At 66.8% G+C, this 55,354-nt stretch carries 58 protein-coding genes, 1 pseudogene and 1 other annotated feature (1 of these 60 running past the window's edge); of the genes and pseudogenes, 25 read left to right on the plus strand and 34 right to left on the minus strand.

Features of this window, described 5'->3' with window-relative positions; all coding sequences use genetic code 11:
* Positions 1-155 precede the first annotated feature (155 nt).
* Complete coding sequence (locus BN4346_RS35495; protein WP_067972485.1) at positions 156-1,316, plus strand: acyl-CoA dehydrogenase family protein; 1,161 nt, start codon at positions 156-158, stop codon at positions 1,314-1,316.
* A gap of 238 nt (positions 1,317-1,554) precedes the next feature.
* A complete protein-coding gene (locus tag BN4346_RS35500; RefSeq protein ID WP_235653633.1) occupies positions 1,555-3,540 on the plus strand; it encodes an LGFP repeat-containing protein in 1,986 nt (661 codons plus the stop codon).
* 85 nt (positions 3,541-3,625) lie between these two features.
* On the opposite strand, the gene lexA is transcribed toward BN4346_RS35500, so the two are convergent.
* The gene (lexA, locus tag BN4346_RS35505) at positions 3,626-4,312 is read right to left on the minus strand and encodes a transcriptional repressor LexA (RefSeq protein WP_067972490.1); all 687 of its coding nucleotides are present in this window, start codon (positions 4,310-4,312) and stop codon (positions 3,626-3,628) included.
* 343 nt (positions 4,313-4,655) lie between these two features.
* On the opposite strand from lexA, the gene BN4346_RS35510 reads away from it, so the two are divergent.
* The 3 genes from BN4346_RS35510 (at position 4,656) to BN4346_RS35520 (ending at position 6,061) form a co-directional block, all read left to right on the plus strand.
* Positions 4,656-4,919, plus strand: coding sequence for a LysM peptidoglycan-binding domain-containing protein (locus BN4346_RS35510; RefSeq protein ID WP_096867522.1), 264 nt, complete (start codon positions 4,656-4,658; stop codon positions 4,917-4,919).
* Positions 4,920-5,065: 146 nt separating this feature from the next.
* On the plus strand, positions 5,066-5,530 hold the full coding sequence (nrdR, locus tag BN4346_RS35515) for a transcriptional regulator NrdR (RefSeq protein ID WP_046285677.1): 465 nt from the start codon (positions 5,066-5,068) through the stop codon (positions 5,528-5,530).
* A gap of 36 nt (positions 5,531-5,566) precedes the next feature.
* Positions 5,567-6,061, plus strand: coding sequence for a peroxynitrite isomerase (locus tag BN4346_RS35520; protein WP_067972820.1), 495 nt, complete (start codon positions 5,567-5,569; stop codon positions 6,059-6,061).
* Between the two features lie 15 nt (positions 6,062-6,076).
* Here BN4346_RS35520 and BN4346_RS35525 read toward each other — a convergent pair whose 3' ends face one another.
* Positions 6,077-7,054 (minus strand): proteasome assembly chaperone family protein, encoded by a 978-nt coding sequence (locus tag BN4346_RS35525; RefSeq protein ID WP_067972823.1) that lies wholly within the window; start codon positions 7,052-7,054, stop codon positions 6,077-6,079.
* 174 nt (positions 7,055-7,228) lie between these two features.
* Positions 7,229-8,644 (minus strand): Si-specific NAD(P)(+) transhydrogenase, encoded by a 1,416-nt coding sequence (gene sthA / locus BN4346_RS35530; protein WP_067972493.1) that lies wholly within the window; start codon positions 8,642-8,644, stop codon positions 7,229-7,231.
* 141 nt (positions 8,645-8,785) lie between these two features.
* Between sthA and BN4346_RS35535 the strand changes: the two genes are divergently transcribed.
* The gene (locus BN4346_RS35535) at positions 8,786-9,841 is read left to right on the plus strand and encodes a DUF4192 domain-containing protein (protein WP_067972496.1); all 1,056 of its coding nucleotides are present in this window, start codon (positions 8,786-8,788) and stop codon (positions 9,839-9,841) included.
* Positions 9,842-9,862: 21 nt separating this feature from the next.
* On the opposite strand, the gene BN4346_RS35540 is transcribed toward BN4346_RS35535, so the two are convergent.
* From BN4346_RS35540 to BN4346_RS35550, 3 genes are all read right to left on the minus strand, one after another.
* Positions 9,863-10,555 carry a metal-dependent transcriptional regulator gene (locus BN4346_RS35540; RefSeq protein WP_067972499.1) on the minus strand — a complete coding sequence of 231 codons (693 nt, stop codon included), beginning with the start codon at positions 10,553-10,555 and terminating at the stop codon, positions 9,863-9,865.
* 155 nt (positions 10,556-10,710) lie between these two features.
* Positions 10,711-11,676 (minus strand): sigma-70 family RNA polymerase sigma factor, encoded by a 966-nt coding sequence (locus BN4346_RS35545; protein WP_036458705.1) that lies wholly within the window; start codon positions 11,674-11,676, stop codon positions 10,711-10,713.
* A 129-nt stretch (positions 11,677-11,805) separates the two neighbouring features.
* A complete protein-coding gene (locus tag BN4346_RS35550) occupies positions 11,806-12,231 on the minus strand; it encodes a DUF3099 domain-containing protein (protein WP_078058638.1) in 426 nt (141 codons plus the stop codon).
* Between the two features lie 65 nt (positions 12,232-12,296).
* Between BN4346_RS35550 and BN4346_RS35555 the strand changes: the two genes are divergently transcribed.
* Entirely contained in the window at positions 12,297-12,536 is a 240-nt protein-coding gene (locus tag BN4346_RS35555; RefSeq protein WP_036458716.1) for a DUF3039 domain-containing protein, read from the plus strand.
* Here the strand turns inward: BN4346_RS35555 and BN4346_RS35560 are convergent.
* Positions 12,523-13,470: a YihY/virulence factor BrkB family protein gene (locus BN4346_RS35560; protein ID WP_067972504.1), complete on the minus strand. Its 948-nt coding sequence runs from the start codon at positions 13,468-13,470 to the stop codon at positions 12,523-12,525. The genes BN4346_RS35555 and BN4346_RS35560 overlap by 14 nt on opposite strands.
* Positions 13,471-13,544: 74 nt before the next feature.
* On the minus strand, positions 13,545-13,739 hold the full coding sequence (locus BN4346_RS35565) for a DUF7455 domain-containing protein (RefSeq protein WP_065041647.1): 195 nt from the start codon (positions 13,737-13,739) through the stop codon (positions 13,545-13,547).
* Positions 13,740-13,858: 119 nt separating this feature from the next.
* Here BN4346_RS35565 and BN4346_RS35570 point away from each other — a divergent pair, with 119 nt between their 5' ends.
* Positions 13,859-14,224: a DUF952 domain-containing protein gene (locus BN4346_RS35570; RefSeq protein ID WP_067972507.1), complete on the plus strand. Its 366-nt coding sequence runs from the start codon at positions 13,859-13,861 to the stop codon at positions 14,222-14,224.
* Here BN4346_RS35570 and BN4346_RS35575 read toward each other — a convergent pair.
* From BN4346_RS35575 to cei, 5 genes are all read right to left on the minus strand, one after another.
* Entirely contained in the window at positions 14,175-14,462 is a 288-nt protein-coding gene (locus BN4346_RS35575; RefSeq protein WP_067972511.1) for a hypothetical protein, read from the minus strand. The genes BN4346_RS35570 and BN4346_RS35575 overlap by 50 nt on opposite strands.
* Positions 14,463-14,500: 38 nt before the next feature.
* Complete coding sequence (locus BN4346_RS35580; protein ID WP_067972514.1) at positions 14,501-15,571, minus strand: methyltransferase; 1,071 nt, start codon at positions 15,569-15,571, stop codon at positions 14,501-14,503.
* Positions 15,572-15,582: 11 nt separating this feature from the next.
* The gene (locus BN4346_RS35585) at positions 15,583-17,064 is read right to left on the minus strand and encodes an RNA polymerase sigma factor (protein WP_067972826.1); all 1,482 of its coding nucleotides are present in this window, start codon (positions 17,062-17,064) and stop codon (positions 15,583-15,585) included.
* A 186-nt stretch (positions 17,065-17,250) separates the two neighbouring features.
* Complete coding sequence (gene ppgK, locus BN4346_RS35590; RefSeq protein WP_067972517.1) at positions 17,251-18,063, minus strand: polyphosphate--glucose phosphotransferase; 813 nt, start codon at positions 18,061-18,063, stop codon at positions 17,251-17,253.
* Positions 18,064-18,089: 26 nt separating this feature from the next.
* Entirely contained in the window at positions 18,090-18,740 is a 651-nt protein-coding gene (cei, locus tag BN4346_RS35595; protein WP_067972520.1) for an envelope integrity protein Cei, read from the minus strand.
* Between the two features lie 171 nt (positions 18,741-18,911).
* Here cei and BN4346_RS35600 point away from each other — a divergent pair, with 171 nt between their 5' ends.
* Entirely contained in the window at positions 18,912-19,214 is a 303-nt protein-coding gene (locus BN4346_RS35600) for a DUF4193 domain-containing protein (protein ID WP_019738982.1), read from the plus strand.
* 25 nt (positions 19,215-19,239) lie between these two features.
* Here the strand turns inward: BN4346_RS35600 and BN4346_RS35605 are convergent, their stop codons facing one another.
* Positions 19,240-19,725, minus strand: coding sequence for a DUF3093 domain-containing protein (locus tag BN4346_RS35605; RefSeq protein ID WP_067972523.1), 486 nt, complete (start codon positions 19,723-19,725; stop codon positions 19,240-19,242).
* 25 nt (positions 19,726-19,750) lie between these two features.
* On the opposite strand from BN4346_RS35605, the gene dut reads away from it, so the two are divergent.
* Together dut and BN4346_RS35615 are read left to right on the plus strand one after the other, a co-directional pair.
* Positions 19,751-20,215 carry a dUTP diphosphatase gene (gene dut, locus BN4346_RS35610; protein WP_067972526.1) on the plus strand — a complete coding sequence of 155 codons (465 nt, stop codon included), beginning with the start codon at positions 19,751-19,753 and terminating at the stop codon, positions 20,213-20,215.
* 52 nt (positions 20,216-20,267) lie between these two features.
* Positions 20,268-21,083 carry a DUF3710 domain-containing protein gene (locus BN4346_RS35615; RefSeq protein WP_407695079.1) on the plus strand — a complete coding sequence of 272 codons (816 nt, stop codon included), beginning with the start codon at positions 20,268-20,270 and terminating at the stop codon, positions 21,081-21,083.
* Positions 21,084-21,219: 136 nt separating this feature from the next.
* On the opposite strand, the gene BN4346_RS35620 is transcribed toward BN4346_RS35615, so the two are convergent.
* The gene (locus tag BN4346_RS35620) at positions 21,220-21,942 is read right to left on the minus strand and encodes an alpha/beta fold hydrolase (protein WP_067972532.1); all 723 of its coding nucleotides are present in this window, start codon (positions 21,940-21,942) and stop codon (positions 21,220-21,222) included.
* Positions 21,943-22,053: 111 nt separating this feature from the next.
* Here BN4346_RS35620 and BN4346_RS35625 point away from each other — a divergent pair, with 111 nt between their 5' ends.
* Both BN4346_RS35625 and BN4346_RS35630 read left to right on the plus strand, forming a co-directional pair.
* A complete protein-coding gene (locus tag BN4346_RS35625) occupies positions 22,054-22,425 on the plus strand; it encodes an OB-fold nucleic acid binding domain-containing protein (protein WP_067972536.1) in 372 nt (123 codons plus the stop codon).
* 28 nt (positions 22,426-22,453) lie between these two features.
* Complete coding sequence (locus BN4346_RS35630) at positions 22,454-23,128, plus strand: DUF3159 domain-containing protein (protein WP_067972539.1); 675 nt, start codon at positions 22,454-22,456, stop codon at positions 23,126-23,128.
* Here the strand turns inward: BN4346_RS35630 and BN4346_RS35635 are convergent.
* Positions 23,114-23,776 carry a potassium channel family protein gene (locus BN4346_RS35635; protein ID WP_067972542.1) on the minus strand — a complete coding sequence of 221 codons (663 nt, stop codon included), beginning with the start codon at positions 23,774-23,776 and terminating at the stop codon, positions 23,114-23,116. The two genes, BN4346_RS35630 and BN4346_RS35635, sit on opposite strands and share 15 nt — an antisense overlap.
* Positions 23,773-24,444: a potassium channel family protein gene (locus BN4346_RS35640; RefSeq protein ID WP_024441570.1), complete on the minus strand. Its 672-nt coding sequence runs from the start codon at positions 24,442-24,444 to the stop codon at positions 23,773-23,775. Before BN4346_RS35640 ends, BN4346_RS35635 begins: the two co-directional genes overlap by 4 nt.
* Positions 24,445-24,558: 114 nt before the next feature.
* Here BN4346_RS35640 and BN4346_RS35645 point away from each other — a divergent pair, with 114 nt between their 5' ends.
* From BN4346_RS35645 to dxs, 3 genes are read left to right on the plus strand one after another with little or no spacing between them, the layout of a single operon-like run.
* A complete protein-coding gene (locus BN4346_RS35645) occupies positions 24,559-26,556 on the plus strand; it encodes an APC family permease (RefSeq protein WP_067972545.1) in 1,998 nt (665 codons plus the stop codon).
* On the plus strand, positions 26,553-27,728 hold the full coding sequence (locus BN4346_RS35650) for a class I SAM-dependent RNA methyltransferase (protein WP_067972548.1): 1,176 nt from the start codon (positions 26,553-26,555) through the stop codon (positions 27,726-27,728). The genes BN4346_RS35645 and BN4346_RS35650 overlap by 4 nt, the downstream gene beginning before the upstream one ends.
* 54 nt (positions 27,729-27,782) lie before the next feature.
* On the plus strand, positions 27,783-29,696 hold the full coding sequence (gene dxs, locus BN4346_RS35655) for a 1-deoxy-D-xylulose-5-phosphate synthase (protein WP_067972551.1): 1,914 nt from the start codon (positions 27,783-27,785) through the stop codon (positions 29,694-29,696).
* 87 nt (positions 29,697-29,783) lie between these two features.
* Here dxs and BN4346_RS35660 read toward each other — a convergent pair whose 3' ends face one another.
* On the minus strand, positions 29,784-30,791 hold the full coding sequence (locus BN4346_RS35660) for an SDR family NAD(P)-dependent oxidoreductase (RefSeq protein WP_154677596.1): 1,008 nt from the start codon (positions 30,789-30,791) through the stop codon (positions 29,784-29,786).
* 145 nt (positions 30,792-30,936) lie between these two features.
* Here BN4346_RS35660 and BN4346_RS35665 point away from each other — a divergent pair, with 145 nt between their 5' ends.
* A complete protein-coding gene (locus BN4346_RS35665; protein WP_067972557.1) occupies positions 30,937-32,865 on the plus strand; it encodes an acyl-CoA synthetase in 1,929 nt (642 codons plus the stop codon).
* Between the two features lie 2 nt (positions 32,866-32,867).
* Complete coding sequence (locus BN4346_RS35670) at positions 32,868-34,223, plus strand: cytochrome P450 (protein ID WP_067972559.1); 1,356 nt, start codon at positions 32,868-32,870, stop codon at positions 34,221-34,223.
* A gap of 41 nt (positions 34,224-34,264) precedes the next feature.
* Here the strand turns inward: BN4346_RS35670 and BN4346_RS35675 are convergent, their stop codons facing one another.
* From BN4346_RS35675 to BN4346_RS35695, 4 genes are all read right to left on the minus strand, one after another.
* Positions 34,265-34,540 carry a hypothetical protein gene (locus BN4346_RS35675; protein ID WP_067972562.1) on the minus strand — a complete coding sequence of 92 codons (276 nt, stop codon included), beginning with the start codon at positions 34,538-34,540 and terminating at the stop codon, positions 34,265-34,267.
* 31 nt (positions 34,541-34,571) lie between these two features.
* Positions 34,572-35,833 (minus strand): IS3 family transposase gene (locus tag BN4346_RS35680; RefSeq protein WP_096867523.1). Its coding sequence is split into 2 segments (ribosomal slippage): positions 34,572-35,530 and positions 35,530-35,833, totalling 1,263 coding nucleotides; the frame shifts between segments, so codons are not numbered across the junction.
* Positions 35,403-35,534: a sequence feature (AL1L pseudoknot), on the minus strand. Its footprint overlaps the gene before it by 132 nt.
* A gap of 51 nt (positions 35,834-35,884) precedes the next feature.
* Positions 35,885-36,400 carry a VOC family protein gene (locus tag BN4346_RS35685; protein ID WP_067972565.1) on the minus strand — a complete coding sequence of 172 codons (516 nt, stop codon included), beginning with the start codon at positions 36,398-36,400 and terminating at the stop codon, positions 35,885-35,887.
* A gap of 343 nt (positions 36,401-36,743) precedes the next feature.
* A complete protein-coding gene (locus tag BN4346_RS35695) occupies positions 36,744-37,592 on the minus strand; it encodes an SDR family NAD(P)-dependent oxidoreductase (RefSeq protein WP_067972572.1) in 849 nt (282 codons plus the stop codon).
* A gap of 133 nt (positions 37,593-37,725) precedes the next feature.
* Here BN4346_RS35695 and BN4346_RS49025 point away from each other — a divergent pair, with 133 nt between their 5' ends.
* A complete protein-coding gene (locus tag BN4346_RS49025; protein ID WP_067972574.1) occupies positions 37,726-38,124 on the plus strand; it encodes a hypothetical protein in 399 nt (132 codons plus the stop codon).
* Positions 38,125-38,174: 50 nt separating this feature from the next.
* Here the strand turns inward: BN4346_RS49025 and BN4346_RS49030 are convergent.
* From BN4346_RS49030 to BN4346_RS35715, 4 genes and pseudogenes are all read right to left on the minus strand, one after another.
* Positions 38,175-38,363 (minus strand): annotated as a pseudogene (locus tag BN4346_RS49030) (SDR family NAD(P)-dependent oxidoreductase); the annotation flags it as partial.
* A gap of 190 nt (positions 38,364-38,553) precedes the next feature.
* Entirely contained in the window at positions 38,554-38,970 is a 417-nt protein-coding gene (locus tag BN4346_RS35705; protein ID WP_067972581.1) for a PACE efflux transporter, read from the minus strand.
* A 127-nt stretch (positions 38,971-39,097) separates the two neighbouring features.
* The gene (locus BN4346_RS35710) at positions 39,098-40,354 is read right to left on the minus strand and encodes a ribonuclease D (RefSeq protein WP_067972584.1); all 1,257 of its coding nucleotides are present in this window, start codon (positions 40,352-40,354) and stop codon (positions 39,098-39,100) included.
* 1 nt (position 40,355) lies between these two features.
* Positions 40,356-40,937, minus strand: coding sequence for a DUF3000 domain-containing protein (locus BN4346_RS35715; RefSeq protein WP_024441578.1), 582 nt, complete (start codon positions 40,935-40,937; stop codon positions 40,356-40,358).
* A gap of 347 nt (positions 40,938-41,284) precedes the next feature.
* On the opposite strand from BN4346_RS35715, the gene hemE reads away from it, so the two are divergent.
* The 4 genes from hemE to BN4346_RS35735 all read left to right on the plus strand — a co-directional run bounded on the left by hemE (position 41,285) and on the right by BN4346_RS35735 (position 45,699).
* A complete protein-coding gene (gene hemE, locus BN4346_RS35720; protein ID WP_067972587.1) occupies positions 41,285-42,334 on the plus strand; it encodes a uroporphyrinogen decarboxylase in 1,050 nt (349 codons plus the stop codon).
* Positions 42,313-43,668 (plus strand): protoporphyrinogen oxidase, encoded by a 1,356-nt coding sequence (locus tag BN4346_RS35725; RefSeq protein ID WP_067972832.1) that lies wholly within the window; start codon positions 42,313-42,315, stop codon positions 43,666-43,668. The genes hemE and BN4346_RS35725 overlap by 22 nt, the downstream gene beginning before the upstream one ends.
* Positions 43,669-43,746: 78 nt before the next feature.
* A complete protein-coding gene (gene hemQ, locus BN4346_RS35730) occupies positions 43,747-44,448 on the plus strand; it encodes a hydrogen peroxide-dependent heme synthase (RefSeq protein WP_067972591.1) in 702 nt (233 codons plus the stop codon).
* Between the two features lie 174 nt (positions 44,449-44,622).
* Positions 44,623-45,699: a phosphoglycerate mutase family protein gene (locus BN4346_RS35735; protein ID WP_067972594.1), complete on the plus strand. Its 1,077-nt coding sequence runs from the start codon at positions 44,623-44,625 to the stop codon at positions 45,697-45,699.
* Positions 45,700-45,712: 13 nt separating this feature from the next.
* Here the strand turns inward: BN4346_RS35735 and msrB are convergent, their stop codons facing one another.
* The 4 genes from msrB to BN4346_RS35755 form a co-directional block, all read right to left on the minus strand.
* Positions 45,713-46,120, minus strand: coding sequence for a peptide-methionine (R)-S-oxide reductase MsrB (gene msrB, locus BN4346_RS35740; RefSeq protein WP_067972837.1), 408 nt, complete (start codon positions 46,118-46,120; stop codon positions 45,713-45,715).
* Positions 46,117-47,391: an arabinofuranan 3-O-arabinosyltransferase gene (aftC, locus tag BN4346_RS35745; protein WP_067972840.1), complete on the minus strand. Its 1,275-nt coding sequence runs from the start codon at positions 47,389-47,391 to the stop codon at positions 46,117-46,119. Before aftC ends, msrB begins: the two co-directional genes overlap by 4 nt.
* A 69-nt stretch (positions 47,392-47,460) precedes the next feature.
* A complete protein-coding gene (locus tag BN4346_RS35750) occupies positions 47,461-49,008 on the minus strand; it encodes an alpha/beta hydrolase (RefSeq protein WP_067972844.1) in 1,548 nt (515 codons plus the stop codon).
* Between the two features lie 46 nt (positions 49,009-49,054).
* A complete protein-coding gene (locus BN4346_RS35755) occupies positions 49,055-49,837 on the minus strand; it encodes a pyrimidine reductase family protein (RefSeq protein WP_067972597.1) in 783 nt (260 codons plus the stop codon).
* Here BN4346_RS35755 and zapE point away from each other — a divergent pair.
* Positions 49,836-50,915, plus strand: a complete 1,080-nt coding sequence (gene zapE, locus BN4346_RS35760) for a cell division protein ZapE (RefSeq protein ID WP_067972599.1) — start codon at positions 49,836-49,838, stop codon at positions 50,913-50,915. The genes BN4346_RS35755 and zapE overlap by 2 nt on opposite strands.
* A 59-nt stretch (positions 50,916-50,974) precedes the next feature.
* Here zapE and BN4346_RS35765 read toward each other — a convergent pair whose 3' ends face one another.
* The 3 genes from BN4346_RS35765 to BN4346_RS35775 form a co-directional block, all read right to left on the minus strand.
* Positions 50,975-51,511, minus strand: coding sequence for a hypothetical protein (locus BN4346_RS35765; RefSeq protein WP_067972847.1), 537 nt, complete (start codon positions 51,509-51,511; stop codon positions 50,975-50,977).
* Positions 51,512-51,608: 97 nt separating this feature from the next.
* Positions 51,609-52,355 carry a Clp protease N-terminal domain-containing protein gene (locus BN4346_RS35770; RefSeq protein WP_067972602.1) on the minus strand — a complete coding sequence of 249 codons (747 nt, stop codon included), beginning with the start codon at positions 52,353-52,355 and terminating at the stop codon, positions 51,609-51,611.
* A 40-nt stretch (positions 52,356-52,395) separates the two neighbouring features.
* Positions 52,396-52,986: a DUF4352 domain-containing protein gene (locus BN4346_RS35775; RefSeq protein ID WP_067972850.1), complete on the minus strand. Its 591-nt coding sequence runs from the start codon at positions 52,984-52,986 to the stop codon at positions 52,396-52,398.
* Between the two features lie 189 nt (positions 52,987-53,175).
* Here BN4346_RS35775 and BN4346_RS35780 point away from each other — a divergent pair, with 189 nt between their 5' ends.
* Positions 53,176-53,454: a hypothetical protein gene (locus BN4346_RS35780; protein ID WP_067972605.1), complete on the plus strand. Its 279-nt coding sequence runs from the start codon at positions 53,176-53,178 to the stop codon at positions 53,452-53,454.
* Between the two features lie 86 nt (positions 53,455-53,540).
* Here BN4346_RS35780 and BN4346_RS35785 read toward each other — a convergent pair whose 3' ends face one another.
* A protein-coding gene (locus tag BN4346_RS35785) for a chloride channel protein (protein WP_067972608.1) crosses the window boundary here: on the minus strand, positions 53,541-55,354 show its 3' portion. The gene runs 193 nt beyond the window's last position; only the last 1,814 of its 2,007 coding nucleotides appear in the window; its start codon lies beyond the right edge, outside the window — the gene reads right to left on this strand; its stop codon occupies positions 53,541-53,543.

The following is a 55,354-nucleotide window of genomic DNA, read 5'->3' on the forward strand; positions in this document are numbered from 1 at the left end:
CCGCGCAGGCCGATGGCCGGCGACGGCAGCGGGGCGGCGCCGGACAGCGTCGACACGGTGGGGTAGCGCACTAGCGCCGGCACCCACCACCGCATCGCCCAACCATCCGGTTGGTCTATTCTCGTCGGAAAGATCCGTCGACCGGAGGTCAGGCAATGAGTGCCGCAATCAAATACCAGCGAACCCTGTTCGAGCCCGAACACGAGCTGTTCCGGGAGTCGTTCCGGGCCTTCCTGGATCGCCACGCCGCGCCCTACCAGGAGGAGTGGGAGAAGGCCAAGATCGTTGACCGCTCCGTGTGGCTCGAAGCCGGCAAACAGGGTTTCTTGGGCATGGCGGTGCCCGAGGAGTACGGCGGCGGCGGCAACCCGGACTTCCGCTACAACACGATCATCACCGAGGAAGTCACCGCCGGCCGCTACAGCGGGCTGGGTTTCAGCCTGCACAACGACGTCTGCGCGCCGTACCTGCTGGAATTGTGCAACGAGGAACAGAAGCAGCGCTGGTTGCCGAAGTTCTGCACCGGTGAGCTGATCACCGCAATCGCGATGACCGAGCCGGGCACCGGCAGCGACCTGCAGGGCATCAAAACCCGCGCGGTCAAGCAGGGCGACCACTATGTGCTCAACGGCTCCAAGACGTTCATCACCAACGGCATCCACTCCGATCTGGTGATCGTCGTCGCTCAGACCGACCCCGAGAAGGGCGCGCAGGGCTTCTCCCTGCTGGTCGTGGAGCGCGGGATGGAGGGCTTCGAGCGTGGCCGTCACCTGGACAAGATTGGTTTGGACGCCCAGGACACCGCCGAGTTGTCCTTCACCGACGTGCACGTCCCGGTGGAGAACCTGCTCGGCCAGGAGGGCATGGGCTTCATCTACCTGATGCAGAACCTGCCGCAGGAGCGGATCTCGATCGCGATCATGGCCGCCGGGGCGATGGAGGCGGTGCTGGAGCAGACGATCCAGTACACCAAGGAGCGCAAGGCGTTCGGCAAGCCGATCGGCAGTTTCCAGAACAGCCGGTTCCTGCTGGCAGAGCTGGCCACCGAGGCCACCGTGGTGCGCATGATGGTCGACGAGTTCGTGAAGTTGCACCTGGACAAAAAGCTGACCGTCGAGCAGGCCGCGATGGCCAAGTGGTATTCCACTGAGAAGCAGGTGCACCTGATCGACCGCTGCCTGCAGCTGCACGGTGGATACGGCTACATGCGGGAATACCCGGTCGCGCGGGCTTATCTGGATGCCCGCGTGCAGACCATTTACGGCGGCACCACCGAGATCATGAAAGAGATCATCGGCCGCAGCCTCGGCGTCTAGCCGAGGCAATCGGGAACGATTACGGCGCTCAACCGGGCGCTGCAAGGGGCGCTACCTGCAGGTTTGGTAGCGCCCCTCGTTTCGTTCAGGGCAGCGGCTTTGGCATCATTTCAGCATCGGGTGGGTATCTGTTTCCGCAATATCGATGACTTGGCTTCGAAACTCGGGCCGATTGCGGGAAAGTCTATGCCGGAAACATTTGCGTCGATAACGTCGATAATGATGCCTGGGAGGGCTGGTGACTAGTCGGAAAGATCGGTTCGGCACGACGGCGGTGCGCATGGCGCTCGGCCTGGCGGCGACGGTCACCGTGCTCTTGTCGGTGCAGACCGCCGCGGCGACGCCGGACAGCGATGCCCACGACGCCATAACGGCGGCTTGGCAGGCGGCCGGCGGCGACGGGTCGCCGCTGGGTGCCCCCAAGGGGGACGTGCACCCGGCCGGCGTCGGATTCGCCCAGGATTTCGCCGGTGGCACCATCTTCTTCACCCCGGAGACCGGCGCCAAGGCGCTCTACGGCGCGATCCTGGACAAGTACGAGGCGCTGGGGGGCGCGGCCGACAACGGCCTCGGATTCCCCAGCAGCGATGAGGTGCCCGGACTGGTCCCCGACAGTCGGGTGGCCATCCTGTCCGGCGCCGACAACCCGGTGATCTTCTGGACGCCCGACCACGGCGCTCACGTGGTGCGCGGACCCATCAACGCCGGCTGGGACAAGCTGGGCAGCTCCACCGGAGCGCTCGGAGTCCCGGTCGAGGACGAGAGCTACGACGGCGCCGTCGTCACCCAGAAGTTCAGCGCCGGCACGCTGTCCTTTGACAGTGCGACCCGGACGTTCACCACGGTTCCGCCGGAACTGGCGGCGCAACTGGCCGACCTGCAGGCCCAGGTCGACCCCACCGCGGCCATCGATCAGGCCTGGCGCACCGCCGGCGGTCCCGCCGGAGCACTGGGGGCCAAGCAGGGCGATCAGTACACCGTCGGCGACAACGGCGGCGTGGGCCAGGACTTCGCCCACGGCAAGGTCTATTTCAGCCCGGTCACCGGAGCCAACGCGGTCGAAGGCGACGTGCTGGCCAAGTACGAGTCGCTGGGCGGCCCTGCCGGCAGCGATCTGGGTTTCCCGATCACCAGCACGGCCGACGGAGCGATCCCGGGCAGCAAGTTCAATTCGTTCGCCGCCGACGACGAGCCGGTGATCTTCTTCAGCCCCGATAACGGCGCCTTCGTGGTGCGCGGGGCGATGAAGTCGGCCTGGGACAAGCTCGACGGAGCCACCGGAAAACTGGGTGCCCCGGTGGGTGACCAGACCGTCGAAGGTGACGTGGTGTCGCAGAAGTTCACCGGCGGATCGATCGCCTGGAACCAGGCGAACAACACGTACAGCACCCAACCGGCCGAGCTGGCGCAAGCACTGTCGGGCCTGCAGATTCCGGGCACGAACCTGCCTGACGGCAGCAAGTCGACATCGACTGGCGCCGCCAAGGAGACGCACTGGAACTGGATGTGGGTGCTGATCCCGGTTGCGGTGCTGGCAGTGCTGGGCGCGCTCGCCGGGGCCGCGATGTGGTGGCAGCGGCGTCGTCCGGCCGCTGTGCTGCCGGGCTCGCCGGTCGCTGTGCCGGCCCCGGTCGCGGACGACTACGACGACGATGACGAGCAGTGGGCACACCACGACCGCCACGAAGACCAGCGCGAGCACGAGGGCACCGTCCGCTTGCCGAGTCGCTACGGCGCATCGCCGTATGCGTCCGAGCCCGAACTGCCCGTTTCGTCGATCCCAGATGCGCCGTGGCTGCACTACGGCGAGCACGAGACCGAGGCGGAAGCCGACGACGATGATGACACCGACACCGCCCCCACCCGGGTGGTGACCGAAGAAGACTTCGGCACCGGCCGGCACGCCGTGGGGCACGGCGGCGCGGGCTCGGACCTGCGCGGATTCGGTTCAGAGCCGCGCAGGTTCGGCGGTGGCGCGGACACCCGCACGTTCGGCGGTGGCGCGGAAGCGCGCACCTTTGGCATCGACGAATCGGTACACCCGGTGATGCACCTGCCGTTGGACGACCCTTACCAGCAGCCGAGCGGCTACCCGATCAAGGCGAACATCGGCTCGGGGCTCTACTACACCCCGCAGAATGCCCTCTATGAGGACACCCTCGCCGAGATCTGGTTCGCCACCGAGGACGCGGCGCGGCTCAACGGCTTCACCCGGGCAGGCTGATCACCACAGCGGCAGCGGCAGGTCGCGTTCGCGCTGCGGGCGCGGGCCGAAGATTCGTCGACCGGTGGACTCGGCGCGAACGTGATCAGATCTTGCGGATGACGGTCACGACTTTGCCCAGCACCACCGCGTCGTTGCCGGGGATGGGATCGAAAATGGGGTTGTGCGGCATCAGCCACACCTGGCCACCGGTGCGTTTGAATGTCTTGACGGTGGCCTCGCCATCGATCATGGCGGCCACGATGTCGCCGTTGTCGGCGACGTTCTGTTGGCGCACCACAACCCAGTCGCCGTCGCAGATCGCGGCGTCCACCATCGATTCGCCGACCACCTTGAGCAAGAACAGTTCACCTTCACCGACCAGCTCGCGGGGGAGCGGGAAGACATCCTCGACGGCTTCTTCGGCCAGGATCGGCCCGCCGGCGGCGATCCGGCCCAGCACCGGCACGAAAGTGGGCTCGGGCAGCGCATCCGAACCGGGGAACTCGGTGCGCTGTGCGGCCTCGGCGGCGCCGGCCAGATCATCCTGACTGCGGACGTCGACAGCGCGGGGGCGGTTGGGGTCACGGCGCAAATAGCCCTTGCGCTCGAGCGTGCGCAGCTGGTGAGCAACGGAGGAAGTCGACGTCAGCCCGACGGCGTCGCCGATCTCGCGAATGCTCGGCGGGTAACCCCGTTCGTTCACCGAAGCGCGGATGACATTCAGGATCGTGCGCTGGCGGGCGGTCAGCGCTGAGTCCGGGCCGGTCGGGTTAGTGCTGCTGTCACTCATGGGGCGAATCTAGTCGCATCGCTGCAATTAATCAAACATGTGTTCGAGGTGTGTCGCGCGAACGTTCGAAATCGTCGGCGACCTGTCGGACCCCTTCGCTAATGTTTTCGACAACGTTTCGATCACATGTTCGGACATCGAACATACAATCGATTAGTATTCGAACAGTCGAGCGAACAGGGTCGCCGACGCCGAGTGAGGGAGAACCGCACATGATGCTCATCGACACGATCGCTCCGACGTTCGAGCCGGCCGGGTACGCGCGGGCTCGGGAGCAGCGCGGTCCCCGGACGTCGGGTCGCGCCTACCCGATCCCAAGGCGATCACGTCGGCGACCACCGTCGTGCTGGCCCTGATCGCCGCCGGGATCACCGTGTGGCTCGGACTGATCGCCCAGTTCGGTGCGGCAGCGGCCGGCAGCGCCTCCGCTGTGCCCGACCAACTCGGCGTGGTACGCGTCCAGAGCGGGGAGAGCTTGGCGCACCTGGCGGCCCGTGTCGCGCCGGATGCGCCGGCCGGGCAGGTCATCGAGCGCATCCGTGAGCTCAACAGCCTGGAGTCGGTGGCCCTGGACGCCGGCCAGACGCTGATCGCGCCGCTGGGCTGAGGTTTGACGTGTCCGTTCCGCCGTCGTTTGCGGCCACTGCGGGGTACCGCCGGCAACCCGCGCAGGTACGCTCGCAGTTGTCCCAGTGGTCCAGGGTGCCTCAGCTGTCGGAGGGCCCGGGTTCCCGGCACGGCGAAGGAGCGGCAATGCACTGCCCTTTTTGTCGCCATCCAGACTCCCGGGTGGTGGATTCCCGCGAAGCGGACGAAGGTCAGGCCATCCGGCGCCGCCGTTCCTGTCCGGAATGCGGCCGTCGTTTCTCCACCGTGGAAACCGCGGTGCTAGCGGTGGTCAAGCGCAGTGGCGTCACAGAGCCATTCAGCCGGGAGAAGGTCATGCGCGGGGTGCGCCGGGCCTGCCAGGGGCGCCAGGTCGATGACGACGCGCTGAACCTGCTGGCGCAGCAGGTGGAAGACGCTGTGCGAGCGGCGGGTTCGCCGGAGATTCCCAGTCACGAGGTGGGGCTGGCGATTCTGGGCCCGCTGCGCGAACTCGACGAAGTGGCCTATCTGCGATTCGCCTCGGTGTACCGGTCGTTTTCCTCGGCCGCCGACTTCGAGCGGGAGATCGAGGCCCTGCGCGAACATCGCGAGATGCCCAGCACCAGTTGAGCCGTGCGGGCGACCGCCGCGCACTACGCTGGCGTCATGGCACCCGAGTTGCATCCGAATCTTGTGGAGCTGGCCCCGCTGTTGGGCACCTGGTCGGGCCGGGGATCCGGGGTGTATCCCACGATCGCGTCATTCGACTACCTCGAAGAGGTGGTGTTCTCACACGTCGGCAAGCCGTTCCTGGTGTACGGCCAGAAGACCAAGTCACCCGCCGAGGGCCTGCCTCTGCATGCCGAGACCGGCTATCTGCGGGTGCCGCAACCCGGCCAGATCGAATGGGTGCTGGCGCACCCCAGCGGCATCACCGAGATCGAGGTCGGCAGCTACACGGTCACCGCCGACGGCGTGGAACTGCAGATGTCCGCGCCGACGATCGGGCTGGCGCCGACAGCCAAAGAGGTGACCGTGCTGCGCCGCCACTATCGGCTCGACGGTGATGAGTTGTCTTACACGCTGGACATGGGCGCAGTCGGCCAGCCGGCGCAGAACCACCTCACCGCCACGCTTCGTCGAACCACCGGCTCGGCATAGCCCCCTGCGGGGCGATCAGTCGTCGCCGTCGAGGTTCTTCTTCGCTTCCTGCGCCAGGAAGCGTTCGAACTCGGCCCCGAGCTCGTCGGCGCTGGGCAGCTCCTCATCGCGTGACAGTAGCGAGCGGTTCTCCTGGGCGGTGACGAACGCGTCGTACTGACGTTCCAGGGCGGTCACCACTTGGGCCACTTCGGAACTCGCTTCGACCTGCTGGTCGATCTTGGCCCGGATCTCGGCGGCGGCGTCACGGAGCTCGGCCAACGGCAGATCCAGTGCGCCGGTCTGGGCGGCCTGCTTGAGCAGCGCCTCGGCGGCCTCAGGGTAGTCGGTTTGGGCCACGTAATGCGGCACATGCACGGTGAAGCCGACGACCTCATGGCCGTGCTGCGCCATCCGGTACTCCAACAGGTTGGACGCGCTGCCCGGAACCTGAACCTCGGTGATCCACGGGGTGAATTCGCTGATCAGGTCGCGATTGTTGGAATGCGCGGTCAGCGTCACCGGCCGGGTGTGCGGAACGGCCATGGGGATCGTGCCCAGGCCGATGGTCCGGCGCACGCCGAGCTGCTCGGCCAGCAGCCGTACTGCGGTGATGAACCGCTCCCACTTCAGGTCGGGCTCCATGCCTGCCAACAGCAAAAACGGGGTGCCCGCACTGTCCCGCAACGCGTGCAGGCTGAGCTCGGGCTCGGTGTAATGGGTGAAATGGTCGGACTTGAACGTCATCAGCGGCCGCCGCGAGCGGTAGTCGAGCAGGTCGTCGATCGCGAACGACGCCACCAACTCGCTGTCCAGCTTGCTCGTGAGGTGCTTGGCGGCCAGCCGGATTGCGTGGCCGGCGTCGGAGAAGCCCTCCAAGGCGTGGATCAGGACCGGTCCCTCGCCGTCCGCTGACATCAGCTGCGGCGCCGGAACCTCTAGCTCGTACATGCCGCTCTGCTCGACCTGGTAGTGCAGGCCCCGGTCGGGACCGTTGTCCGGGTGGTCGGCCATCGCCTTCGCCTCCTCATTGTGCAGATCGCAATGGATCGCACCGTCCATTTTCCCCTACCGGGGGCCGCACGCCGAAAACGGTGCGCGCATGTGCTGGACAACGTACGGGAGCACCGTCGGAATTCCGCGCGCCGACGGCGTTCGCTGAGCGAGGAAAAGGTCTCCGGTGGCGCCTCAGGTGCGGAATTGCTGTAGGGCCCGCATTTTGTTCATCACGTCCAATGCGGCGTTCTTGTACGCCTCGGAGAACGTCGGGTAGTTGAACACCGCATCCACCAGGTATTCCACCGTGCCGCCGCATCCCATGACGGCCTGGCCGATGTGCACCATCTCGGTGGCGTTGGTGCCGAAGATGTGCACGCCGAGCAGCCTCAGGTCGGTCGTGGACACCAGCAGCTTGAGCATCCCGTAGGAGTCGCCGGCGATCTGGCCGCGGGCCAGCTCGCGATACCGGGCCACCCCCACCTCGTAGGGGATCGCGCTACGGGTCAGTTCCAGCTCGGTCGCCCCCACGTAGGAGACCTCCGGGATTGAGTAGATCCCGATCGGCTGCAGGTCGGTGATCCCGTCGGTCGGCTCGCCGAATGCGTGGTAGGCGGCCAGCCGGCCCTGCTCCATCGATGTCGCCGCCAAGGCCGGGAAGCCGATCACATCACCGACGGCGTAGATGTGCTCGACCGAGGTCTGGAACATCTCGTCGACGACGATGCGGCCCCGCTCGTCGGTAGCCAGGCCCGCGTTGGCCAGGTCGAGGTGGGCGGTGTGGCCTTGGCGCCCAGCCGAGTACATCACCGTCTCGGCGGGGATCTGTTTTCCGCTGGCCAACGTGGTGACAGTGCCGCTCGAACTGACGTCGACGGCGGTCACCTCCTCGCCGAACCGGAACGTGACGGCGAGGTCGCGCAGGTGAAAACGCAGGGCTTCGACCACCTCCGGGTCGCAGAACTCCAGCATCGAGTCTCGTTTCTCCACCACTGTCACCCGGGTGCCCAGTGCCGCGAACATCGAGGCGTACTCGATCCCGATCACGCCGGCGCCGACGACCACCATCGACGCCGGGATGAATCGCAGGTCGAGGATCCCGTCGGAGTCCAGCACCCGTTCCTCGTCGAACGTCACGCCGGCGGGACGGACCGGTTGGGTTCCGGTGGCGATAACGATGTAATCGCCTGTGATCGTGGTCTTCTCGGTGCCGCCCTGGCCTTCGACGACGATCGTGTGCGGGTCGATGAATCGGCCGTGTCCCAGGATCAGATCGACGCGGTTGCGCATCAGCTGGTTGCGCACCACCTCGGTTTCCTTGCCGATCACGTGCTGGGTGCGCGCCAGGAGATCCGCGGGAGTGATCTTGTCCTTGACCCGGTAGCTGGCGCCGTAGAGGTCCCGCTGGTTCATCCCGGTCAGGTACAGCACCGCCTCGCGCAGTGTCTTGGACGGGATGGTTCCGGTGTTCACGCAGACGCCACCGATCATTCGGCCGCGTTCGACCACCGCGACAGACTTACCGAGTTTGGCCGATGCGATGGCGGCCTTCTGCCCCCCTGGACCTGAACCGATGACGATGATGTCGTACTCGCGTTTCGAATCCATGACACTGACACTTACGCCCATTCGCCCGCTCACGCATCTCGAACATCCATCTGTTCACAGTTGCCGGTTCATCCCCAACCTGGCGGGCGGGCGGGCGTGCACGCGCCCCCGATGACGGGGGTGGTCGTCAACGTTGCTGTCATGACAACCAAGCAACCGGAATTCACGCTGAATCGGCCCGGAGCCCTCATCGCGGCGTTGCCCGCCATCCTCGGCTTCGTGCCGGAGAAATCCCTGATACTGGTGGCGCTCGATGGGGGTGAACTGGGCTCGGTGCTGCGGGTCGACCTGTCCGACGCGCTGGTGGACACCGTCGGGCGGCTCGCCGACGTCGCCGCGGCCGCGGCTCCGGCGGCGGCCATCGCGGTGATCGTCGACGCTGCGGGAGCGCGCTGCCCGGTCTGCAACGACCAGCACCGACGGCTGATTGCCGCGCTGGCCGAGGAGTTGTCGGGCCACGGCATCGTGCTGCTCAGCGCGCACGTGGTGGACCAGGTAGCGCACGGAGGGCGGTGGCACTGTGTCGACGGCTGCGGCGCGGGCGGTCCGGTCGACGATCCGGAGGCGTCGCCGCTGGCGGCCGCCGCGGTGCTGGAGGGCAGGCGGCTGTACGCGCGGCGCGCAGACCTGCAGGCGGTGATCACCCGCGATGACGCGGCACGCTGTGCCGCGGTGGCCGCGGTGATCGACGACTGTGCGGCGCAGTGGGCGGCGGGGGAGGGTGATGCCCGGGACCGGGCCCGCCGCGACGTCGAGCAGGTGCTGGCCGCCGTCGTCGCACTGGCGGGCGGCCGGGAACCGACCGCTGCCGAGCTGGCCAGGCTCGGATGTCCACTCACCGACGTACTGGTCCGGGACACGCTGTGCGCGTTGGCGATCGGCGAGCGCGCAGACGAAGCCGAGCGGCTTTGGTCGGCGTTGGCCCGCACCCTGCCCGACCCGTGGCGGGCCGAGGCACTGGTCCTGCTGGCATTCAGCGCCTACGCACGTGGCGACGGCCCGCTGGCCGGGGTGTCACTGGAGGCCGCCCTGCGTGGCGAGCCAGGGCATCGGATGGCCGGCCTGCTCGACACCGCGCTGCAGTCCGGGCTGCGGCCCGAGCGCATCCGCGGACTGGCGGACACCGGTTATCGGCTGGCGCAGCAGATCGGGGTGCAGCTGCCGCAGCGACAGGGGTTCGGTCAGCAAGCCAGCTGATACCGCTGACTCGGGGGGCGATCAGACCTTCTGGACCTTCACGGCATGCGCCATCTCGTAGGGCAGGCTCACGTCGGTGTGGCCGGGGATCACGATGGTCACGCCCTCATCGCCATCGGCCTGCACGGTCACCCTGGCGTTGGGCACCACACCGGCTTCCTTGAGCCGAGCGATCAGGTCGATGTCGCCCTGGACGTGCTCGGTGAGCTGGCGCACCACCACCGCCACGGGAGAGCCCGCCGGCAACTCGGTCAGCCGCACCAGGTCGGAATCCCAACTGGCGGAGCCCGCGCCGAAGCCGAGGTCCGGCAGGCCGGGGATGGGGTTGCCGAACGGCGACGTGGTCGGGTTGTCGAGTACTTGAACCAGGCGCCGCTCGACGTCGTCGCTCATCACGTGTTCCCAGCGACAGGCCTCGGCATGCACCTCTTCCAGCGGCAGCCCGATGATGTCGACGAGCAGGCGCTCAGCCAACCGGTGTTTGCGCATCACCGAGACGGCCAGCGTGCGGCCTTTTTCGGTGAGCTCGAGGTGACGGTCGCCGGCGACTTTCAGCAGGCCGTCGCGTTCCATGCGGGACACCGTCTGGCTCACGGTCGGACCGCTTTGTTCCAGTCGCTCGGCTATCCGCGCACGCAGCGGGGTGACACCCTCTTCCTCAAGGTCGTAGATCGTCCTGAGGTACATCTCGGTGGTATCAACCAGGTCATTCATTGGGCACCTTCCGTCGCAGCTGAGTCTACTTCGGCAGCCAAGTACACGGTTACCTATAGCTAGCGGCATCCGGCGCTCCGGCGATAACGCACGTCCGGCGGGCCACCGAGAACGGGCGGCCCGCCGGAGCGGGGGACAAGCGGCCTAGGCCGGCGTCAGCTGGCGTACGAGCGCAGTCGATCGGCGCGCTCGCCGTGGCGCAGCTTGGCCATCACCTCGCGCTCGATCTGGCGAACCCGCTCGCGAGACAGACCGAACAGCTTGCCGATCTGGTCCAGCGTGCGGGGCTGGCCGTCATCGAGGCCGAACCGCAGTCGGATCACCTGGTGCTCGCGTTCGTCGAGGGTGGCCAGCACACTGCGGATATCGGTGTGCAGCAGCTCGGAGATCACCGCGTTCTCCGCCGACATCGCCTCGGAGTCCTCGATGAAGTCGCCCAACGGAGCCTCCTCGTCGGAGCCGACCGGCATGTCCAGGCTGACCGGGTCACGGCTGTGCTCGAGCAGGTCATTGATCTTCTCCGCCGGAATGCCCGACTCGGCTGCGAGCTCCTCATCGGTGGCTTCGCGGCCCAGCTGCTGGTGCATCTCGCGCTTGATCCGAGCCAGCTTGTTGACCTGTTCGACCAGGTGGACCGGCAGTCGGATGGTGCGGCTCTGATCCGCCATCCCACGGGTGATGGCCTGGCGGATCCACCACGTCGCATAGGTGGAGAACTTGAAACCCTTTGCGTAGTCGAACTTCTCCATCGCGCGGATCAGACCCAGGTTGCCTTCCTGGATCAGGTCCAGAAGTGGCATGCCCCGACCGGTGTAGCGCTTAGCCAGTGAGACCACCAGTCGCAGGTTGGCTTCCAGCAGATGCCGGCGGGCGGCTTCGCCGTCTCGTACCACCGCGGCGAGTTCGCGCTTGCGCTTCTCGCCGAAACGCTTGCGGGTGTCGAGCAGGTGCTGCGCGTATAGTCCGGCCTCGATCCGCTTGGCGAGCTCTACCTCGTCGGCGGCATTGAGCAATGCTGTCTTGCCGATCCCGTTGAGGTACACCCGCACCAGATCTGCGGCTGGGCTCTGCGCGTCCAGATCGCCGTCGATCCGACTGGTGGTGGCATCTGCCTTTGCCATTGCGGCCTCCCCTTTGATCGGCTTCTGCTGTCACACGTGTCAACGCTCGACACGCGTGCAGAGTTCCCGGCCGATCCCTTTTCCACACCACTTGACGTGCGGAAATGCGGGTATGACTTTGAGAATGTGCTAAGAACCGGTACCGTACGGCGCTTCGCCGGCCGTGCTGCCGCCCGAGTCCGGGCCCTTCGGCCGCTCCAGGGCCGGGCGGGTGCCGGTGGGGAACAGCGGCGTGCGAGTGGGAGCCGCGTCATACCGGCGGGGCTCCTCGGCGCTGCGGGGAGGCCGATCGTTGGCGATCAGCACGGCCATCCACGGCAGCGGGATCGATGCCACGAGAATCAGCAGGGAGATCAGGCCGTTGTGCCAGATTCCGTAGGCGACCGCGGCCAGGATCAGCGCAGGCACCCGGAACGCCATCAAGGTCAGGTACTTGCGTACCCGTTCGCGGTGCTGCTGCTCGTAGGACGGGGCGGCCGCAGTGATCAGGACCGGTCGGCCGTCGTCGTCGAAACCCAGCTCGGGGCCGTGCTTCATCACTCCACTGTCCCACACGAGCGATTAGGTGGCACGAGGGGTTTTGGATCATCTCCAGTTCTGGGCACAATGGGGACATGGGCATACAGACCGACACCCTTGAACGCACCGACTCGGAGGAACGCGTCGATGACGGGACCGACGGCGACACCCCGAAGTATTTCCACTACGTCAAGAAGGACAAGATCGCTGAGAGCGCGGTCATGGGCACGCACGTGGTGGCGCTGTGCGGCGAGGTCTTCCCGGTGACCAAGTCGGCCAAGCCGGGTTCTCCGGTCTGCCCGGACTGCAAAAAGATCTACGCGACTCTCAAGCAGGCTTGACCGGATCGGTGTCATCGCTGGCCTGGCCGGCTCGTGACACCACCCACCTGCGCAGCTGGTGCAGGTGGGTGGCCTGCGCGGGCCACTCCTCTTGGACCGCTGCGTTCAGTTCTGCGCCCAGCATGATGGCGAAGCCGAGTAGGAATGCGAACAATAGGAAGGCGATAGGCGTCGCCAGCGCCCCATAGGTATAGCCGGTGCTGGTGATGTAGCGCAGGTAGATTCGCAGCCCCATTGTTGCCACGACGAACACCGTGGTGGCCAACAGTGCGCCGAACACCAGGCGATGTGAGGGCAGGGGCTTGGGCAGCGACACCCGGTAGAGCACGGTCACCGCCAGCAGCAGGCCCAACACCAATGCCGGGTAGTAGCCGAACCGCAGCACGTCGGTCCACTGGGCCGGTAGGTGCTCGGCGACTGCGTGCGGCCCCAGTGCGGCCAACGGTGCGGTGGCCACGGCGATCACCAGCATGGCGACGTAGAGACCCAACGCAAAGAAGCGTTGTCGCACCGGATGCCGCAGCGGGGTTTGATCGTGGGCCTCGACCACCGAGTCGACGAACGCCGAGATCGCCGAGGACCCGGCCCACAACGAGATCACGAATCCCAGCGAGACCACCTCGCCGCGGGCATTGGCCACGATGTCCCGCACGGTCGGCTCGATGATCTCCACCACGACGTTCTTCGAGAAGAAGCTGCTGGCCATGCCGATCAGCCGGTCCTGGATGGTGGTCAGCGTGTCCGGCCCGAACAGCGGCGCCACGTAGGACAGGCTGCCCAGCATTCCCAGCAGCAACGGTGGCAGCGACAACACCGACCAAAAACCCGCCTGTGCCGATTCGGCGAAGATCGAATCGTCCCAGCTCTTGACCAGGGTGCGACGTGCAACACGGAGCAGGTGATGGCGGGAAGGTGTGGGGATCCGGTCACTCATGACCAGCCCAGCATTCCTGACGGGTGCTGCTATTGCACAATCGCGCAGACCGGCGTGTTGTGTGTCGGCTCTGGCTAGGCCTCAGTCGTTGCGCTGACCTGAATCACGGCAGCCAGCTCGATCAGCTTGGCTTCGTGCTCGTTGGCGTGATGCTGGCAGAAAAGAAGTTCGGCACCGGAGGGCAGCGTGGCTCGTACCCGTGCGGCAGCACCGCACCGGTCGCATCGATCAGCCCGAGTGAGCTCGGGACTGGTCAGAGTCGCGTTCATGGGCTCCTCCGTTCTCGCGGTTGTTCTCAAGTGTGTCAGACGCTTGCGCGTTCGGCGTTGTTCCCCGGTTCGGCTGTGTCGTGTCTCACCCCGGGAGGCGGTGCGGCAGGATCGGTGCCATGACACCTTCCGGGATCCCGTCCGGTGCGCTGGTGCACCTGTGCAGCGCCGCCGACTGGGCGCAGGCGCAGGCGTGCGGGGCACTGTGTCCGGAGTCGTTGGAGAGTGTGGGATTCGTGCACTTGTCGACCCCGCAGCAGGTGCACCTGCCCGCGAATCGGCTGTATCGAGGCTGCACGGATCTGGTGTTGCTGCAGGTGGATCCGGCCAAAGTCGGCGCACCGGTGCGCTGGGAGCCGGGCGTACCGAGCGATCCGGAGGCCATGCTGTTCCCGCACCTGTACGGGCCGTTGCCCGCCTCAGCGGTGATCGGTGTCAGTGATTATCGGCCCGGTCCGGACGGGGTGTTCGCTCCGGCCGGTTGAGGTTGAACGGGGTGGTCGGCTTGGCTGCCGACGCCCGGGTGAGTTCGCTACGGGCGAACGTGGTCTGCGCCTTGTTGATCAGAACGGCCGGCACTCGCGGCCAGGCGGCGGCGATCGCGTTGATCGCATCGAGCACAGCGGGATTCAGATCGGCCTCGGCCGGCACCCGGTGGCCGTGTGTGGCAGCACGCTTTAACAACGCGGCGAAAGTCGCCTGCGACGCGTCATCCGTCGGCATGCTGGGCGATCCTACGCCGCGGCGCCGGCGTCGGCGCGTTAGACCGCTCGGGCCTCGACGATCGACAGCGGGCTGGTGGTGGGCACCACGCGCTGCAGTTCGAATCCCGACTGGGACAGCAACTCGGCGTACTCCCGCCGGGTGCGTTCCTGCCCGCCGGCGGCAACCAGCATCTCCAGATCCAGCACCAGACCCAGGTGGGCGGGCGCGCCCTCGGGCAGCACCATCTCGAACAGCAGCACCTTGCCGCCGGGTGCGATGGCGGCCCGGACGTTGCGCAGAATCGCCAACGATTGCTCGTCGTCCCAGTCGTGGATGACGGTCTTGAGCAGATAGGTGTCGCCGCCGGCGGGGACCGACTCGAAGAAGGATCCGCTCTGGATGTCGCAGCGCGAGGCCACGTCCGCCACCGTCGCGCCGGCCACCACCTGCGGCAGGTCGAACAACACGCCGCGGGCGTCGGGCGCCTGACGCAGTACCGCGGCCAACAGCGCTCCGTGGCCGCCGCCCACATCCACGATCAGCTTGCTGTGGCTGAAATCGTATGCGGGAACGGCGCTTTCGACAGCGACGGTCGAAGCTCCGGTCATGGCGTCGTTGAAGACCTGCGCCAGGTCGGGGTCGGTCTCCAAATACTCGAAGATGGGCATTCCGCGAACCTTGCTGACGGCGGTTTCACCCGTCCGTACGGAGTGCTCGAGGTTCGACCAGTGTTCCCGGTGCGCCGGGTGACCGACGAACGCGATCACCGGGGCCACACTGGCCGGGTTGTCGGAGACCAGCGCGCGTCCGGTGCGGGTCAGTGCGAACCGGCCGTCGCGGCGAAGTTTGAGCACGGAGTTGCTCGCCAAGGCGCGCATCAGCCGGTAGGTGGCGCGGGGGTCGGTGCCCACCCGGTGGGCGACCTCGTCGGCGGTCAGCGGACCGCCTGCCAGCGCGTCGCCAATGCCGAGGCGCACGGCGGCGGCGAGCGCCTGGCCCAGCCATGCGCCGAACGTGAGTTCCATAACGGCGACGGAGGCGGGGACGGTGGCCTGGCGCAGGCGCTGCAGCCCACCACGAAACGCATTGACGGCATTGAGCACTGCCGCCGGCGGTGTTTTGGCCATATCGCTGCGCGCTAGTCGAGGTAGTCCCGCAGGACCTGAGACCGGCTGGGGTGCCGCAACTTCGACATCGTCTTTGACTCGATCTGACGGATGCGCTCGCGCGTGACGCCGTAGACCTGGCCGATCTCGTCGAGGGTGCGCGGCTGGCCGTCGGTGAGGCCGAACCGCAGTCGCACCACGCCGGCCTCACGCTCGGAGAGCGTCTCCAGTACCGACTGCAGCTGATCCTGCAGCAGGGTGAACGACACGGCGTCGACGGCTACTACCGCCTCGGAGTCCTCGATGAAGTCACCGAGCTGCGAGTCGCCCTCGTCGCCGATGGTCTGGTCCAGTGAGATCGGCTCCCGGGCGTACTGCTGGATCTCCAGCACCTTCTCCGGGGTGATGTCCATCTCCCGGGCGAGTTCCTCGGGGGTGGGCTCGCGGCCCAGGTCCTGCAGCAGCTCACGCTGGATGCGGCCGAGCTTGTTGATCACCTCGACCATGTGCACCGGAATGCGGATGGTGCGTGCCTGGTCGGCCATGGCACGGGTGATGGCCTGGCGGATCCACCAGGTGGCGTAGGTGGAGAACTTGTAGCCCTTGGTGTAGTCGAACTTCTCCACCGCGCGGATCAGACCGAGGTTGCCTTCCTGGATCAGGTCCAGGAAGGCCATTCCGCGGCCGGTGTATCGCTTGGCCAGCGACACCACCAGTCGCAGGTTGGCCTCGAGCAGGTGGTTCTTGGCGCGGTCGCCGTCGCGGCAGATCCACGCCATGTCCCGCCGGTAGGCGACCGCCAGCTTCTCGCCCTTTTCGGTGTGCTCGGCCATCTTCTGGGTGGCGAACAGACCGGCCTCGATCCGCTTGGCCAGCTCGACTTCCTCTTCGGCGTTGAGCAGCGCGACCTTGCCGATCTGCTTGAGGTAGGCGCGCACCGAGTCGGCCGAGGCGGTGAGCTCGGCGTCCTTGCGGGCCTGCCGCAGCGCTTCGGATTCCTCTTCGTCCCAGACGAAGTCGCCGGAGGCCTTGTCCTTCTCGCTGGGCTCGGCGATCTCGTCGTCTTCTTCGTCGACCGCACTACCGGCGGCGACGGCGGCCGGGCCCGGTACGGCATCATCGGCGTCGCCATCCTCAAGGTCGTCGATGGCCAGGTCGGCCTCGTCGATGTCGTCCACACCGGGCTCGCCGTCCAGCTCTACATCGGTGTCGAGATCCTCGGGCGCCAGGTCTCCGTCGGTGTTCTTCGCGGCGGCCTTGGTGGCCTTTTTGGCCGGGCCCCGGGTCGCGGGCTTGGCCGCGCCGTCAGCGGCGCTGCGCGCCGTCGACTTGGTGGCCTTCTTGGCGGGTGCTGCTGCCTTGGTGGCCTTGGCCGCGGTCCGCTTGGCGGGCGCAGCTGCGGCGGCCTTGGCGGGAGCCTTGGCAGGCGACTTCACGGCGGCTTTGGCGGGTGCCTTGGTGGCACTGCCCTTCTTGGGCTCCTCAGTCGCCGGCTGTGCCTTGCTCGCTGCCACGTCCACCCCTTCGGTCGGACTGACTTTCGGGTTGCAGCGTCGTGCGCAACCGAAAGTGTCGGGTATGTCGAATGTCGGCTCTATTTCAGTTGGTGATCAACTTGGATAGTCGCCGCTATCGGTTAGGCGGCCGCCGTCGACCATTGTAACGACAGGGTGAGGCGGTAATCGCCGAGCGGGCGTTATTCAGCGGGTCACGTCGGCCGCCGAGGCCATCGCGGCCCCGACAATCCCCGCGGTGTTCTGCAGTGTCGCGGCGACCACCGGGGTCCGGTTGCCCAGCAGCGGCACCCACCGATCGGCCTTGCGGCTGATACCGCCCCCGACGATGATCAGGTCCGGGCAGAGCGCGTCCTCGACCGCCATCAGCACCATGGTCACCTGCTTGGCCCACTTCTCCATGGACCAGTTCTTGCGTTCCTTGACCGACGCGGCGGCCCGGTGCTCGGCCTCTTTGCCGCCCACTTCGATATGCCCGAGTTCGGTGTTGGGCAGCAGCTTTCCGTTGTGGATCACCGCCGAGCCGATCCCGGTCCCGAAGGTGAGCAATACGACCACGCCGCTGTTGTTCTTGCCCGCCCCGAAGCGCTCCTCGGCGAGCCCGGCGGCGTCGGCGTCGTTGAGGATGACGATCTGCTGGCCGTCGAGTTGGGCGGCGATCGTCTCCCGTGCGTTCAGCCCGATCCAGGACTTGTCCACGTTGGCGGCGGTCTGCACCACGCCGTTGACCACCACGCCCGGATAGGTGACACCCAGGGGACCGGTCCAACCGAAGTCCCGGACCACCGCGGCGACGGTCTGGGCGACCAATACCGGTGTGGCGGGGCTCGGCGTGGGCAGCTTGAATCGCTCGCCGATCAGCGCGCCGGTGTCCAGATCGACCACGCCACCCTTGATGCCGCTGCCGCCCACGTCGACGCCGAAGCCCCGTCGTTGCCGGCGCGCGCCGGCGATCGGCCGGTCCCCGGTCGGGCAGGGTACGGCGTCGGTGCCGGTCATCGGATCTCCTTGTCGGCGATCGGTCGTCAGCAGGTGCCGGAATGAATCTTGGTCAGCAGCGCAGGGTCGGGCAGCCCGGTGGCGTCGGGACGCAGACCGGCCAGCGCCGCCTCAATGTCATCGCTGTGGGACAGGTTGACGAAGTCGCTGCCGACCGCCAGATCCACCGAATCGTCGGCGCGGTCATCGCGGAACAGTTCCGTGCACGGCGCCACCAACCACAGTGCTGCCGCGGCGGCTTGGCCCGCCGGGCCGAAGCGGATCTGGCCCTGGCAGTCCATCCGGTCGTTGGTGTAGATCGGGTCGTTGGCGGCGGTCGGCTGCGGGAAGCCGTCGTCGCGCAGCGCATCGGCGACATCGGCGGCCTGTCCGGCCCGGCCGCTGGCATTGAGGACGCGGGCCTTGACGTCGGCCAACTTGGCCGGAGTGGTGCTGATCATCGCGGCGCGCGGTACCTGGGTGCCCAGCCGTGGCCGGCCCGGCTCGCTCGGTGCCGGCGGGGCATTGCACACCGCGACTTCATGGACATCGACCGGCCGGGTGAGCGCCACCGCCCATGCCACGGCGGTCAGCAATGCCAGGGCGGCCAAGGCGTAGGCGGCCGGTCTGTTGTTGCGTCGCCGGAACGGCCGACCGTGCTTGTCGAACTCGGTACCGGTAGTGATTTGCGCGACCACGTACGCACTCTAGAGGGCGCTCGCCGGAACGATCACCGTGGTCAGGAACATAATGTGACGTAAATCACACTTGATCTGACCGCGATCTGGGCACGAATCATTTGGTGGATGCGTTCGACGCTGGTACAAAGCTCGCGCAGGCTTTCGAGGGGACTTGAGGGGATGAAGACCATGGCTACCGATTACGACGCCCCGCGGCGCACCGAGACCGACGACGTTTCCGAGGATTCGTTGGAGGAACTCAAGGCGCGGCGTAACGAGGCGCAGTCCGCTGTGGTCGACGTCGACGAGTCCGAATCGGCCGAGTCGTTCGAGCTGCCTGGCGCCGACCTGTCCGGTGAAGAGCTGTCGGTGCGTGTCATTCCGAAGCAGGCCGACGAGTTCACCTGCTCGAGCTGTTTCCTGGTGCAGCACCGCAGCCGTCTGGCCAGTGAGAAGAACGGTGTGATGATCTGCACCGACTGCGCGGCCTGACCGGGCCCGTCCCGCTCAATCCTGCTCAGCCCTTCAGGGCTGCCAGCACCCGTTGCGGATTGCGGCAGCTGACCAGCCAGTACGGCGTCGGGTCGTCGGGATCATCCAGGACGACCAAGATCATGGGCCCTACCCAGCCGCGGTGGACGACATATGCCGCCGGATCGAGCTGGCGGCCCAGCGCTGCGGACTTGGCCGACTGCGGGACCTCGGCGCAGCGTGCGATAGCCGTTGCGGGCAGGTGTGCGTCGCCGGCCCACAGCTGTGTTTCTCCGCCGTTGTCGATGACTCGTACCTTGATGCGTCCCAGCCACAGCAGTGCGCCGACGTTGATGGCGAAGAACACCGCAAACGGCAGCCAGCCGGGCAGCGTACGCAGGCCCAGGCGGACTTCGTAGGCCATCAGGCCGTTACCCAAGAACCCCAGTGGCCACCACCACCACGGCACCCACAGCTGTTCGCTGTAGCGCACAGTTTGCGATGCCCGATGGTTCAGGCGCGATCCCGACATCCGGCTAAGAGTAGTCTTGCGCCTCGTGTCACCCAGTCTTGCGGTTGTTCGCCTGGATCCGGATCTTCCACTGCCGAGCCGTGCTCATGCCGGCGACGCCGGCGTCGATCTCTACAGCGCGATCGATGTCGAATTGGGTCCAGGTCAGCGTGCACTGGTACCCACCGGGATCGCGGTGGCAATTCCCTTCGGCATGGTCGGCCTTATCCACCCCCGGTCGGGTTTGGCTGCGCGGGTGGGTCTTTCGATTGTCAACAGTCCCGGAACCGTCGACGCGGGCTATCGTGGTGAGATAAAGGTCTCATTGATCAACCTGGACCCGGCGACGCCGATCGAGATCCACCGCGGCGACCGGATCGCCCAGTTGCTAGTGCAGCGGGTCGAGCTTCCGGAACTGGTCGAGGTGGCCTCATTCGACGAGGCCGGGCTGGAACCAACGACCCGTGGTTCCGGTGGACACGGGTCCTCGGGTGGGCACGCGAGCTTGTGATGGCTCACGACCACCAACTGCGAAGACCACGAAGTGACGAAGATGGGCGGCTGTGATGGCATTCGGTAGGGGTAAAGGCAAAGGCGAGGCCGACGAGCCAACGAGCGCCGGGCCGGAAGTCCACGGAGAAGCGGATGGGCGCGTATCCGATGCGGAGGAGCTCGACGGCCCCTTCGACATCGAAGACTTCGACGACCCCGCGGCTGCGACGACGGCCCGACTCGACCTGGGTTCGGTGCTGGTGCCGATGCCGGCGGGCGCTCAGGTCCAGGTCGAACTGAGCGAGGCGGGTGTTCCCAGTGCGGTGTGGCTGGTGACACCCAACGGCCGGTTCAACATCGCCGCCTACGCGGCGCCCAAGTCGGCGGGTCTGTGGCGTGAGGTGGCCGGTGAGCTGGCCGAGGCGTTGCGCAGGGACAACGCCATGGTCAGCATCGTCGACGGTCCGTGGGGCCGGGAGGTGCTCGGTTCGGCGACCGGCGCAGTCCGGTTCATCGGTGTCGACGGCTACCGCTGGATGGTGCGCTGCGTGATCAACGGTCGGCCCGAGACCATAGATGTGCTCGCCCAGCAGGCGCGAGAGGCGCTGGCGGACACGGTAGTCCGGCGCGGCGACACTCCGCTGCCGGTGCGCACCCCGTTGCCGGTGCGCCTGCCCGAGCCGATGGCCGAGCAGTTGCGGGCTGCCGCGGCGCAACAGGCCGCGGCGCAGCAGGCGGCGGCCGAACAGGCCGCAACCCAGCAGGCGGTCGCGCTGCAACAGGCCGCCATGTTCGGTGGTGGCGGTGACATACCCCCCGCGCCGGCCGCACGCCGCAGCGTGGAGGGATCCGCGATGCAGCAGCTGCGCACTATCACCGGCGGTTAGCAAGGCTCGACGCAGGAGAGCCGAAGCTGGACCGCCGAATCAGACCCGGCGGTTAGCAAGGGCCGAAGCTGGACCGCCGATCAGACCCGGCGGTTAGCAAGGCTCGACGCAGGAGAGGCGAAGCTGGACCGCCGAATCAGACCCGGCGGTTAGCTGGCTCGACGGCCGCAATCGTCAGCGCTTCCACGCAGGCGGTGCCCAACGCGGTCGGATCTGCTCCGATCTGATCCAGGGTGACGGTGCACAGTGCCGCCCGCGGGACCGTGGCGGCCCATTCGGAAGCGATCTGCAACGGATGAACCGCGTCGTCGACCGCCGCGGTCACGCCCATCGGCACGGTCAGCGCCGCCAGCTCGGCAGGTGTTGGCGCGACAAAGGCCGCGGCCTCCTCCAGCGCGTCGGGCAGTTGTGGCCACTGCGCGGTCCACGAGCGAGTCAACTCGTCGCCGAGCCACGTCGGGCTCGATGCCCGCATCTGGGCCACCACCGCCGCCAGGCCGTCGTTGCGTAACTGCCCGGCGCTGTAGCGCGCGGCATGAGCTGCCGGGGCGTCATCGGGCGAGCCGGTCCATGCGGGCAGCGCAGCCAGCACCCCGACCACTCGCTCGGGATGGCGCAGTGCCCACGCGGTGGCCACCGCCGCACCGATCGACACTCCACCGACGAGGATCGGGCCGGACCGGACGGCCGCTGAATCCAGCGCCTCCAGATAGCCCTCGATGAGGCGGCCGGGCTGCGGGCGATGAGTGACCAATTCGGCACCCACCTGCTGCAACGGACGGAAGAACGCCCGGCGGATGTAGTCGTCGTCGGATCCGGTCCCCGGCAGCAGGACGGCCGTCACGCCGCGCAGAACCATGCCACCTCTTGATCGTGTTGGGTGTTGTCAGCCACCCCGTAGGCAGGTCATGTGGCATTAGGTATTCAACAGGTCTACCGTAGCGTGCGCACACGATTGAGGGAGAGAGCAATGGCTGCTCCGGAAGGGTACCTGCGCCGGCTGACTCGGCGATTGACGGAAGACCCCGAGCTGCGTGACGTCGAAGAGTTGTCCGATGAGGCGCTCAGTACCGGCGCGCAGCGCGCGATCGACTGCCAACGCGGCCAAGAGGTCACCATGGTCGGGGTACTGCGCAGCGTCGAAGCCAACGCCAAGGGCTGCGTCGGCGGCGTCCGCGCCGAGCTGTTCGACGGCACCGACACGGTGACGCTGGTATGGCTGGGGCAGCGACGCATCCCCGGAATCGACTCCGGTCGCACCCTGCGGGTGCATGGCCGGCTCGGCAAACTCGAAAGCGGCTGCAAGGCCATCTACAACCCCCACTACGAAATCCAGCAGTGATCGCGCCTCCCTTCGGGTCGGTGCAGCGATGAGCGAGGAATACAGCGCCGAGGGCGCCCAGGGGCCGCAGCGCCTCCTGGAGCAGATCGGCGGAGTGGCCGGAGTGATCTACTCCTCGTTGCCGATCGTGGTGTTCGTGCCCGCCTCCAATCTCTTCGGATTGCGCGTCGCCGTCCTATCGGCGTTGGGCGTGGCCGCGGCGGTGCTGGTGTGGCGCCTGATCCGCAAGCAATCCAGTCAACCGGCCATCTCCGGCTTCTTCGGGGTCGCCGTCTGCGCCCTGATCGCCTATCTGATGGGTGACTCCAAGGGCTACTTCCTGCTCGGAATTTGGACGTCGCTGGTGTGGGCGGTTGTCTTCGCCGCATCAATGGTGATCCGCCGTCCGGTGGTCGGCTACATCTGGTCGTGGGCCAGCGGCCAGCCCCAGACCTGGCGTGAGCTGCGGTCGGCGATCTACGCCTACGACCTCGCGACACTGACCTGGACGCTGGTATTCGGCTCCCGCTTCGTGGTGCAGCGAATGCTGTACAACGCCGACCAGACCGGCTGGCTCGGCGTGGCACGCATCGCCATGGGCTGGCCGTTGACCGCGGTGGCGGCGGTGGTCACCTACCTGGCGGTCAAATACGTGCAGCGCGCATTGGACGAGCGGCCTGCCGCGGGCGAGACCGAGCGTGAACCGCGGTCAGTGGGCCGGTAGCAGCAGCGCGCGCAGTTCGGTCTCGACGCCGCTGGATGCCACGAACAACAGCTCGTCGCCGCCCTCGAGCGGCTCGTCGTCCTGGGGCACGATAACCCGGGTCCCGCGCAAGATCGTCACCAGCGCGGCGTCGCGCGGCAGTGCCAGCTTGCGCACCGGCCTGCCGCCCCACGGGGTGTCGTCGGGCAGTGTGATCTCCAGCAGGTTGGCCTGGCCCTTGCGGAACTCCATGAGCCGCACCAGGTCTCCGACCGCGACGGCCTCCTCCACCAGCGAGGCCAGCATGCGCGGCGTGGACACCGCGACGTCCACACCCCAGGCGTCGGTGAACAGCCATTCGTTGCGGGGATCGTTGACCCGGGCCACCACCCGCGGTACCGCGAATTCGGTCTTGGCGAGCAAGGACAGCACCACGTTGGCCTTGTCGTCGCCGGTCGCGGCGATCACCACGTCGAAGGACTCCAGGTGCACCGCCTCCAACAGGCTCAGCTCGCAGGCATCCCCCAGATGCCACTGCGCATCGGCAATGTCCTCGGTGTCGACATGCTCGGGGTTGCGCTCGATCAGGGTCACCTGGTGATCGCTGTCGAGCAGCTCGCGCGCAATCGATCGTCCGACCGCGCCGGCGCCGGCTATCACTACTTTCATTTGTCCAGGTCTTCGCTGGGCGGCAGGGCGGCGATGGCGATCGCTTCGGCGACCCGGCCGGACACCGCCACGATGTACACCTGGTCGCTGGCCTGAATCACCGTCTTGGGCTCGGGCAGGATGCCGGTCCCGAACCGGATCAAGAACGCCACCCGGGCATTGGTGGCGGCCTCCAGGTCGGTGACGGGGCGACCGATCCAGTCCTCGTGCAGGACGACCTCGGCGACGGCGACGGTGCCGGTGGGGTCACGCCACTTGGTGGTCTCGCTTTCCCGGGTCAGCGCGTCGAGCAGCCGATCGGTGGTCCAGGGCACGGTGGCGATGGTCGGGATGCCCAGGCGCTCGTAGACCGCGGCCCGCTTGGCGTCGTAGATACGGGCGACCACCCGCGAGACGCCGAACGTCTCCCGGGCCAGCCGCGCCGCGATGATGTTCGAGTTGTCACCCGAGGACACCGCGGCGAACGCAGCGGCTTCCTCAATGCCCGCTCGCAGCAGTACATCGCGGTCGAAGCCCATGCCGAGCACTCGCTCGCCGTTGAACTCCGGGCTGAGCCGGTTGAACGCGGTGCTGTCCCGGTCGATGATGGCGACCTCGTGGCCGATCCGGGACAGCCCGTCGGCGAGCGAGGCTCCCACCCGGCCGCAACCCATCACAACTACCCGCACGTGCTGTGTCCTTTCAGGCCCTCTGGGCCGACTTTCGGCTGGTTATCGACTGCAGTAGTGCCTGTATTCGGTGAACGCTACCGCCAGTGCCCGCCTGGCTTACCCTTGGCTCTCGTGTCGAAGATTTCCACCGCTGCGCGGCGCCTGGTTCTGGGCCAGCCCTTCCGTAGCGATCGGCTAAGCCACACGCTGCTGCCCAAGCGCATCGCCCTGCCAGTATTCGCCTCCGACGCGCTGTCCTCGGTGGCCTACGGACCCGAAGAAGTCTTTCTGGTGTTGTCGGTGGCGGGCCTGGCCGCCTATCGGATGACGCTGTGGGTCGGCCTGGCTGTCGCTTTCGTATTCATCACCGTGGTGGCCTCTTACCGCCAGAATGTGCACGCCTACCCTTCCGGCGGCGGTGACTACGAGGTGGTCACCACCAACCTGGGTGCTACCGCGGGCCTGACCGTGGCCAGCGCGTTGATGGTGGATTACGTTCTGACGGTTGCGGTCTCGATTTCATCGGGGATCGCCAACATCGGCTCGGCGATACCGTTCATCGCCGAACACAAGGTCGCGTTCGCGGTCGGGACCGTGATCGTCGTGGCGGCGGCCAATCTGCGGGGCATCCGAGAATCGGGCACCGCGTTCGCCATCCCGACGTATGCGTTCATGGTCGGGGTCTTCGCCATGCTGGGGTGGGGGCTGTTCCAGATCTTCGTGCTGGGCAATCCCTTGCAGGCCGATTCGGCGGAGTTCAAGATCCACTCCACCCAGGGCGAGATGGTCGGGGTGGCCCTGGTGTTCCTGGTGGCGAAATCGTTTTCGTCCGGATGTGCCGCACTGACCGGGGTGGAGGCGATCAGTAACGGCGTGCCGGCCTTCCGCAAACCGAAGTCGCGCAATGCAGCCACCACGCTGCTGATGCTGGGTGTGATCGCGGTGACACTGATGATGGGCATCATCGTGTTGGCCCGCGAAACCGGGGTGAAGATCGCCGCGCGCCCGCACGAACAGCTGATCGGGGCGCCGGTGGACTACGAGCAGAAGACCCTGCTGGCTCAGCTGGCCGAGACGGTGTTCCGGGGCTTTCCGCCCGGTCTGTGGATCATCGCCGGAGTCACGGCGCTGATTCTGGCGCTGGCCGCCAACACCGCGTTCAACGGTTTCCCGGTGCTGGGTTCGATCTTGGCGCAAGACCGCTACCTGCCGCGCCAGCTGCACACCCGCGGCGACCGGCTGGCGTTCTCCAACGGCATCGTGTTCCTCGCGGTGGTGGCCATCGCTTTCATCGTGGCGTTCGGGGCGGAGGTGACTGCGCTGATCCAGCTCTACATCGTCGGGGTGTTCGTCTCCTTCACGTTGAGTCAGATCGGCATGGTGCGGCACTGGAACCGGTTGCTGCGCAACGAAACCGACCGTGCGGCACGGGTCAAGATGATGCGTTCGAGGGTGGTCAACACCATTGGATTCGTCGCTACCGGAGTGGTGTTGATCGTGGTGATCGCCACCAAGTTCGTAGCCGGCGCGTGGATCGCGATCGTCGCGATGTCGGTGCTGTTCGCCGTGATGAAAATGATCCGCCGGCACTACGACACCGTCAGTCAGGAGTTGGCCGAGCAGTCGGCCGCGCTGGATGACCACGCGGTGCTGCCCAGCCGCAACCACGCGCTGGTCCTGGTGTCCAAGCTGCATCTGCCGACCCGCCGCGCCCTGGCCTACGCCCGGGCGACGCGCCCGGACGCCCTGGAGGCGATCACGGTCAATGTCGACGACACCGAAACCCGCGCCCTGGTGCGCGAATGGGAAGATAGCGAGATCACCGTCCCCCTCAAGGTGATTGCATCGCCGTACCGCGAGGTCACCCGGCCGGTGCTCGACTACGTCAAACGCATCAGCAAGGAGTCGCCGCGCACCGTGGTGACCGTCTACATCCCCGAATACGTGGTGGGCCACTGGTGGGAGCAGTTGCTCCACAACCAGAGTGCGCTGCGGCTCAAGACCCGGCTGTTGTTCATGCCGCAGGTCATGGTCACCTCGGTGCCCTGGCAGCTGAACTCCTCGGAGCGGCGCAAAGTCTTGGAGCCGCACCACGCGCCCGGCGACACCCGGAGAGGTTTCTTAGAGTGATCGACCAGGAATTGGTCTTGACTACTGGCGCGCCGGCCAACGGCGGCAGCTGTGTGGCCCGGCACGACGGCCGAGTTGTTTTCGTGCGTTACGCGCTGCCCGGTGAGCAGGTGCGGGTCCGGATCACCGCCGAGCGGGGATCGTATTGGCACGGTGAATGCATCGAGGTGCTCGAACCCGCGGCCGGCCGGATCGACTCGCTGTGCCCGATCGCGGGCGTGGACGGTGCCGGCTGCTGCGATCTGGCGTTCGCCGATCCGGCCGCGGTGCGTGCCCTCAAGGGCGAGGTGGTGGCCAACCAGCTGGCCCGGCTCGGCGGCCACGAGTGGCAGGGTGCAGCCGAGCCGCTCGGCGATGACGGTGCGACGGGCTGGCGCAGCCGGGTTCGCCTGGAGGTGGGCGTCGACGGGCGGGCCGGGTTTCACCGCTATCACAGCGATGAGCTGGTGACCGACCTGCGCTGTGGTCAGCTGCCGACGGGAATGATCAAGGGGCTGGGCGAGCAGAGCTGGCGGCCCGGTGATCATCTGCACGTGGTGGCCGACGACGACGGTGTCCGGCATGTGGTGAGCACCGGCCGCGACCATCGCCCGGAAGTCGTCGAGGGCGACTACCACGCCACTCAGTGGGTGGGCCGGCGCCGCTGGCAGATCCCGGTGACCGCGTTCTGGCAGGCACACCGCCGCGCGGCCGCGCTCTACAGTGCGCTGATCGCGGAATGGGCGCAGCCCGAATCCGGAAGCACCGCTTGGGATCTCTACGGCGGGGCCGGGATCTTCGCCGCAGCGCTTGCCGAGCCGGTGGGGGAGTCAGGCCGGGTGATCAGCGTCGACACCTCGCGGACCGCGACGGGCGCCGCACGGGCGGCGCTGGCCGATCTGCCGCAGGTATCGGTGCGCACCGACTCGGTGCGCCGCATGCTCGGCACCGAGCGTGCCGCAGCCGGCGTCGCGGTGCTGGACCCGCCGCGTGCCGGTGCCGGCCGCGAGGTGATCGATCTGTTGGCGGCCGCGGGTGTGCCGCGCCTGGTGCACATCGGCTGCGAGGCGGCGGCCTTCGCCCGCGACATCGGCCTCTACCGCGGGCACGGGTACACCGTCGAGCAGATCCGGGTGTTCGACGCGTTCCCCTTGACCCATCACGTGGAGTGCGTGGCGCTGCTAACCCGCTGACTCCCGGCGCCAGCGCTGACCGTGGGTGCTCGGCGCCATGCGTAGACTGGCCGGATGCTTGAAGGGATCCGCGGCCCCGCCGATCTGCAGCACCTGTCGCAGGCGCAGCTGACCGATCTGGCGGCGGAGATCCGCGAGTTTCTGATCCACAAGGTCGCCGCCACCGGCGGGCATCTGGGGCCCAACCTGGGCGTGGTGGAGCTCACGCTGGCCCTGCACCGGGTGTTCGACTCCCCGCACGACCCGATCATCTTCGACACCGGGCACCAGGCTTACGTGCACAAAATGCTGACCGGCCGTGCCCCCGACTTCGACACCCTGCGCAAGAAGGGCGGGCTGTCGGGTTACCCGTCACGCGCCGAGAGCGAGCACGACTGGGTGGAGTCCAGCCACGCCAGTTCGGCGCTGTCCTACGCCGACGGCCTGGCCAAGGCCTTCGAGTTGACCGGGCACCGCAATCGGCACGTGGTTGCCGTCGTCGGCGACGGCGCCCTGACCGGCGGCATGTGCTGGGAGGCGCTGAACAACATCGCCGCCGGCAACCGACCGGTGGTGGTCGTGGTCAACGACAACGGCCGCAGCTATGCGCCCACCATCGGTGGCTTCGCCGACCACCTGGCCGCACTGCGACTGCAGCCCGCCTACGAGCGACTGCTCGAGCGGGGCCGCAGCGCGATCCGCGGGATGCCCGTCGTCGGGGAACTCGGCTACCAGGTGATCCACAGTTTCAAAGCGGGACTCAAAGATGCACTGGCGCCGCAGGCGCTCTTCACCGACCTCGGCCTGAAATACCTGGGCCCGATCGACGGTCATGACGAGGCGGCGGTGGAGTCCGCGCTGCGCCGTGCACGGGGCTTCGGCGGGCCGGTGATCGTGCACGTGGTCACCCAGAAGGGCAAGGGCTACGGCCCGGCCGAGAACGACGAGGCCGAGCAGATGCACGCCTGCGGGGTGATCGATCCGCTGACCGGCTATGCCACCGAAACCGCGGGGCGCGGCTGGACGGCGGTGTTCTCCGACGCGCTCATCGAGTACGGCACCAAGCGTCGTGACGTCGTCGCGATCACCGCAGCGATGCCCGGCCCCACCGGGCTTGCGCCGTTCGGGCAGCGCTTTCCGGATCGCATGTTCGACGTCGGGATCGCCGAGCAACATGCACTGACGTCCGCCGCCGGGCTGGCGATGGGCGGCCTGCACCCGGTGGTGGCGGTCTATTCGACCTTCCTCAACCGCGCCTTCGACCAGCTGGTCATGGACGTCGCACTGCACGGGCTGCCGGTCACGCTGGTATTGGACCGGTCTGGAATCACCGGGCCCGACGGTGCCAGTCACAACGGCATGTGGGATCTGTCGATATTGGGGATCGTGCCCGGAATCCGGGTCGCCGCACCTCGCGACGGCGTCCGGCTGCGCGAAGAGCTCGGCGAAGCGCTTGAGGTCAATGACGGGCCCACTGCCTTGCGATTCCCGAAGGGGGATGTGGGCGAAGACATTCCCGCAATCGAGCGGCGCTCTGGGGTGGACGTGTTGGCGGTTCCGGCCGACGGGTTGCCGCAAGACGTCCTGCTGGTCGCGGTCGGCGCGTTCGCGCCCATGGCGTTGGCGGTGGCCGACCGGCTGCACAATCAGGGCATCGGGGTGACGGTCATCGACCCGCGTTGGGTGCTTCCGGTGCCGGCGGTGCTCGTGGAGATGGCCGGCGCGCACAAGCTGGTGGTCACCTGCGAGGACAATGGCGTCGCCGGCGGTATCGGCTCGGCAGTGTCGGCGGCGCTGCGGCATGCCGAGATCGATCTGCCCTGCCGCGACGTCGGTCTGCCGCAGCGTTTTTACGACCACGCCTCGCGCGGGGAGCTGCTGGCCGAGGTCGGCCTGACCGCACAGGATGTGGCCCGCCAGATCACCGGCTGGGTGGCGGCGATGGGCGCCTCCAACTGCGTCGACGAGGTCAGCGAGCGACTGGAATAGTCGCGGGCCGCCAAGACTGTGGCGTGGATCGGTGAGCTCTTTGCCTTGGATTGCGAAGCTACACAATACTATTTGTGCTCAACAACACTATTCGTGCTTAACAGGGATATATGTCGGCCTGCCGCTTTGGCACCATGTGCAATCTTCCTGGAACTCTGGGTGCTGTGACCGGTGCTGTTCGTCGGCAATGGCGTCGAAGGCGCTGCGCATCGTGGCCGCCTTCTGCATGATGCGTGCATCAATGAGTCCGGGCGCAAATATCCTCATTCGCGACCCGATTTTCTGTATCGGTGGCGACAGGTCAATCTCGCGTCTCCTCTCAATGATCGCGTCGACGCACCGCCGGGCGACTTCACTGGTCGGCCGCCGAGCAATATCGTTGCGACGGCGCACCGATAGGTCGACCTTGTATTCCTGCCCATCGGGGCCGAACACGGTTCGTCCGGCCCCGTCGTCGCTGTACATGTCACCCGGATTTATGGTGAGAACGTCGACGGCGTGCGCAGCAAGCTCCAGGCGCAGCGCTTCGAAGAAGCCGTTCATGGCGTGCTTGCTGGTGGTGTAGCCCAGGTAGCCAGCCATCGGCAGGTGGCCGGCCCCCGAGGTGACATAGGCGATCAAACCTCGGCGCTCGATCAATTCTGAAAGGGCATAGAAGGTTGGCATGACGGCGCCGAAGAGGTTGATCTCCATGGCGTCTCGCAAAGGTGCCAACGTGCGTAGTTCGCTGAGCGACCCGTAGGTCGCAAACGCGGCGTTCAATACCAAGTTGTCGATCCGGCCGAACTGATCGAGAGTCTCGGTGATCAGATCACGGCAATTGTCTTCATTGGTGAGGTCGGTTGGGAAGATCTTTGCCGAGCCTCCTGCCGCCACGATGCTCGCCTCGATGGCGGCAAGACGTTCCCCATTGCGTGCTGTCAGCATGACCTGGGCGCCTTCAGCCGCCAGTTGCAGGGCAAGGTGTTGCCCGAGCCCTTGGGAGGCGCCGGTAATCACGACAACCTTCTCATGTAACCGCATGTATGGCCTCTCGTCGGTGACTGATTGATTATCAATCAGTAGTAAATTAGCTCGTGTTGCAAAAGTCGTCAAGGGCCCACCGATGGTGTTCCCGAGGCGTCGGGTTGGGCGCCTTCTCGTGCCGCCGGAGCCGCGCTTGGTATTGACTGATTATCAATCAATACGTCAGACTAGAGTGCCCGGACGTTCCCGGCCGTGACCAGAGTGGAGACTCGATGTGACGTTGCAGGAGGACTGGCCGATCTGCCGTAGCCACCATGATCTGGCTCGCATCGAGGCGGTACCGCTGTCGGAGCGAGCCTTGCCGGAGTCGACCTACGCTGTCGTGGCCGCCGCGGCGGCGCGGTGGCCCGACGGGATTGCCATGCACCTGCTGTCATCTGGTGCGCAGTGGGACAACGCTGAATCATGGACATACACTCGGTTGGCTCAAGCCGTGCGCAGATGTGCGAACTTGTTTCACGCACAAGGCGTCTCACGTGCGACGGCGGTCACCCTGATGTCAGCCAACACAGGTCTGGTCCTGGCCGCGACATTCGGAGCGCAAGCCGCGGGTATCGCCGCCCCGGTCAACCCGACCCTCAGTGCCGAGCGACTGGTGGCACTGGCACGCCTGGCGGATTCCCGCGTGATCGTGGCCGCGGGACCCGAACTTGATCCGGAAACCTGGGTCAAGGCACGCCACGTCGCCTCCGTAATCGGTATCCAGGCCCTGTACGCGGTGCGACCCGAGGGAGCGGCAGGTTGCGGCCCTGAACTGCAGCCGCTGGCCCGGACCACCGTCGAGTACTTGGATGCCGCGCTGGCAGGGCAACCGGATAGCGCCTTGGAGTGCCCGGCGCCAGCGGCCGACGATATCGCCAGCTACTTCCACACCGGTGGCACTACTGGAACACCCAAACTGGCGGCACACACCCACCGCAACGAGGTGGCCATGGCGTGGTCACTGGCGCTCCAGTCAACACTGCCCGAATCTTCAAGGGTGCTGGCGGGCCTGCCCCTGTTCCATGTAAACGCGGTGCTTGTGACCGGGCTGGCGCCGTTGCTCCGCGGTTACCCTGTGGTCTGGATCGGCCCCGCTGGCTTTCGTGATCCTGCTGTCTACCAACACTTTTGGAAGATCATCGAGAGATATCAGGTGGCGGCGATGTCAGCGGTCCCTACGGTATACGCGGTGCTCGCTGAGATCCCGGTGGACGCCGATATCGGCTCGCTGCTGATCGCAGCCGTCGGTGCGGCGCCCCTACCGAACGCGGTGCGCACTCGATTCCGTGCACGCACGGGAATCGAGCTCAGTGAAGGCTACGGCCTGACCGAAGGCACATGTGTCAGTGCCGCGTCACAATTCGAGATCTCCCGTGCCGGTTCAGTGGGTTTGCGGCTTCCCTATCAGCGCATCGTTGCAGTGGAGCGTGACGATCAGGGGGAGTGGATCGAACTCCCTGCCGGAAAGAGCGGGCGGCTGAAGATATATGGCCCCAACGTCTTCCCCGGTTATGTAGGGGACAGCGGTGCGTTGAGCGGGGGCGAAGCGCTGCATGAAGGCGGCTTGCTGACCGGCGACCTCGGCTACGTCGATTCAGATGGCTACGTGTTCCTCATTGGCCGAGTCAAAGACGTCATCATTCGAGGTGGGCACAACATCGATCCAGTGGTGATCGAGGACGCGATGCGCCGGCACCCAGCGGTTGCCGATGCCGCAGCAGTCGGCCGGCCCGACCCGCACGCAGGTGAGGTGCCGGTCGTCTATGTCGTGACTACTGAACCCGTCAGCGAGGCTGAACTATTGAGGTGGGCGCAGCAGTCCATCACCGAACCCGCCGCGGTCGCAAAAGCAGTCCACGTCGTCGACGTCATCCCCGTCACGCAGATAGGCAAGCCCTTTAAGCTCGCTCTGCGCGCCGACGCCGCGCTCGGTGCAGTCGCGGAGGCGTTGGCTGAAGCAGGAATCGACAGCGCCGATCTGGACATCACGGCCGACTACGACCAGGACGGCCAACTTGTGGCGCGCGCGACAGGGCTGAAAGCCGGTGATCTTTTGGCCGCCCAGCGACGACTGGACCTGTTTCCTCTGACAGTTCATCTTTCAGCCCGGGCATCCGGCCCACCCAGTTCAACGGGATCCATTCCAACTACCAAGGAGTGACGATGGTTACGGCGACGACAAGTCCGGTACGCCTTCCACCAGGGCCGCGTAGCCCCAAGCTCGTTCAGCTGGCCGTGTTCCTGGCAGCGCGTGACCGCGCGATGGCTTCCTTACAGCGACGCTACGGAACATCGGCGACCGTCAGGCTACCCGGCTTTGAGAACTTGGTGGTGGTGAGCGACCCAGCACTGGTCAAAGAGGTGTTCGTCAGTGGCGGTGACCTCTTGGGCGAAGGGTCCAGTCTTGGCAGGGTCCTGGGACCGGGATCGACCTTCAGCCTTGACGGCGACGCCCATCTTCAGCGACGCAAACTTCTCGTGCCACCATTTCACGGTCGCCGAATCCGCGGCTACGAAAGCATCGTGGAGGAAGAAGTCCTTCGTGAATGCGCCGGCTGGCCCGAAGGAATCGAGTTCGCCGCGTTGCCTTCCATGATGCGGATCACCCTCAACACGATCCTGCGCACCGTCTTTGGCGCCGAAGGCGAGGACTTTGACGAGCTACGGCGCCTTCTGCCCGATGCCGTACTTCTCGGCGCCCGAATGACGAACCTACCCATGGCTATCCGTCGCGACTACGGCCCTTGGAGCCTAGGCGGACGTCTCGCCGAGTACCGACGCCGCTACGACTCGGCGGTACAACGCCTGATCCGCAACGCGCTCGCCGATCCTGCACTGGACACGAGAACCGATGTCCTCGCACTGCTGCTGCGCGCACGCTACGAAGATGGTACGAGGATCAGCGACGAGCACCTGGCCGATGAACTACTCACCTTGCTCACCGCTGGCCACGAAACGACCGCGACCACCTTGGCTTGGGCGATCGAGCGTTTGCGTAGACACCCGGTGCTGCTGGACCAGCTGACCGACGATCTCGACGCCGGCAGCTCCGAGATGTGCCAAGCCACAATCTGGGAAGTGCAACGCACGCGTCCGGTTATTCAGGCGGCAGTTCGCAGCGTGAAAGCACGACTTCAATTGGGGGAGTGGATAATACCAGCAGGCAGTGCAATTGTGGTTGCCATCGACACGGCGCATGCATCGGACGGCAACTTTGCCTGGGCCGAGTCATTCGACCCGACGCGATTCCTTGACGAACCCCCCAACACGCACGCTTGGATCCCCTTCGGGGGCGGCGTTCGCCGCTGTGTGGGTGCGGCATTCGCGAACATGGAGATGAACGTTGTGCTTCGGACCGTGCTTCGAGAATTCACCTTAGTTCCTACATCGGCACCCGACGAACGCAGACAGTCGCGCGGTGTCGCCTTGGCGCCGGGACGCGGCGGTCTGGCCATGGTTCAGCGCAGGCAATCGGGCATTTCTGTGAGCACATCGTCTGACCGTGCTCGGTCTGGTTGAGCAAGACCATCCAGCTCAACCAGACTGCCGGATATCGCTTCCTAGCCCCGCCGCTTCGTCCTCAGGATGTCTTCGCGAACGTCGAATTTGTTGAGTGCCTCGATGATTGACGGATCGAGATCGATCGATGAATCGAGTGCCCGGGCTGTCCGCAGGGTCGAAACAAGGCTGGCTGCGGCAAGTTCGACGATAACTTCGCGGTTGAGCTCGGCGGCAATGATGCGGTCGATCATCATCTCGTCAAGATAGCCGACCCACCCACGCATTGCGGTTCGCAGCACGGCTGCGATCGGCTCGGTGATGCCGACCGCGAGCAATGAATCGCCCTGGTTCTCCCGGAGGCTCGATCTATTGGATTTCGACCAGGTTCTGGTCGTTCCGTGATGCATCGTAGAACGCCGCTTCGAACTCGGTCGGCGGAACGTCGCTGAGGTAGCCGTGCAGGCGGCTGGTGTTGTGCCAGTGCACCCAGCTCAGGGTGGCCAACTCGACGTCCTCGACGGTCTTCCACGGCCCGGTACGTGCTGGCCCGTAGATCAGTTCGGCCTTGTAGTAGCCGTTCACGGTTTCGGCCAGGGCGTTGTCGAAGCTGTCCCCGACGGTGCCGATCGAGGGAGTCGCGCCGATCTCGGCGAGCCGTTCACCGTAGCGGATAGAAGTGAACTGCGACCCGGCGTCGGAATGACATACCAAGTACGGCAACAGGATTCCGCGTGACCAGCGGGCCATCTCGATCGCATCCAGCACCATCGTGGTGCGCATATGGGAGGCGGCCCGCCACCCGACGATCATCCGGCTGAACGCGTCGATGAGGAAACAGGCATAGGCCACCCCGGCCCAGGTCGGCACGAACGTCAGGTCGGTCACCCAGAGCTGGTTGGGAGCGGTAGCGGTGAACTGCCGTTTGACCAGATCGGGATGCCGCGTCGCCGCCGGATCTGCTTTGGTGGTCCGCACGCGCTTGCCGCGCCGCGCCCCACAGATCCCGGCTGCCCGCATCAGGCGGGCGACCTGATCGCGGCCCACGTCGTGGCCGGCCCTGCGTGCGGTTTTCCAGAGCTTGCGTGCCCCGTAGACGCGGTAGTTGTCCTCCCAGAGCGCTCGCAGTACCGGACCCAGCACCGCGTCGCGGCAGGCCCGCGCCGACGGCTTGCGGGTTTTGGTGTCGTAGTAGGTGCTCGGGGCCACCGACACGCCTGCTTCACGCAGGACGGTGCAGATGGGCTCGACCCCGAACTCCTCGCGATTCGCGTCGATGAACGCGACTATTTGCGGTGTTGGCGGTCGAGCTCCGCCCCGAAGAAACTCGCTGCTCGTTTCAGAATCTCGTTGGCACGCTTCAGTTCTCGATTCTCCTGTTCGAGTTCCTTGATCCGCGCAATCTCAGCGGTGGACACCCCCGGTACATGCCCGTCGTCGATATCGGCCTGGCGCACCCAGGACCGGACCGACTCGACCCCGTAACCGAGCTGACGCGCCACCCGCGCCACCGTGCCCTGCTCGGTGCCCAGCTCAGTCCGCAACGTCCGGACCATCCGCACCGCGGCGGCCTTCTCCTCCGGGCCGTAACGGCGTGTCGTGGGCCTACCTGGCGACTGTTCCTTCGGCATACCTGCATCCTCGTTTCCAAGGTCAGGAGCCTCCGGGATTTCCAGGGCGATTCATTTCTCGAACTCGCCGCCGGCAAGCCAGTTCATCAAATCCTGGTTGGACTCGAAGTTGTCGACTTGTAGCTCTACCCGGTTGCCGTCGGGGTCTTCGTAATAGATCGACGTGGTGGGGCCGTGGTTGATGCACCACACGGGAAAGATCCCAGAGTCGGCGAGGCGCCGATAGGTGGCGAGCAGAGTGTCGAATTGGTCAAAGGTGAAGGCAACGTGGTCGAAACCCCAGAATTTTCGGTGAAGCTTCCAGACGGCTCCGGGAATCCGGAGCGGACGGGGGATTTTTATCAGGGCGACGCGGTGGTGCTCTTCGTCGTAGGTGACGAAGCAGACCCGCTTGTCTTTGAACACGACCAATCCGTCGAGGAGCATCGTGTACCAGCTGGCCATCTCATCTAGTCGGGGTGTCTTGAATACGACGTGGGCCAGTTTGGTCGGCGCTCCTGGACGACGCCCCTGTTCCAGTTCATCGGGACCGATCCTGATTGCGGATTGGCGATCGTGCGGGCTCACAGCGCAGGATCCTTCGACTGCTTCGCGCCGGGGAGTGGTTCGTGTCCACCCTGGCGAGCTCGAGCGAAGCCTCCGATCGGCAGCAAGAGCCCACTGAGAATGGCGAGGAGGCCCGGCGGGCCACGGCGCCGGCCGCGCAGTGTTGCCAGGGTTCGGGTGGCGGCCAGCAGCATGCCACTGAGCGCCGTCGCAGGCCTACGCCATGGGTCGGCGCGTAGCCCGAGCGGTTCCTCGAGCGACGTGGGCATTGCCCAGCGCGTAAAGAGGGCGGTCGCCGCGGGGGTGATTGCCGGCCAGGCACCTATCCGGATCTGCTTGCCGCTGACTTGGAAGGTCGGTGGCATCAGCTTGTTCCCCTGTCTCCGAGGTGGCCCAGGTCAAGTGCGCCGCGGGTGTTGACTCGTCGCCCGCCGATGCGGGCAACCAGGCGCCCGAACGCCGGAAATTCCAGTGGTACAAGCGAATACCGGGGGTAGACAATTCTGTTTGCACCGCGTTTGAGGCCACGGACAATCGCTTCGGCACTGGACTTTGGGGTCACCGGCGGCAGCGTCTTGGGCGGGTTGGCTTTCCAGGGCAATTCGTCGATGTCGCGGAGGGCGGTGTCGGTGGCTCCAGGAACGACTTCCACCACTCGAATCGGCGTTTCGGCCAGTTCCAGCCGGAGCGATCGGGTGGCCTGGGCGAGGGCCGATTTTGAGGACCCGTAGTAGCCCAGCAGGGGAAGCGGTACCGATTGGATCGTCGAGGTGACATGGACGATGGTGCCTTTGCCGCGCGCCAGCATCGTTGGTACCAGGGCCGCGCCCATTGCCAGTGGGGTCCACAGGTTGACTTCGTAGACAGTGCGGGCGGTGTCGGCGTCACCGATGCGGGACTGGGCTCCGGTCAGGCTGGCTCCGGCGTTGTTGATCACCACATCGATCTCGTGGCCGAAGTGCTCCAGTGCCTTGGCTGCCAGTGCGGCGGCGGCGCCGGGCACGCTGAGGTCGGTCGGCACCGGGAACGGTCGGGGGTGGCCGGCAGCGGCGATCTCTTGACTGAGGATCTCAAGCAGATCGGCGCGTCGCGCAGCGATGACCAGTTCAGCGCCTTCGCTCGCCAGCTGTAGCGCCAACTCGCGGCCGATCCCGGTGGAGGCTCCCGTCAACAGGATCCGGGTGCCCGCGAGTTTGATTCGTCGGCGCCTCATGCGGAGATGCCTCGTGGCGGAAGGCCCCTTATCACTCCCCGCTGAGGTATGGGGGCTGATGGCGGTGATTGACGTGCGTGTTCCATGGCTCTAATGTGGCAGTTGATTGATAATCAGTCAAGAGGAGAATTGAATGAATGCCGACATGTCGTCACCACGACAGAACAGTCGGGCGCAGGTAGCGCTCGGTGCCGGGGCACTGGCGATGGCGACCGGCGCCTTCTTCGGTCATCTGCTGGTACCGGATCGCGTTGCTGACCGCTACGGGTGGAATCGGGATCGCTGGTATCAACGCGAAATCGGGGCGTTCAACGCTGGACTCGGATTTGGGGTGCTCGCCTACGCTCGGGGCAAGACCGACGCAGCATTTCTGGGTTCATGGGGGATTGCTGCGCTGCTGCTGGCGATCACCCGAGCGGCGGCCATCTGGCGGGGTCCGCGGCGGGGGTTCTGGAACAAGGCCACTGTCGTCGAGGACGCGGTTCTGGGGATCGGCGCATTGGCGCTACTGCAACGCGGTCGGCGGCGCTGAGCCCGAAGCAGACCGGCCACGTACCGCAGAATCTGCGAGTGTGCGGCGATCTCGGTGTCGACAGGACCAGGGCATAAGGCGGTAACGGTGGTCCCGGATCGTCGCAGTTCGGCATGCAAGGATTCGGCCAATGACAGCGAACAGGCTTTGGTGGCGGCATATTTCGCCGAGGGGATCCGAGGTGGACAGCAGGCCGGCGCGGTTGTCGCTGATATCCACGCCGACTTGGCCGCCAACATGCTCCTGCACGGCACCTTCGGACTGATCTATCTTGCCTCTATCTTGCCATCGTCAACGACCGACCGACCGATTCGGAGGCGCTGGTGGCAGGTGTCAGCGCGCTGGCAAAACCCCTGCTCAGTCCTGCCGAGCCGTCATGAATCGGACCTGGGGGCGTAGCCCAATGGCTGCTCCAGGTTGGCTCCGACGCTAGTCCACCGTTCTGATGGGCGGCCAGACTGTGTCGAACAGCCACGCGAACGCGAACGTGTAGACCAGGAAGAACGCCAGCAGGCCGATCTCGAGACCGAACGCTTGTACCAGCGACACCTTCAGTAGCACGGCCACGATCGGCAACAGCAGCACAACCAGGCCGCCTTCGAAGCCGATGGCGTGCACGATTCGGCGACCCACCGTGCGGGTCGGGGAGACTTGCCGCCGCTCCCATGCTTCGAACGCAGTGGTCCAGACGTAGTTCCACACCACCGCGACCGTTGACGCCGCCACTGCCACGGCGCCTGAACTGCCGCCGCCGAACCCCAGCACGGTGAGGCCCACAGTGGTCAGCGCAACGGCGACGAGCTCGTAGCTGATGACGTAGATGATCCGGCGAAAAGCTGGTGACACGAGGTCCTCCCAGGAGAATCAACCATGGGAAGTCCTTGACGGTTCGCGTCCACGGTGCGAGTGACGTGCGAAGCACTGGCCGAATACTGAATACGGCTGCTCCCTGGGCAGTCTAGCAACGGCCCGGTTAAGCGTCCGGGGCGCCGAGGGCCCGGGCCAGCACCGGCACCGTCAGCTCACGTTGCCAGGGACGTGCGCCGCCGGCGGTCAAGAACTCCTCGATCACCACCGCGGTGTCCGACGATGCCGGCTTCCAGTCCCAGCACAGCCGGCGCACCAGGTCGGGAGAGAGCAGGTTCTCGGTCGGTACCTGCACCTGCTCAGACACCGCACCTAGCGCGGCGCGGGCGCTCTCCAGTCGTGCGGCCGCCTCGGGCTTGCGCCGCGCCCAGCGCGATGGCGGCGGTGGGCCACTGGTGGATTCACCGGCTTCCGGCGGCTCGGGATTGTTGCGTGCCGCGGCCAGCGCAGCCAGCCAGGTTGCCGCGCTACGACGTTGTTTCGGCCCGCCGAAGACCGGCAGGGCGAGCAGCTCTTCGGCGGTCGTCGGGTTGGCGACGGCCGCGGCGATGATCGCCGAGTCGGGCAGGATGCGTCCGGGCGCGATGTCGCGGCGTGCGGCGATCTGATCTCGTACCGTCCAGAGCTCTCGGACGGCGGCCAGGCCGTGCCGATCGCGCACCTTGTGAATACCCGACGTACGCCGCCAGCGATCCCGGCGCGTCGTGGTGGTGAAGTCGGTGACCCGGACGTGATTGAACTCCTGTGCCGCCCAATCGGTTTTGCCCTGCTCGGCCAGCACCTCAGCGACCGCATGGCGCAGTTCGATGAGCACCTCGACGTCGAGCGCTGCGTAGTTGAGCCAATCGGCGGGCAGCGGCCGCTTCGACCAGTCGGCGGCTCCGTGCCCCTTGGCCAGACCCAGTCCCAGCAGCCGCTGCACCATCGCGGCCAGATTGACCCGGTCGAAGCCGGCCAGCCGCCCCGCCAGTTCGGTGTCGTACAACGCCTTGGGCCACATACCGACCTCGGCCAGGCAGGCCAGGTCTTGGTCGGCGGCGTGCAGAATCCACTCGTCGTCGTCGAGCACCTCGGCAACCGGGCGTAGCAGGGCAGCCGGATCCTCGCCGGCGCCGACCGGATCGATCAGCACTGTCCCGGCACCGGCCCGACGGATCTGGATGAGGTAGGCCCGGTTGGAGTAGCGGAAGCCCGACGCCCGCTCGGCGTCCACCGCAAACGGGCCGTGACCGCCTGCCAGCAGGTCGGCGGCGGCACCGATCTGCCTGCGGGTGACCGACACCTCCGGCACCCCATCGGCAGGATGCTGCAGCGGTGTCGGCTCAGGCTCGTCGGTGGCCGGCTCGGTGATCTGCTCGGACATCTCAGACGCGGGTTCGCGAGCTCAGATCGGTGATCCCGACCGGCGGTAGGCCCGCGGCGTGTTCCAGCACCTCACAGAACGCCTGAACATGGGTGCCCAGCTCCGGGGTGGTCGCGGTCCACGACGCGCGCAACTCCAACTGATGACCCCGCGGCGGGCCGGAGATGTCGCCGTACCGAACTGACGTGGTGGCGGTGACCGTCCCGCCCAAGGCGGTGACGTGCTCGGTCCGGGCGCCCAGCGCCTCGACCAGCCAACTCCAGGCGACCTCGGGCAGCAGCGGGTCGATCGCCTCGTGCGGATCCAGGTCGGCCTGGATGAAGGCCACCATCCGCATGGTGCCGTCCCAGGCGTCGGTGCCGTCGGGGTCATATAGCAGGATCAACCGGCCGAAGGCATCGCCGTCGGAGTCTTCGGGGACGAAGTCGGTCTCTGGGTGCTTGACCTCGGCGCCCAGCGCGTAACTGTAGGGCGCCAGGCGCTGCGGCGGCCGGATCGGGCCCAACTCGATTTCCGACCGCACAGTTGCGGCGTGCATCGTTGCCACCGCTTCCCGAAAGGGGGCAGGCTCGGCTGATGTCACGGGTGCCGCTCCTTAACTGATCACTGTGCCCCGCATTGTCAGCGGCCAGCACCCAGAATTCTGTTGTGCACCGCCGCGACGCGGGTCACCGAATCTCACGCTAACCCCCGGCGCTGGCCGGCGCAGACAGGCGCGCCGAACAGGGCGGTTCGGCGAGGCTCGCCGGAGGTGGCCCGGAGGGTCGGCGGAGGCGAGGGGAGGCCGGGGCCGCCGTCGGAAACAGGGCGGTTCGGCGAGGCTCGCCGGAGGTGGCCCGGAGGGTCGGCGGAGGCGAGGGGAGGCCGGGGCCGCCGCATGCCCTGGCACGGTTCGGCCTGCCGTAACCAGGCGTGGCAGCATTGAGCTCGATGAGTGCCCGTCGTGAACTGCCCGATTCCCCGTACCTGGCCGCCGCTACCGGTCGGCAACCCAACCGGATGCCGGTCTGGTTCATGCGCCAGGCCGGGCGATCCCTGCCTGAATACCGTGAGCTGCGCGCCCAGCACAGCATGCTGGCGGCCTGTTTCGACCCGGAACTGGTCTGCGAGATCACCCTGCAGCCGGTGCGCCGCCATGACGTCGACGCGGCGATCCTGTTCTCCGACATCGTGGTACCGCTGCGGGGCGCGGGGGTGGATCTGGACATCGTCCCCGATGTCGGGCCGGTGATCGCCAACCCGGTGCGCAGCGCGGCCGACGTCGCCGCCCTGCAGCCGTTGGACCCGCAGCAGGTGACGGCCGTGGCCGCGGCGGTATCGCTGCTGGTGAACGCGCTGGGAACGGTGCCGCTGATCGGCTTCGCCGGCGCGCCGTTCACCATGGCCTCCTACCTGGTCGAGGGCGGGCCCAGCCGCACCCATTCCCGCACCAAGGCGATGATGCTGGCCGATCCGGACAGCTGGCATGAGTTGATGACGCGGCTCACCGACCTGACCATCGCGTTTCTGACCGTGCAACTCGACCACGGCGTGGACGCCATTCAGTTGTTCGACTCCTGGGCCGGAACACTGTGCCTGGCCGACTACCGGCGCTTTGTGGCGCCGCACAGTGCCCGGGTGTTCGCCACGCTCGCCGACCGGGAGGTGCCGATGACGCACTTCGGGGTGCAGACCGGCGAGCTGTTGGGGGAGATGGCGGCCACCGGAGCCACCGTCGTCGGGGTGGACTGGCGTACCTCGCTGACCGACGCCGCCGCCCGGGTGGGCGCCGGCAGGGCTTTGCAGGGCAACCTGGACCCGGCGGTGCTGCTGGCGGGCTGGCCGGCCGTGGAGCGTGCCGCCAAGGCCGTCGTCGCCGATGGCCGCGCCGCTGTTGCCGCCGGAGCGTCGGGGCACGTGTTCAACCTTGGACACGGCGTGCTGCCGGAAACGGACCCCGGGGTGTTGACCGACCTGGTATCGCTGGTTCATTCCTTGTGACCACGTCGTACTGCGTCGTCGGGGGCGGAATCTCCGGTCTGGCCGCCGCCCACCGGTTGCGGGCGACGCTCGGCGACGCAGTCGACATCACGGTCTTCGATCCGGCGGACCGGCTCGGTGGCCTGTTGCGCACCGAGACCCTGGGCGGGATCGCCGTGGATGTTGGTGCCGAGGCATTCATCGCCCGCCGGCCCGAGGTACCGGCCCTGCTGGCCGAGTTGGGTTTGGCCGATCGGCAGCGCAGCACCACCGGAGTGCGGCCGTTGCTGTACAGCCGCCGGCTGCTGCATCGGCTGCCGCCAGACACCCTCAGTGGGATTCCGTCATCGCCGGAGTCGATGACCGGGCTGGTCGACAATGAGACCCTCGCCCGGATTGCCGGCGAACCCAACCGCCCGTTCGCGTTCGAACCGGGCAGCGATCCGGCGCTGGGTGCGCTGGTAGCCGACCGGTTTGGGGCGCAGGTGGTCGCCTGCTCGGTGGATCCGCTGATCGGCGGGGTATATGCGGGTTCGGCGGCGACCGTCGGGCTGCGCTCGGCCGTGCCGGGCCTGGCCACCCTGCTCGATGAGGGCGCGTCCAGCCTGACCGAGGCCGTGCGGCGCGCACTGCCTACCACCACCGGCGTGCCAGTGTTCGGTGCGATCACCGGCGGATATCAGGTGCTGGTCAACGCGCTGGTGCGCAGCGCCCGCCTGCGCTGGGTGCAGGCGGCGGTGACCCAGATCGACCCGGCCGGTGACGGATGGCTGTTGCGGGACGCCAGCGGCGGCCCTCAGCGTGCCGACCGGGGGGTGGCCCGGTTGGCCACCGGGTTCGCGCCGCGTGCCGCGGCGGCGGCCAGCCGGATCGGCAGCGCGTCGTCGGTGGTGGTGGCGATGGCGGTGCCTACCGGCGCGGCGTTTCCGAACAACTCCGGGGTGCTGGTTGCCACCGGGGAACGGCTGCACGCCAAGGCGGTCACCCTGACGTCGCGCAAATGGGGCGACCGGGGGTACGGCGGCCGGGTCGAGGTGTTGCGGCTGTCCTTCGGCCGGTTCGGCGACCCCCGCAGCAGCGCCTCCGAGGCGGAGTTGGTGGCGTGGTCGGTGCAGGACTTGGAGGCCGTCTTCGGCGTCACGGTGGATCCCATCGATGTACGCGTGCAGCGTTGGCCTGCGGCGATGCCGCAATACCGGTCCGGCCACGCCGCCCTGGTCGCCGGGCTGCGCGCCGCGCTGCCACCGACCGTGGCGGTCGCCGGCAACTATCTCGACGGCATCGGGGTGCCGGCCTGCATCGCCGCGGCCGACCGGGCCGTGGCGGCCGTGATCAGCGCTACCCCGGCGCCCTGAGACGTTGGCGGTGGTCCGCAGCCGCGCATGCGACCACCGCTAGCGATCTTCACAGCGCATCGTGGCAGCATATGGGCCATGGCGCACCTCGACTACGACAAGCTGAACTCCACCCTCCGCTACGTGATGTTCTCGGTGTTTTCGGTGAATCCGGGTGGACTCGACGAGAGTTCGCAGACCCGCGAGGCGATCGCCGATCAGGTCGCCACCTACCTGAAGCAGCAGGAAGAGCGCGGTGTGGTGGTCCGCGGGGTGTACGACATCGCCGGCCTGCGCGCCGACGCCGACTTCATGATCTGGACCCACGCCGAGCGCATCGAGGACCTGCAGGCCACCTACGCCGGGTTCCGCCGCACCGCGCTGGGCCGGGCCTGCGAGCCGGTGTGGAGCAGCGTCGCGTTGCACCGGCCGGCCGAGTTCAACCGGAGCCATGTCCCGGCGTTCATCGCCGGTGAACCGGCAGGCGCCTACGTCTGCGTCTACCCCTTCGTGCGGTCGCTGGAGTGGTATGTGCTGCCCGAAGAGGACCGCCGCAGGATGCTGGCCGAACACGGCATGGCGGCCCGGGAGTACAAGGATGTGCGGGCCAACACCGTGCCCGCGTTCGCGCTGGGTGACTACGAGTGGATTCTGGCGTTCGAGGCGCCCGAACTCGACCGGATCGTCGACCTGATGCGCGACCTGCGTAACACCGAGGCCCGGTTGCACGCCCGGGAGGAGACCCCGTTCTTCACCGGACCCCGGGTCGAGGTCGAGCAGTTGGTGGCGTCGCTGCCGTAGCGGTGGCATCCCCAATCCACTGATCTGCCTGTCCGCACCGCCGGGTGCACACCTCTGCGCGACGCGCCCCGTCGCGGCCGTCGCGCCGAGCACACTACCCGTGATATTTTTACGGAACGCTAAGAATTTTCTAAGGCTATGCCCTGGTCAGGTCCTGTCGGAAGGTGTCGAGCTATGCCCAGTCAGTCCCCGTCGCGCGCCGCTACACACCGCACCGCTGCCGCCGGCGCCGCGCTGCTGACTGCCGGACTGCTGGCGGTGCATCCCGCGGCCGTACAGCTGCCCGCGGTCCAGTTCGCCGATATTCTGCTGGCCGCTCAAGACATCGTCATGGACATCGTGCGGCACGCCGAGGACGCCCCGCCGGGCAACGAGCGGGTTACCTTCTCGCCGAACTTTCCCGGCGCTGGAATCAGTGCTAAAGGGGAGCAGGAAGCGCTCGACACCGCGCACAAACTCTTCGATGAGATCGGCCTGGGCAAGGTCGCCGGGATCTTCTCCGGACCCGACACCGACTCGCAGCAGACTGCCTTTCCGTTCGCCGATCTCATGGGGATCTCTCACAGTGACATCGGAATCTTGAACGGGCTGACCGAGGTCGACGGCGGCCTCTATTCCGACCTGCCCAACCTCAGCCCGGCCGGGATCCTCTACGCCCTGTCCAGCGCACTGTGGACGCTGGCGCTGCCGTCGGTGCTGCCCATCCCGGGCGCGCTGGACTACAACGGCCTGATCGTGCTCGACAAGTACAACGAAGCGATCGACGCGGTGTACAACCACGCGTTGGACAACCCGATCATCGGCGACAACGGCCAGATCAACGAGGCGGTGTTCAGCAGCTCGGCGGTCACGATGATCTGGGTGATGAACACCGTCAAGAATCCCGACATCGAGGTACTGCTCAAGGGCTTGTTCGACATCTCTTCGACCGGTGTGCCGCAGCCGCTGCCCAACGCCGGAATCGTCGAGCTCACCGGCAACCCCCAGGACGGCTGGACGCTGGTCAACTGGGCCGGCCAGCCCGTTTCGACCGACATGGGACTGCTGGGCGACGGATTCCTGCTCTGGCGCGATCTAGTCTTGCCGCCGCAGCTAGCTTCTTACGATGTCTGGGAAGCGATCCTGTCCGGGGACAGCACCGCGATCGGCACCGCGTTGCTCGACGGCGTCGAGAACATCGCCACGTCGCTCGAGCAGGTTCCGCTGCAGGCCTACAACATCATCGAGGACATCTTCACCGGGCATTGGTGAGCCGGGCCGGCCGCTAAGACGACGGCACCAACCGCAGACAAATGCTATTGATGCAGTAGCGCTGGTCGGTCGGGGTGGGGTAGCCCTCGCCGGTGAATACGTGGCCCAGATGGCTGTGGCAGGACGCGCACAGCACCTCGGTGCGCCGCATCCCCAGCGAGTCATCCGAGCGCAGGATCACCGCGTCGGAGTCGGCCGGGTCGAAGAACGACGGCCACCCGCAGTGTGAGGGGAATTTCTCGGTGCTGCGGAACAATTCGGCGCCGCACGCCCGGCACTCATAGACACCTTCGGTGGTGGTGTCGGTGTACTCGCCGACGTTCGGCGGCTCGGTGCCGGCGCGGCGCAGCACCGCGAACTCTTCGGGGGTCAGTTTCGCGCGCCACTCGTCGTCGGTGAGCGACACCTTGGGAGAGGTCATGCTTCCACGGTAGCTTTCGCGGGCCCGGCCGCCAGCCACGCCGGATCGATCCCGTCATCGAGGCGGCCCTGCTCCCTGGCGTCCAGGTAGCGGTAACACAGCACGGTGCAGATCACGATCAGCAGTAGCGACCAGCCGTAGGTGATCTTGAGGTAGTCCAGCGGCCGTCCGACATTCATCCAGCGGAAGATCAGCCACTTGTCCAGGGTCATGAACCCGTAGACCCCGAGCCAGGCCGGCCAGTTGCGCAGCACCGAGTTCGGCAGCGCCACGGTCATCAGGAACGGGAACAGCACGATCGAGTAGTAGCCCTGCCCCAGCGAGAGCACCAGGAACGACGTGGTCAGCAGCACACCCGAGGAGGTCAGCATCCAGAACCGGGGGTCGCGGGTTCGGTAGTAGCGGTAGAGCAACCACAGGCTGACGGCGGCCAACACGGTGAACAGCACCCGCAGGAACAGGATCAGCCCGGAGGGCAGCCCGAAGAACACGCCGTTGCCCAGGATTGAGGAGTTGAAGTAGTCGCGGGTGCCCATGATGTAGGGCACCGTCTGGGTGAAGTAGCTGTTCGGATCGCTGGCCAGCGGGAACGCCACCACGTTGAACAGGACCGGGACCGCGATCGCCCCGACGAACGGCCGCCACTGCCGGTTCAGCAGCGGTAGCAGCAGCAACGGAATCAGGACGGGTTTGACCACGATGGTCAGGCCGATCGCGATGCCGGCCCACCACTGGCGGCTTTCCCTGCCGTCGAGCAGCCAGCGGAAGAACAACACTTCGGCCAGCAGGATGACACCGTTGATGTTGGTGAACACCAATGTGCTGCTGACGCTTTCGGTGAGGAACATTGCGGCCAGCAGGGCCGGCGCCGCGACCGAACTCAGCCCGAATCCGAACATCCGCAGCAGCAGATAGGCCGCGAGCACGATCGCGATCGTGTTGGTGGCGATGAATGTGTACCGCGACAGGGTCTCCGGCAGGTATCCGAACGGCGACATCAGCAGGGTGCCGCCGGGGGAGTACAGGTAGTGCGGGTCGACGTAGTCGAAGTGCTCGTTGTAGATGTCCAGGCCGTGCCGGAAGTTCAGCACCGCCCGGTACACCGGTTTGAAGTCATCGGTGATGTTGCCGTTCAGCGGCAGGATGATCGCCCGGTGGATCAACGACATGATGGCCACCGGCCACAGCACCGAACGCAGTACGGTCGCGGTGCTCGGCGGGGACGTGGGGGGCCGGAACGCGGCCTGTAGGGCGGTGCCCGCCCGGTGCATCAAGGAGTCGGCTGCCGTCACCAGCGAACCGTACCCCGGACCGGTCTTCGGAGTCTGGATCAGGCTGGGTCAGGCCGGGCAGTAGACGTCGGTGTCGGGCAACTTGCCGCTGTCGAGATAACCGATCAGCGGCGGCAGCGTGCAAGACGAGTACACCGCGGCGCCGTGGCCGATGCCCTGCCACATCACCCGCTTGCTGGCCGACCCGGCGTTGATGACGGCTGCGGCGGTGGCCGCCACGCCCTCCTCGCCGACGATCGGATCGTTTTGCACTCCCAGCAGCAGCACATCGATCTTGAGTTCCTTCGGCAGGTCCGGGGCGCTGCTACTGGGCCAGCTCAGGCACTGCGCCATCTCCATCGCGCCGACCGTGCCGAACTGCGGGTACTCCTTGCCCCAGGCGACCACCAGCTCCCGTACCCGATCTGGCGTAGGCCGATTGAGCGCGTCGGCGCACGAGTTGATGAAGTGGCCGTCGCTGCCGGTGGTGCCCTGGGCCCGGTTGATCAAGTTGTTCAACAGATTGGCGTCACCGGAACTGGCCGAGGCCAGTGCCTTGGCCAACTCGTTGGTGGTGTTGACGCGATCACCGGTGGGATAGCCCAGGGCCGTGACGATCGCATTGGTGACCGCGGCCAGTGAGGCGCCGCCCGGACCATGCCCGGAGCGGGCGGAGTCCAGCACCGCGTTGACAGCACCCTTCGGGTCCGGGCCCAGCGCACAGCCCACCGCGACGCACTGCGCGGCGAACGCCTCGAAGGCTGCCTGCTGGCCCTTGACCCGTTCCTCGGCGGCGGCCTCGGCGGCGACGCCGAGCGGGATGGGGGAGTCCAATGCCAGCCGGGCCACCTTCCCCGGATGAGAGCCGGCGTACGCCAGGGCGATCTGAGCGCCGTTGCCGATACCAACCAGCGACAGTGCGGGGATGTCCCAGATGCTGCGCAGCCGCTCGAGATCGGTGGCGGCATGGGTGTTGTCGTAGGAGGACTCGCCCGGCGAGATGGCGTCGGTGCAGTCGGTGGTGGCTTCCATCGTGACCGTGCCCAGGCTGGCCACCGGGTCGTCGCCGGGGGCGAACTGCGCCTGATTCCACATTTCGTCACGCTGGCTGCGATCGCGGCAGTCCACCGGGCTCGACATTCCGATGCCGCGCCGGTCCACGGCGACGATCGGGTGGCTCTTGAGCACGTCCGCGCCGGCCCGCGCCAGCCAGACCGGCAGCTGCAGCGACGACGGCAGATCCCAGCCGGTGGTGAACACCACGGGGCCGGCGTCGCCCGGGGTCTGCACGGACCGGGCCCGTACCACCCCGATGCTGATCGACCCGGAGCCGCCGCCGAGTGGGTCGACGTCCGCGTCGTAGCTGGCGCAGTCCAGTCGCACGCCGGGTGTGGCGGGCACCGCGGCGTCGCCGAAGACCCGGGCGGTGCACTCATGCCACGGCAGGTCGTTCTTGGGCACCTCCACCGGCGGCGGTCCGGCCTTGTCCGAGGTGGACTCGGGCTGCCCCTGGGCTCCGGCGCCGGAGTTGGTTGCGAAACGCGGGTTGGCGGCCAGCCCGGGCGCGCAACCGGCCAGCAGGGGCGCGGACCCGGCCAGGACGGCAGCAGCCGTCATTACCGCGATCCGGGCGAACCTCGAATAGCTGGTCATGCCTGTCACCTTATAGGCGCTCGCTTTTGACGTAGCGGCCGTAGAGGTAGCCGGATTCGTCGGAGAGCAGATGCGCACAGCGCATCGGCGTCGTCAGCTCGCCCGGGCCGGTGGCGATGCGCCGGGCCAGGCCCCCCACCAGATACGGGGCCACGGTCAGGCACAGCTCGTCGAGCAGTTCGCGTTCGATGATCGATCCCAGCAGGGTCGGTCCGCCTTCGGTAAGGACCCGGAACTGCTCGCGCTGCGCCAAGGCCGCCAGCAACACGGCCTCGTCGACTCGGCCGGGTTCGTCGCCCGAGCAGTCCAGGACTTCGGCGTACCCGGCCAGTCGCCGCCGGGTGTCGTCGGCGGCCGCGGAGCAGGTCAACACCAATGGCGTCAGCTCGGTGTCGTTGAACACCCGCAGGTCTCGGTCCAGTTGCCCGGACTGGGTCACGATCGCCAGCCGGGGTACTTCGGACTGTCCGCGGTCGCGGCGGCCCTGGCGTTGCGCAACACCGAGCCGCGCCCCGCCGTAATTCTCGACTCGGACCGTGCCCGCACCCACCAGCACAACGTCAGCAAGCGACCGCAGCAGCATGAACAGGGATCGATCGCCGGGCCCGGCCAACCCGCCGGAGGTGCCGGCCACCGTCGCGCCGCCGTCGATGCTGCCGATGAAATTGGCCCGCACCCACACGCGTGGCTCGTCGGTTTCGGGATAGGCGTACAGCCGGCCCAGTTCGGCGTCGTCAACCGGTGCCGTGGAGCCCAGCAGGGTGAATCCCGGGTCTGCGCTGAGGTCGGACATGGCCTCGATTGCACCATGTGACTACAGTTCGTGCGTGCCCAATCCAGCCGCCGAGTCGATCGACCACCTGGTGGACCGGCATCCGGCGGTCTCCCCGGAACGGTTGATCGCACAGCTCAAGCCACCGCCGACGTTCACTGGCGCCAGCTTCGCCAGTTACCGGCCAGACCCGGCGCAACCCAGCCAGGCCGCCGCCGTGACCGCGTGCACCGCGTTCTGTGCGCAGGCGGTGGCCCGCCGCGCCGGGCGGCGCAAGCTGTTCGGCAAGCGCGAGGTGTTGCCGGGCGTGGGCATTTACCTCGACGGCGGTTTCGGTGTCGGCAAGACGCACCTGCTGGCCTCGGTCTACTACGCGATCACCGACACCGCGGCCGCTGAGCAACATCGCACGGCGTTTGCGACGTTCATGGAGCTGACCCAGCTGGCCGGGGTGTTCGGTTTCACCGAGTGCATCGAACTGCTCGGCGGCTACACCGTGGTCTGCATCGACGAGTTCGAGCTCGACGATCCGGGTAACACCACCTTGGTGTCGCGGCTGTTGTCCGAACTGGTGGCGCGCGGGGTCTCTATTGCCGCGACCTCGAACACGTTGCCTGAGCAGCTCGGCGAAGGCCGTTTCGCTGTTCAGGACTTTCTGCGCGAGATCAGTGCGCTGGCAAGCATTTTCACCCCGGTACGCGTTGACGGACCGGACTATCGGCACCGGGATCTGCCACCGGCGCCCGAACCGCCCTCAGCGCAGCAGGTCACGCAGCGCGCAGCGGCACAGCCTGGGGCGACACTGGACGACTTCGACGGGCTGTGTGTCCACCTGGCCACCATGCATCCGTCGCGCTACCTGACTCTGATCGAGGGCGTCACCGGGGTGTACCTCACTGGCGCGCACCCCATCGAGGATCAGAATGTGGCGCTGCGGTTGGTCGCCCTTACCGACCGCCTGTATGACGCGGGCATCCCGGTGGTGGCTTCCGGCACCAAACTCGACCAAATCTTCAGCGCCGAGATGCTGGCCGGCGGCTACCGCAAGAAGTACCTGCGGGCCACCTCGCGATTGCTCGCGCTGAGCAGCGGGAGTTAGCTGGCTGCTCGACGAAGGAGAGCCGAAGCTGGACCACCGCATCAAACCCGGGAGTTAGCTCACAGATTCCATTGCGCCAGGCGCAGGCCGGTGTTGCGCGACAGCATTACCACGTGGGTGACCAAGCCGCGGTAGACATCCCAGTAGACGCCGCCGTCGACGGTGGAGCCGGCGGGAGCGTTGGTCAGCAGCGCGTCCAGGGTGGTGGGGTCGTCGGTGTGCTTGGCCACGTAAGCGTCGCCGCCGGGTGTGACGCCGTCGAAGGTGACCGAGGCCGCCATGATGTAGGGGTTGGGCACCGAGATCGGGTGAACGGTCACGTTCGCCCGCCACGGACCGCCCTGGTTACGCCAGCGCGGCGTCCCGTTCGCGCCCCAGCCCGGCGGGATCTCGCTGGGCACCACGTCGTGCACGGTGACATCGGCGACGATCGGGCCGAACGCCTCGTCTTGGTACTGGATGCGCAGCGTGTCGCCGAGGCGCCCAATCGGCGCTTCCGCGGTGGTGGTCGGCGTGGCGTTCCCGGCGGCCGGCGCTACCAGGGCTGCCAACGCGGTGACAACGGAAGTGATCAGGGCCAGAATCCAGCGATGCATCATGTCCTCTTCGTTTGCTTCTGGGCATGATGGCACATCGGGATCGCGGGCGCAGCAGCCTTGGCCCGGTAGTTTTGCAGATCGGTGGTTTCGCCGCTCAGTTTGTGGTTTCCGAGCCGGGGGATGCCGGGTTTGCGGTGATCGCCTCCAGCGCTCGAGCCAGATCGGCTTCGGCGCGCGCCCGGTCCACTCCGGCGCGGTGCAGCGGGCCGGTGCCATCCTCGGCTTCCAGCAGCGCCAACAGCAGGTGCTCGGTGCCGATGTAGTTGTGGCCGAGGCGAAGTGCGGTGCGGAAGGTCAACTCCAGCGCTTTGCGGGCCGGGCCGTTGAACGGGATCAGTGCGGGCGGTTCGGTGTCGCCCGGCTCAAGGGTGATGGCGGCCGCAATGGCTTGCGGGTCGATCTGCTGGGCGGTGAGCAATGCGGTGGCCAGCGCGCCGGGATCGTGCAGGAGTCCCAGGACCAGATGATCGGGGGTGATCTCGGCGTTGCGTGCCCGGTGGGCGGCGTTCTGGGCCGCCACCACGGCACTGCGTGCCCGCGGGGTGAAGCGGGCGAAGCCCTGCTCCGGATCGAGTGTGGCGGCCTCCGGACGCGGGACGAACTTTTTCTGCGCCGCCTGTTTGGTGACGCCCATGCACTTGCCGATATCGGTCCACGAAGCTCCTGATCGGCGTGCCTGGTCGACGAAATGCCCGATCAGATGGTCGGCGACCTCGCCCAGATGCTCGGCGGCCAGTACGGCGTCGGTCAACCGTTCCAGGGGGTTGTCGTGCACACCGGTGATGGCGTTGATCAGGTCGTCGAGACGGACGGACTGCGTGAGCGGAGTGGGATCGACCATGCCGTCAACTCTAGGTTGACGATGGCGGCATCGTCAACCGTTAGTTGACGTTGGGGGGTGGGGTGGCGCGACTGGGGGAGGCGAACAGCCATTCCCCGAAGCCTTCGGCGAACCCGGATGACGGGGCGTACCTGACTTTCGTCGGGGTGACGCCGTCAGGCAGGGCGAAGACCACGCAACCGGTCGCGGACTGACCGGGGGCGATGTGGAACATGCCGGAGTCGAAGTTCGTGCACTCGTCGACATCGTTGAGATCCGGCGCGTAGCGCTGCCCGTTGGAGCCGAAGGCCCAGACGTTGGTGTTGACGTCGCCGTTCATGGTCGAGGTGCCCGGGTTGGTGATGGTGAACTGCGTCGCGATATAGGTGACGCCCGGATCGCCGGGGCCGGGCGTGACGGTCGCGGGGTTGATCACCTTCTCCAAGGTGACGGTCACAGTGCTGCCGTCGACTCGGGTGAGGGTCAGGGCGTCACCGGTGTGCCCGGCGGGTTTTGGGGTTGGCGTGCCCGACTCGCCGGATGCGGCGGCCGCGGGTGGGCCGCTCGTCGGGGCGGTGTGGTTCGAACATGCCGCCGACATCGCGGAGGCTGCCAGTGCGAACACCGACAGGGCGACGATGGGTCGATTCATGGGGCCACCTTTCGCAATTCCCGCGTCGTGCATTGCTACCGATTGTGGTGCCTACCAGTTGGTGGCGTCGGCCCGCCCCAGGATTACTGGTGATCTCCGCAAATGCGGCTTTGCCAAGGGTGATCTTCGTTATAACTGATCGGTAGGCGCAGCTAACAAAGCCGCGCACCGTCCGCAAAGGGGTAGACCATGCTCGAATCGCTGATCGCCGGCGCTATCGGGGGCGCGCTCGGAGGCAAAGGAGCCGACGCCTCGGCAAAGATCCCCAGTCCGGGTGGGCTCGGTAGCTTGATCAGTGGCGGCCTCGGTGGTCTCGCCAGTGGCGGGCTACTGAACAGCGTTCTCACCAGCGGCGCCGCCGGTGGATTCGACCTCGCCAACGCGGCCGGCAGCCTGGTCGGCGGCGGCGTGCTGGGCACGATCGTCACCGCGCTGGTCGGCATGGCCATGAAGGCCAAGAAGAGCTAGCCCACGCGGGCAGGACACGGAAAAGGCCGCCGCCAAGAGCGTGCGCAGCAAATCCTGATACCGCCAGACCCAGGGCTGGCCGCTGCTCATGTTCGGGGCGCCGGATCGATCGCGCACGGGCCATTCTTGGCCACCAGAATGTTGATGCGATCACCCGCTGCCAGCCGCACAGCCGGATGAGCGTCGAGGAGATGCCGATCGTGCAGCACCGACACCGGAAGGTGGCCCACCGGCCACTCCAGGTCGTCGAGGGTGCGGCCGACCGCGGTCGAATCGGATGCCAGGGTGTGCTCGACGACGCAGTATCCGCTGAGCTGACTGCGCGGATCGTGGTCTCTGCTGGGCGCATTCGGGTCCACCCGCCCGGCGGCTTGCTGGCCGGCGGTGTCGTCCGGGTGGATGTCTGTGAACAAGGCGCCGACCGCGCGCAGTACGTTCTGATTGGTCAGCCAACCGCGAACGTGCCGCGCTTCGGTGTCGATCACGGGTAGGCCGTCGCGGCCGTAGCGGACGAGCTGCCGCAACGCTTGGGCGAGGCTGTCGTTGGAGAACAACGCCTGCGGTTCGCGGATTCGGGTCACCGGGCCCAGCAGCGCCGTCCAGTCGTGCGTTTTGGCACCTGTCGGATGAGCCAGGTCGAAGGGCGCCGGGAACGGATGCATGGCGTCGGCTACCGTGAGCTCGGCGAAGGCATAGGTCGGGGTGGGGCGCTCGATGTCGATACCCCGGCGTAGCAGCTTGGTGGTGTAGATGGTGCCGTAGGACAGCCCGCGCGAGACCGTGGTGCCGACAGCGACGGCCAACATGACCGGCAACGTCAGGGTGAAGTCACCGGTCATCTCGACCGTGCTGGCCAACGCCGTAAGCGGGGCCCGGGCGGCCGAAGAGAACACCGCACCCATGCCGACGATCGCATAGAGCGCCGGATTGCCCGCCGCCGTGCCGATGACGTGCTGGACGATGAGGCCGAAGGCCATGCCCGATGTGGCGCCGACGAACAGCGAGGGCGCGAACACGCCGCCCGAGCCCCCGATGCCGATGGTCAGGCCGCATGCCAGCATTTTGCCGGCCGCGAGGATCAGCAGGAACCACAGGGCGTAATGGCCGGCGAAGGCCGCGTACATGACCGGGTATCCGACCCCGTACAGCTGGGGAACGGCGAGCAACAGCAGGCCGAGCACGATTCCGCCGACCGCTGGTCGCGCCCAGTCCGGGCGCTGGCCCCATATCCGGTCGCACAGATCCTCGGTCGTGTACAGCACGTTCTTGAAGACAATTCCGAGAACCCCGGCGATGGCCGCGAGCAACGCTATCAACAGATAGTTGGCAATGTGATTGAGCTCGATGCCCGCCGGGAGCTGGGTGAGGAACGGGGCGGGGCCGAAGAAAACGCGGGCGATCACGTCGGCAACCATCGCCGAGAGCATGATGGTGAAGATCGCTTCGATGGAGAGTTCACGCAGGATCAGTTCGACGGCGAAGAACACCCCGGTGATGGGGGCGTTGAACGTCGCAGCGATGCCGCCGGCGGCCCCGCAGGCGACCAGGACGCGTAACCGGTTCTCCGGCATCCGCACCCACTGACCGCAGCTGGACGCCAGCGCCGCGCCTATTTGCACGATCGGCCCTTCACGACCAACCGAGCCGCCGGTGCCGATGCACAGCGCCGAAGCCAGTGCTTTCACCACCGTCACCTGGGGCCGGATGCGGCCGCCGTTCTCCGCGACCGCGATCATCACCTCGGGTACACCGTGACCCCGTGCCTCCTTGGCGAACCGGGAGATCAACGGCCCGTACAGCAAGCCACCGATGACGGGGATGACGGCGTAAAACCCGACCCCCAACCACGGCAGGTGGTCGCTGGGCACCCAGCCCTGTTGGCCGAACTCGTTGTGTCCGG

This window comes from Mycolicibacter icosiumassiliensis (assembly GCF_900078685.2).
Lineage (GTDB): Bacteria > Actinomycetota > Actinomycetes > Mycobacteriales > Mycobacteriaceae > Mycobacterium > Mycobacterium icosiumassiliensis.

Bases quoted from the DNA above. Each gene is read 5' to 3' on its own strand.
- BN4346_RS35495 (WP_067972485.1), top strand. From the start codon at position 156: ATGAGTGCCGCAATCAAATACCAGCGAACCCTGTTCGAGCCCGAACAC.
- lexA (WP_067972490.1), bottom strand. From the start codon at position 4,312: ATGAGTGACAGCAGCACTAACCCGACCGGCCCGGACTCAGCGCTGACC.
- nrdR (WP_046285677.1), top strand. From the start codon at position 5,066: ATGCACTGCCCTTTTTGTCGCCATCCAGACTCCCGGGTGGTGGATTCC.
- BN4346_RS35520 (WP_067972820.1), top strand. From the start codon at position 5,567: ATGGCACCCGAGTTGCATCCGAATCTTGTGGAGCTGGCCCCGCTGTTG.
- BN4346_RS35525 (WP_067972823.1), bottom strand. From the start codon at position 7,054: ATGGCCGACCACCCGGACAACGGTCCCGACCGGGGCCTGCACTACCAG.
- sthA (WP_067972493.1), bottom strand. From the start codon at position 8,644: ATGGATTCGAAACGCGAGTACGACATCATCGTCATCGGTTCAGGTCCA.
- BN4346_RS35535 (WP_067972496.1), top strand. From the start codon at position 8,786: ATGACAACCAAGCAACCGGAATTCACGCTGAATCGGCCCGGAGCCCTC.
- BN4346_RS35540 (WP_067972499.1), bottom strand. From the start codon at position 10,555: ATGAATGACCTGGTTGATACCACCGAGATGTACCTCAGGACGATCTAC.
- BN4346_RS35545 (WP_036458705.1), bottom strand. From the start codon at position 11,676: ATGGCAAAGGCAGATGCCACCACCAGTCGGATCGACGGCGATCTGGAC.
- BN4346_RS35560 (WP_067972504.1), bottom strand. From the start codon at position 13,470: ATGAGTGACCGGATCCCCACACCTTCCCGCCATCACCTGCTCCGTGTT.
- BN4346_RS35565 (WP_065041647.1), bottom strand. From the start codon at position 13,739: ATGAACGCGACTCTGACCAGTCCCGAGCTCACTCGGGCTGATCGATGC.
- BN4346_RS35570 (WP_067972507.1), top strand. From the start codon at position 13,859: ATGACACCTTCCGGGATCCCGTCCGGTGCGCTGGTGCACCTGTGCAGC.
- BN4346_RS35575 (WP_067972511.1), bottom strand. From the start codon at position 14,462: ATGCCGACGGATGACGCGTCGCAGGCGACTTTCGCCGCGTTGTTAAAG.
- BN4346_RS35580 (WP_067972514.1), bottom strand. From the start codon at position 15,571: ATGGCCAAAACACCGCCGGCGGCAGTGCTCAATGCCGTCAATGCGTTT.
- ppgK (WP_067972517.1), bottom strand. From the start codon at position 18,063: ATGACCGGCACCGACGCCGTACCCTGCCCGACCGGGGACCGGCCGATC.
- BN4346_RS35600 (WP_019738982.1), top strand. From the start codon at position 18,912: ATGGCTACCGATTACGACGCCCCGCGGCGCACCGAGACCGACGACGTT.
- BN4346_RS35605 (WP_067972523.1), bottom strand. From the start codon at position 19,725: ATGTCGGGATCGCGCCTGAACCATCGGGCATCGCAAACTGTGCGCTAC.
- BN4346_RS35620 (WP_067972532.1), bottom strand. From the start codon at position 21,942: ATGGTTCTGCGCGGCGTGACGGCCGTCCTGCTGCCGGGGACCGGATCC.
- BN4346_RS35625 (WP_067972536.1), top strand. From the start codon at position 22,054: ATGGCTGCTCCGGAAGGGTACCTGCGCCGGCTGACTCGGCGATTGACG.
- BN4346_RS35630 (WP_067972539.1), top strand. From the start codon at position 22,454: ATGAGCGAGGAATACAGCGCCGAGGGCGCCCAGGGGCCGCAGCGCCTC.
- BN4346_RS35635 (WP_067972542.1), bottom strand. From the start codon at position 23,776: ATGAAAGTAGTGATAGCCGGCGCCGGCGCGGTCGGACGATCGATTGCG.
- dxs (WP_067972551.1), top strand. From the start codon at position 27,783: ATGCTTGAAGGGATCCGCGGCCCCGCCGATCTGCAGCACCTGTCGCAG.
- BN4346_RS35670 (WP_067972559.1), top strand. From the start codon at position 32,868: ATGGTTACGGCGACGACAAGTCCGGTACGCCTTCCACCAGGGCCGCGT.
- BN4346_RS35695 (WP_067972572.1), bottom strand. From the start codon at position 37,592: ATGAGGCGCCGACGAATCAAACTCGCGGGCACCCGGATCCTGTTGACG.
- BN4346_RS49025 (WP_067972574.1), top strand. From the start codon at position 37,726: ATGAATGCCGACATGTCGTCACCACGACAGAACAGTCGGGCGCAGGTA.
- BN4346_RS35710 (WP_067972584.1), bottom strand. From the start codon at position 40,354: ATGTCCGAGCAGATCACCGAGCCGGCCACCGACGAGCCTGAGCCGACA.
- hemE (WP_067972587.1), top strand. From the start codon at position 41,285: ATGAGTGCCCGTCGTGAACTGCCCGATTCCCCGTACCTGGCCGCCGCT.
- hemQ (WP_067972591.1), top strand. From the start codon at position 43,747: ATGGCGCACCTCGACTACGACAAGCTGAACTCCACCCTCCGCTACGTG.
- BN4346_RS35735 (WP_067972594.1), top strand. From the start codon at position 44,623: ATGCCCAGTCAGTCCCCGTCGCGCGCCGCTACACACCGCACCGCTGCC.
- msrB (WP_067972837.1), bottom strand. From the start codon at position 46,120: ATGACCTCTCCCAAGGTGTCGCTCACCGACGACGAGTGGCGCGCGAAA.
- aftC (WP_067972840.1), bottom strand. From the start codon at position 47,391: ATGCACCGGGCGGGCACCGCCCTACAGGCCGCGTTCCGGCCCCCCACG.
- BN4346_RS35750 (WP_067972844.1), bottom strand. From the start codon at position 49,008: ATGACGGCTGCTGCCGTCCTGGCCGGGTCCGCGCCCCTGCTGGCCGGT.
- zapE (WP_067972599.1), top strand. From the start codon at position 49,836: ATGGCCTCGATTGCACCATGTGACTACAGTTCGTGCGTGCCCAATCCA.
- BN4346_RS35755 (WP_067972597.1), bottom strand. From the start codon at position 49,837: ATGTCCGACCTCAGCGCAGACCCGGGATTCACCCTGCTGGGCTCCACG.
- BN4346_RS35765 (WP_067972847.1), bottom strand. From the start codon at position 51,511: ATGCATCGCTGGATTCTGGCCCTGATCACTTCCGTTGTCACCGCGTTG.
- BN4346_RS35770 (WP_067972602.1), bottom strand. From the start codon at position 52,355: ATGGTCGATCCCACTCCGCTCACGCAGTCCGTCCGTCTCGACGACCTG.
- BN4346_RS35775 (WP_067972850.1), bottom strand. From the start codon at position 52,986: ATGAATCGACCCATCGTCGCCCTGTCGGTGTTCGCACTGGCAGCCTCC.
- BN4346_RS35780 (WP_067972605.1), top strand. From the start codon at position 53,176: ATGCTCGAATCGCTGATCGCCGGCGCTATCGGGGGCGCGCTCGGAGGC.